Annotated in this window: 59 protein-coding genes and 1 riboswitch (1 of these 60 cut by a window edge); of the genes, 29 read left to right on the forward strand and 30 right to left on the reverse strand. The window is 41.1% G+C overall.

Annotated features, from left to right (window positions below):
• Positions 1–297: 297 nt before the first annotated feature.
• From ACTJKC_RS03400 to ACTJKC_RS03410, 3 genes are all read left to right on the forward strand, one after another.
• Positions 298–1,368 carry a porin gene (locus tag ACTJKC_RS03400; protein WP_440790307.1) on the forward strand — a complete coding sequence of 357 codons (1,071 nt, stop codon included), beginning with the start codon at positions 298–300 and terminating at the stop codon, positions 1,366–1,368.
• A 141-nt stretch (positions 1,369–1,509) separates the two neighbouring features.
• Positions 1,510–1,758, forward strand: a complete 249-nt coding sequence (locus ACTJKC_RS03405) for a hypothetical protein (RefSeq protein ID WP_440790309.1) — start codon at positions 1,510–1,512, stop codon at positions 1,756–1,758.
• A gap of 4 nt (positions 1,759–1,762) precedes the next feature.
• Positions 1,763–2,893 (forward strand): sensor protein KdpD, encoded by a 1,131-nt coding sequence (locus ACTJKC_RS03410; RefSeq protein ID WP_440790311.1) that lies wholly within the window; start codon positions 1,763–1,765, stop codon positions 2,891–2,893.
• Between the two features lie 309 nt (positions 2,894–3,202).
• On the opposite strand, the gene ACTJKC_RS03415 is transcribed toward ACTJKC_RS03410, so the two are convergent.
• From ACTJKC_RS03415 to ACTJKC_RS03425, 3 genes are all read right to left on the reverse strand, one after another.
• Complete coding sequence (locus ACTJKC_RS03415; RefSeq protein ID WP_440790313.1) at positions 3,203–3,997, reverse strand: SDR family NAD(P)-dependent oxidoreductase; 795 nt, start codon at positions 3,995–3,997, stop codon at positions 3,203–3,205.
• A 191-nt stretch (positions 3,998–4,188) separates the two neighbouring features.
• On the reverse strand, positions 4,189–4,713 hold the full coding sequence (locus tag ACTJKC_RS03420) for a response regulator (protein WP_344848060.1): 525 nt from the start codon (positions 4,711–4,713) through the stop codon (positions 4,189–4,191).
• 128 nt (positions 4,714–4,841) lie between these two features.
• Positions 4,842–5,204, reverse strand: a complete 363-nt coding sequence (locus ACTJKC_RS03425) for a hypothetical protein (RefSeq protein WP_344848063.1) — start codon at positions 5,202–5,204, stop codon at positions 4,842–4,844.
• Positions 5,205–5,560: 356 nt separating this feature from the next.
• On the opposite strand from ACTJKC_RS03425, the gene ACTJKC_RS03430 reads away from it, so the two are divergent.
• Positions 5,561–5,722 (forward strand): hypothetical protein, encoded by a 162-nt coding sequence (locus tag ACTJKC_RS03430; protein WP_440790316.1) that lies wholly within the window; start codon positions 5,561–5,563, stop codon positions 5,720–5,722.
• 14 nt (positions 5,723–5,736) lie between these two features.
• Positions 5,737–6,246 carry a DinB family protein gene (locus ACTJKC_RS03435; protein WP_440790318.1) on the forward strand — a complete coding sequence of 170 codons (510 nt, stop codon included), beginning with the start codon at positions 5,737–5,739 and terminating at the stop codon, positions 6,244–6,246.
• 205 nt (positions 6,247–6,451) lie between these two features.
• Here ACTJKC_RS03435 and ACTJKC_RS03440 read toward each other — a convergent pair whose 3' ends face one another.
• The 3 genes from ACTJKC_RS03440 to ACTJKC_RS03450 form a co-directional block, all read right to left on the reverse strand.
• Positions 6,452–7,342, reverse strand: coding sequence for an SDR family oxidoreductase (locus ACTJKC_RS03440; RefSeq protein ID WP_440790320.1), 891 nt, complete (start codon positions 7,340–7,342; stop codon positions 6,452–6,454).
• A 484-nt stretch (positions 7,343–7,826) separates the two neighbouring features.
• The gene (locus ACTJKC_RS03445) at positions 7,827–9,785 is read right to left on the reverse strand and encodes a PAS domain-containing sensor histidine kinase (protein ID WP_440790322.1); all 1,959 of its coding nucleotides are present in this window, start codon (positions 9,783–9,785) and stop codon (positions 7,827–7,829) included.
• A gap of 102 nt (positions 9,786–9,887) precedes the next feature.
• Positions 9,888–10,277: a winged helix-turn-helix transcriptional regulator gene (locus ACTJKC_RS03450; RefSeq protein WP_344848075.1), complete on the reverse strand. Its 390-nt coding sequence runs from the start codon at positions 10,275–10,277 to the stop codon at positions 9,888–9,890.
• Positions 10,278–10,367: 90 nt separating this feature from the next.
• On the opposite strand from ACTJKC_RS03450, the gene ACTJKC_RS03455 reads away from it, so the two are divergent.
• On the forward strand, positions 10,368–11,108 hold the full coding sequence (locus ACTJKC_RS03455) for an SDR family NAD(P)-dependent oxidoreductase (RefSeq protein WP_440790325.1): 741 nt from the start codon (positions 10,368–10,370) through the stop codon (positions 11,106–11,108).
• Positions 11,109–11,420: 312 nt separating this feature from the next.
• On the opposite strand, the gene ACTJKC_RS03460 is transcribed toward ACTJKC_RS03455, so the two are convergent.
• From ACTJKC_RS03460 to ACTJKC_RS03485, 6 genes are all read right to left on the reverse strand, one after another.
• Positions 11,421–11,933, reverse strand: a complete 513-nt coding sequence (locus ACTJKC_RS03460; RefSeq protein WP_440790327.1) for an alpha-ketoglutarate-dependent dioxygenase AlkB — start codon at positions 11,931–11,933, stop codon at positions 11,421–11,423.
• Positions 11,934–11,951: 18 nt separating this feature from the next.
• Complete coding sequence (locus ACTJKC_RS03465; protein WP_440790329.1) at positions 11,952–12,296, reverse strand: hypothetical protein; 345 nt, start codon at positions 12,294–12,296, stop codon at positions 11,952–11,954.
• Between the two features lie 203 nt (positions 12,297–12,499).
• Positions 12,500–14,062, reverse strand: coding sequence for an FAD-dependent monooxygenase (locus tag ACTJKC_RS03470; protein WP_440790331.1), 1,563 nt, complete (start codon positions 14,060–14,062; stop codon positions 12,500–12,502).
• Positions 14,063–14,417: 355 nt separating this feature from the next.
• Positions 14,418–15,257, reverse strand: a complete 840-nt coding sequence (locus ACTJKC_RS03475) for a helix-turn-helix domain-containing protein (protein WP_440790333.1) — start codon at positions 15,255–15,257, stop codon at positions 14,418–14,420.
• A 10-nt stretch (positions 15,258–15,267) separates the two neighbouring features.
• Positions 15,268–15,759 (reverse strand): cupin domain-containing protein, encoded by a 492-nt coding sequence (locus ACTJKC_RS03480; protein ID WP_440790335.1) that lies wholly within the window; start codon positions 15,757–15,759, stop codon positions 15,268–15,270.
• Positions 15,760–15,768: 9 nt separating this feature from the next.
• Complete coding sequence (locus ACTJKC_RS03485) at positions 15,769–16,020, reverse strand: hypothetical protein (protein WP_440790337.1); 252 nt, start codon at positions 16,018–16,020, stop codon at positions 15,769–15,771.
• Between the two features lie 257 nt (positions 16,021–16,277).
• Here ACTJKC_RS03485 and ACTJKC_RS03490 point away from each other — a divergent pair, with 257 nt between their 5' ends.
• The 4 genes from ACTJKC_RS03490 to ACTJKC_RS03505 all read left to right on the forward strand — a co-directional run bounded on the left by ACTJKC_RS03490 (position 16,278) and on the right by ACTJKC_RS03505 (position 19,699).
• Positions 16,278–17,153: an alpha/beta fold hydrolase gene (locus ACTJKC_RS03490; RefSeq protein ID WP_440790339.1), complete on the forward strand. Its 876-nt coding sequence runs from the start codon at positions 16,278–16,280 to the stop codon at positions 17,151–17,153.
• 79 nt (positions 17,154–17,232) lie between these two features.
• A complete protein-coding gene (locus ACTJKC_RS03495; RefSeq protein ID WP_440790341.1) occupies positions 17,233–18,204 on the forward strand; it encodes an aldo/keto reductase in 972 nt (323 codons plus the stop codon).
• Entirely contained in the window at positions 18,205–19,038 is an 834-nt protein-coding gene (locus tag ACTJKC_RS03500; RefSeq protein ID WP_440790343.1) for a helix-turn-helix domain-containing protein, read from the forward strand. It abuts the gene before it with no gap.
• Positions 19,039–19,225: 187 nt separating this feature from the next.
• Positions 19,226–19,699: a DinB family protein gene (locus tag ACTJKC_RS03505; RefSeq protein WP_440790345.1), complete on the forward strand. Its 474-nt coding sequence runs from the start codon at positions 19,226–19,228 to the stop codon at positions 19,697–19,699.
• 519 nt (positions 19,700–20,218) lie between these two features.
• On the opposite strand, the gene ACTJKC_RS03510 is transcribed toward ACTJKC_RS03505, so the two are convergent.
• On the reverse strand, positions 20,219–22,372 hold the full coding sequence (locus ACTJKC_RS03510; RefSeq protein WP_440790347.1) for a DEAD/DEAH box helicase: 2,154 nt from the start codon (positions 22,370–22,372) through the stop codon (positions 20,219–20,221).
• Positions 22,373–22,496: 124 nt separating this feature from the next.
• On the opposite strand from ACTJKC_RS03510, the gene ACTJKC_RS03515 reads away from it, so the two are divergent.
• Positions 22,497–23,834: a putative sensor domain DACNV-containing protein gene (locus tag ACTJKC_RS03515; RefSeq protein WP_440790349.1), complete on the forward strand. Its 1,338-nt coding sequence runs from the start codon at positions 22,497–22,499 to the stop codon at positions 23,832–23,834.
• Between the two features lie 774 nt (positions 23,835–24,608).
• Here the strand turns inward: ACTJKC_RS03515 and ACTJKC_RS03520 are convergent.
• Both ACTJKC_RS03520 and ACTJKC_RS03525 read right to left on the reverse strand, forming a co-directional pair.
• Positions 24,609–25,268: a hypothetical protein gene (locus ACTJKC_RS03520; RefSeq protein ID WP_440790351.1), complete on the reverse strand. Its 660-nt coding sequence runs from the start codon at positions 25,266–25,268 to the stop codon at positions 24,609–24,611.
• Complete coding sequence (locus ACTJKC_RS03525; protein ID WP_056095429.1) at positions 25,268–25,555, reverse strand: hypothetical protein; 288 nt, start codon at positions 25,553–25,555, stop codon at positions 25,268–25,270. Before ACTJKC_RS03525 ends, ACTJKC_RS03520 begins: the two co-directional genes overlap by 1 nt.
• 616 nt (positions 25,556–26,171) lie before the next feature.
• Here ACTJKC_RS03525 and ACTJKC_RS03530 point away from each other — a divergent pair.
• The 3 genes from ACTJKC_RS03530 (at position 26,172) to ACTJKC_RS03540 (ending at position 28,299) form a co-directional block, all read left to right on the forward strand.
• On the forward strand, positions 26,172–26,414 hold the full coding sequence (locus ACTJKC_RS03530) for a DnaB-like helicase C-terminal domain-containing protein (RefSeq protein WP_440790825.1): 243 nt from the start codon (positions 26,172–26,174) through the stop codon (positions 26,412–26,414).
• 947 nt (positions 26,415–27,361) lie between these two features.
• Positions 27,362–27,760: a hypothetical protein gene (locus ACTJKC_RS03535; RefSeq protein ID WP_056095420.1), complete on the forward strand. Its 399-nt coding sequence runs from the start codon at positions 27,362–27,364 to the stop codon at positions 27,758–27,760.
• A gap of 209 nt (positions 27,761–27,969) precedes the next feature.
• Positions 27,970–28,299 carry a YegP family protein gene (locus tag ACTJKC_RS03540; RefSeq protein WP_056095487.1) on the forward strand — a complete coding sequence of 110 codons (330 nt, stop codon included), beginning with the start codon at positions 27,970–27,972 and terminating at the stop codon, positions 28,297–28,299.
• A 405-nt stretch (positions 28,300–28,704) separates the two neighbouring features.
• On the opposite strand, the gene ACTJKC_RS03545 is transcribed toward ACTJKC_RS03540, so the two are convergent.
• Positions 28,705–29,016 carry a hypothetical protein gene (locus ACTJKC_RS03545; protein ID WP_056095414.1) on the reverse strand — a complete coding sequence of 104 codons (312 nt, stop codon included), beginning with the start codon at positions 29,014–29,016 and terminating at the stop codon, positions 28,705–28,707.
• Positions 29,017–29,344: 328 nt separating this feature from the next.
• On the opposite strand from ACTJKC_RS03545, the gene ACTJKC_RS03550 reads away from it, so the two are divergent.
• The 4 genes from ACTJKC_RS03550 to ACTJKC_RS03565 all read left to right on the forward strand — a co-directional run bounded on the left by ACTJKC_RS03550 (position 29,345) and on the right by ACTJKC_RS03565 (position 33,435).
• Positions 29,345–29,533 (forward strand): hypothetical protein, encoded by a 189-nt coding sequence (locus ACTJKC_RS03550; protein ID WP_157263930.1) that lies wholly within the window; start codon positions 29,345–29,347, stop codon positions 29,531–29,533.
• 621 nt (positions 29,534–30,154) lie between these two features.
• Positions 30,155–31,351, forward strand: a complete 1,197-nt coding sequence (locus ACTJKC_RS03555) for a sulfite oxidase (RefSeq protein WP_008245487.1) — start codon at positions 30,155–30,157, stop codon at positions 31,349–31,351.
• Between the two features lie 158 nt (positions 31,352–31,509).
• Positions 31,510–32,040 (forward strand): DUF305 domain-containing protein, encoded by a 531-nt coding sequence (locus tag ACTJKC_RS03560; protein WP_056095405.1) that lies wholly within the window; start codon positions 31,510–31,512, stop codon positions 32,038–32,040.
• A gap of 3 nt (positions 32,041–32,043) precedes the next feature.
• Positions 32,044–33,435: a beta-propeller fold lactonase family protein gene (locus ACTJKC_RS03565; protein WP_056095402.1), complete on the forward strand. Its 1,392-nt coding sequence runs from the start codon at positions 32,044–32,046 to the stop codon at positions 33,433–33,435.
• Between the two features lie 6 nt (positions 33,436–33,441).
• Here the strand turns inward: ACTJKC_RS03565 and ACTJKC_RS03570 are convergent, their stop codons facing one another.
• The 5 genes from ACTJKC_RS03570 to ACTJKC_RS03590 all read right to left on the reverse strand — a co-directional run bounded on the left by ACTJKC_RS03570 (position 33,442) and on the right by ACTJKC_RS03590 (position 37,807).
• Positions 33,442–34,428, reverse strand: coding sequence for a YeiH family protein (locus ACTJKC_RS03570; RefSeq protein ID WP_008245480.1), 987 nt, complete (start codon positions 34,426–34,428; stop codon positions 33,442–33,444).
• A gap of 117 nt (positions 34,429–34,545) precedes the next feature.
• Positions 34,546–35,295 carry a substrate-binding domain-containing protein gene (locus ACTJKC_RS03575; RefSeq protein WP_008245473.1) on the reverse strand — a complete coding sequence of 250 codons (750 nt, stop codon included), beginning with the start codon at positions 35,293–35,295 and terminating at the stop codon, positions 34,546–34,548.
• 11 nt (positions 35,296–35,306) lie between these two features.
• The gene (locus tag ACTJKC_RS03580; RefSeq protein ID WP_056870676.1) at positions 35,307–36,227 is read right to left on the reverse strand and encodes a molybdate ABC transporter substrate-binding protein; all 921 of its coding nucleotides are present in this window, start codon (positions 36,225–36,227) and stop codon (positions 35,307–35,309) included.
• A 19-nt stretch (positions 36,228–36,246) separates the two neighbouring features.
• On the reverse strand, positions 36,247–36,702 hold the full coding sequence (locus ACTJKC_RS03585) for a DsrE family protein (RefSeq protein WP_008245470.1): 456 nt from the start codon (positions 36,700–36,702) through the stop codon (positions 36,247–36,249).
• Between the two features lie 19 nt (positions 36,703–36,721).
• Positions 36,722–37,807 (reverse strand): c-type cytochrome, encoded by a 1,086-nt coding sequence (locus ACTJKC_RS03590; protein ID WP_082491480.1) that lies wholly within the window; start codon positions 37,805–37,807, stop codon positions 36,722–36,724.
• A gap of 144 nt (positions 37,808–37,951) precedes the next feature.
• Between ACTJKC_RS03590 and ACTJKC_RS03595 the strand changes: the two genes are divergently transcribed.
• Genes ACTJKC_RS03595 through ACTJKC_RS03605 form a run of 3 tightly spaced genes read left to right on the forward strand, consistent with a single transcriptional unit; the run spans position 37,952 to position 39,780 of the window.
• The gene (locus ACTJKC_RS03595) at positions 37,952–38,851 is read left to right on the forward strand and encodes a LysR family transcriptional regulator (protein ID WP_056095397.1); all 900 of its coding nucleotides are present in this window, start codon (positions 37,952–37,954) and stop codon (positions 38,849–38,851) included.
• 37 nt (positions 38,852–38,888) lie between these two features.
• A complete protein-coding gene (locus ACTJKC_RS03600) occupies positions 38,889–39,350 on the forward strand; it encodes a hypothetical protein (RefSeq protein ID WP_344848202.1) in 462 nt (153 codons plus the stop codon).
• A gap of 40 nt (positions 39,351–39,390) precedes the next feature.
• A complete protein-coding gene (locus ACTJKC_RS03605) occupies positions 39,391–39,780 on the forward strand; it encodes a YidH family protein (protein ID WP_008245456.1) in 390 nt (129 codons plus the stop codon).
• A gap of 160 nt (positions 39,781–39,940) precedes the next feature.
• Here ACTJKC_RS03605 and ACTJKC_RS03610 read toward each other — a convergent pair whose 3' ends face one another.
• From ACTJKC_RS03610 to ACTJKC_RS03625, 4 genes are read right to left on the reverse strand one after another with little or no spacing between them, the layout of a single operon-like run.
• Positions 39,941–41,233 carry a voltage-gated chloride channel family protein gene (locus ACTJKC_RS03610; RefSeq protein WP_008245455.1) on the reverse strand — a complete coding sequence of 431 codons (1,293 nt, stop codon included), beginning with the start codon at positions 41,231–41,233 and terminating at the stop codon, positions 39,941–39,943.
• A gap of 18 nt (positions 41,234–41,251) precedes the next feature.
• The gene (gene eno / locus ACTJKC_RS03615; RefSeq protein ID WP_008245454.1) at positions 41,252–42,532 is read right to left on the reverse strand and encodes a phosphopyruvate hydratase; all 1,281 of its coding nucleotides are present in this window, start codon (positions 42,530–42,532) and stop codon (positions 41,252–41,254) included.
• Positions 42,533–42,590: 58 nt separating this feature from the next.
• Entirely contained in the window at positions 42,591–43,004 is a 414-nt protein-coding gene (locus ACTJKC_RS03620; RefSeq protein ID WP_008245453.1) for an EamA family transporter, read from the reverse strand.
• A 4-nt stretch (positions 43,005–43,008) separates the two neighbouring features.
• Positions 43,009–43,563, reverse strand: coding sequence for a hypothetical protein (locus ACTJKC_RS03625; RefSeq protein ID WP_124910972.1), 555 nt, complete (start codon positions 43,561–43,563; stop codon positions 43,009–43,011).
• 42 nt (positions 43,564–43,605) lie between these two features.
• Positions 43,606–43,674, reverse strand: a riboswitch (Fluoride riboswitch).
• Positions 43,675–44,075: 401 nt separating this feature from the next.
• Between ACTJKC_RS03625 and ACTJKC_RS03630 the strand changes: the two genes are divergently transcribed.
• The 8 genes from ACTJKC_RS03630 to ACTJKC_RS03665 all read left to right on the forward strand — a co-directional run bounded on the left by ACTJKC_RS03630 (position 44,076) and on the right by ACTJKC_RS03665 (position 53,018).
• Positions 44,076–44,240 (forward strand): four-helix bundle copper-binding protein, encoded by a 165-nt coding sequence (locus tag ACTJKC_RS03630; protein WP_440790826.1) that lies wholly within the window; start codon positions 44,076–44,078, stop codon positions 44,238–44,240.
• Between the two features lie 1,544 nt (positions 44,241–45,784).
• Positions 45,785–47,176: a TolC family protein gene (locus tag ACTJKC_RS03635; protein ID WP_056095310.1), complete on the forward strand. Its 1,392-nt coding sequence runs from the start codon at positions 45,785–45,787 to the stop codon at positions 47,174–47,176.
• Between the two features lie 7 nt (positions 47,177–47,183).
• Positions 47,184–50,405: an efflux RND transporter permease subunit gene (locus ACTJKC_RS03640; protein WP_056095306.1), complete on the forward strand. Its 3,222-nt coding sequence runs from the start codon at positions 47,184–47,186 to the stop codon at positions 50,403–50,405.
• Positions 50,406–50,417: 12 nt separating this feature from the next.
• Positions 50,418–51,497 carry an efflux RND transporter periplasmic adaptor subunit gene (locus tag ACTJKC_RS03645; RefSeq protein ID WP_056095304.1) on the forward strand — a complete coding sequence of 360 codons (1,080 nt, stop codon included), beginning with the start codon at positions 50,418–50,420 and terminating at the stop codon, positions 51,495–51,497.
• Positions 51,498–51,565: 68 nt separating this feature from the next.
• Complete coding sequence (locus ACTJKC_RS03650) at positions 51,566–51,796, forward strand: hypothetical protein (protein ID WP_056095301.1); 231 nt, start codon at positions 51,566–51,568, stop codon at positions 51,794–51,796.
• Complete coding sequence (locus ACTJKC_RS03655; protein WP_056095298.1) at positions 51,793–52,359, forward strand: hypothetical protein; 567 nt, start codon at positions 51,793–51,795, stop codon at positions 52,357–52,359. The genes ACTJKC_RS03650 and ACTJKC_RS03655 overlap by 4 nt, the downstream gene beginning before the upstream one ends.
• 31 nt (positions 52,360–52,390) lie before the next feature.
• Complete coding sequence (locus ACTJKC_RS03660) at positions 52,391–52,573, forward strand: hypothetical protein (protein WP_056095295.1); 183 nt, start codon at positions 52,391–52,393, stop codon at positions 52,571–52,573.
• An 88-nt stretch (positions 52,574–52,661) separates the two neighbouring features.
• Positions 52,662–53,018, forward strand: coding sequence for a response regulator (locus ACTJKC_RS03665; RefSeq protein WP_056095291.1), 357 nt, complete (start codon positions 52,662–52,664; stop codon positions 53,016–53,018).
• A gap of 73 nt (positions 53,019–53,091) precedes the next feature.
• Here ACTJKC_RS03665 and ACTJKC_RS03670 read toward each other — a convergent pair whose 3' ends face one another.
• From ACTJKC_RS03670 to ACTJKC_RS03690, 5 genes are all read right to left on the reverse strand, one after another.
• The gene (locus tag ACTJKC_RS03670; RefSeq protein WP_440790357.1) at positions 53,092–53,481 is read right to left on the reverse strand and encodes a YidH family protein; all 390 of its coding nucleotides are present in this window, start codon (positions 53,479–53,481) and stop codon (positions 53,092–53,094) included.
• A gap of 340 nt (positions 53,482–53,821) precedes the next feature.
• Positions 53,822–54,277: a DsrE family protein gene (locus ACTJKC_RS03675; protein ID WP_056095285.1), complete on the reverse strand. Its 456-nt coding sequence runs from the start codon at positions 54,275–54,277 to the stop codon at positions 53,822–53,824.
• Positions 54,278–54,281: 4 nt separating this feature from the next.
• Positions 54,282–55,361, reverse strand: coding sequence for a c-type cytochrome (locus tag ACTJKC_RS03680; protein ID WP_199562757.1), 1,080 nt, complete (start codon positions 55,359–55,361; stop codon positions 54,282–54,284).
• 12 nt (positions 55,362–55,373) lie between these two features.
• Complete coding sequence (locus ACTJKC_RS03685) at positions 55,374–56,714, reverse strand: MBL fold metallo-hydrolase (RefSeq protein ID WP_440790360.1); 1,341 nt, start codon at positions 56,712–56,714, stop codon at positions 55,374–55,376.
• A 122-nt stretch (positions 56,715–56,836) separates the two neighbouring features.
• A protein-coding gene (locus tag ACTJKC_RS03690) for a DUF983 domain-containing protein (protein ID WP_187593152.1) crosses the window boundary here: on the reverse strand, positions 56,837–57,004 show its 3' portion. The gene runs 114 nt beyond the window's last position; the window shows 168 of its 282 coding nt (coding positions 115–282); its start codon lies off the right edge, out of view; it ends in the stop codon at positions 56,837–56,839.

Consider the following 57,004-nt stretch of genomic DNA (forward strand, 5'->3'; position numbering starts at 1 on the left):
AAAGAGGAGAAATGTATGTCGAGAATTATAGGAGAGCGTCATAAAAGATAAGAAAAACTCTTTATTTGGAGTTTTTCTTAAAATAAATTTGCAATTGTGGTAAACCTAGAATACGACCGTAGTGGAGAGATCTGAGGAGTAGATTTCATAGATCATTGCGTTCCAGTCGGGATGACGACCGCGGTGGAGCATTAACAAAAAACAATTTCCCAAAATAATAACAACTGCAATGCTTTAAGGCCTGGTACCAACAAGTCTGGGCCTTAGGCTTTGCCTAATACAAAACAATCAGATAAAATGAAAAAACTATTATTACTTGCCGCTACACTTACAACCGGATTATTAGCTAAAGCGCAGGATGAACCAAAAATTAAAGTAAGCGGATACCTTGAAGCTTATTACGGATACGATTTTAATAAACCTGCCGATCATAACCGCCCTGGTTTTATTTATTCGCATAACCGCGCAAATGAGGTAAACCTGAACCATGGTTTTATCAAGGCTGCTTACGATAGTGGAATGATCAGGGCCAACTTAGCGGTAATGGCCGGAACTTATGCCAACGCCAATCTCGCTGCCGAACCTGGTGTGTTGAAAAACATCTTTGAGGCCAATGCAGGGGTGAAATTATCTAAAACAGAAAACCTGTGGATTGATGCCGGTATATTTTCTTCGCACATTGGTTTCGAAAGTGCAGTTTCAAAAGATTGCTGGGTGCTTACAAGAAATATCTCTTCAGAAAATACCCCTTATTACGAATCAGGAGCAAAAATTACTTATGGTACCAAAGATGGCAAATTTACAGCTACCGCCCTGTACCTGAATGGGTGGCAACGCATTACCCGTCAGGATGGGAATGATAAACCTGCCGGCGGACTACAATTCACCTGGAAACCTACCGATAAAATCACTGTAAATTATAGCAATTATCTGGGTACAGAAGGTGCTGATTCGGTTAGGGTAAATAGGTTTTACCACAATGTTTATGGTATTTTTCAGCTTACCGATAAGTTTGGCGTAACGCTTGGTTTTGATTACGGAACCCAGCAAAAACAAAAAGGCAGCAGTGATAAAAACGAAGTCATTTCTCCTGTAGCCATTGCCCAATACAAATTTGCACCAAAATGGGCTGTTGCCGGACGATTTGAATATTATGAGGACAAAAACGGAATTTTTATCGCCACCGGAACGCCACAGGGTTTCAAAACCAAAGGTTATTCGTTAAACGTCGATTACTCGCCGATAAGCAATGCGGTAATCAGGCTGGAAGGAAAAGCTTATGATAGTAAAGACAAAATATTTGCCCGCGAAGACGCTGCGGTTAATGCCAATGCAAGTTTAACAGCAAGTATTGCGGTGTCGTTTTAATATCCGGTTCGTCATTTCGACCGAAGTGAAGAAATCTATGAAGTATTTGTTTCATAGATCTCTCCCTGCCCGAAGCAGGCGGGCATTTCACTTTGCTTCAGTCGAGATGAAGAACATTGAAAAAATAAATAAAATAAAACAATGCATCCCTACATAGAAATCTTATTCAGCTTCTTTTTAGCATTTCTCGGCATGTTAATGATGAGAAAATTAAGCTCGTTAAAAAGAAAACGGACAACTGCCGACAAGAAAAGTTATGCCACAGAAAAATACTTTACACTGCTTTTTAATAAGATTTCCTTTAGATTTATGATGGTATTGTTTATGCTGGTGGTGATTATTGCAATTACTATATTGATCGAAAACGGAATCATGAGCGTTAGCTGGTAATATCATGGAAGAAGAACAAAAAGAAGAATCGGTAAGGCACTTTTTGGATCTGGTAAAGAAATCCAGGCGCGGAAAACTGAAAATCTACATCGGTATGAGTGCAGGTGTGGGCAAAACCTATCGGATGCTCCAGGAATCGCATGCATTGTTGCGCAATGGGGTAGAGGTTTGCATTGGTTATGTTGAAACCCATAAAAGGGTAGAAACAGAGGCGCTTGTTGCGGGTTTGCCGTTAATCCCCAGGAGGAAAATTTTTTACCGTGGTAAGGAAATTGAAGAAATGGACCTCAAAGCAATTCTGAACCGCCATCCCGAAATTGTAATTGTTGATGAACTTGCCCATACCAATGCCGAAGGTAGCAAAAACAGTAAACGCTGGCAGGATGTTTTCGATCTGCTCGAAGCCGGTATCAGCGTAATTTCGGCGGTAAATATTCAGCATTTAGAAAGTATAAACGAAGAAATTGAACAGATTACAGGTGTTGCAGTTACCGAACGAATCCCTGATAAAATTCTTGAACTTGCAGATGAAATTGTAAACATCGATCTTACTGCCGATGAACTGGTTACCCGGTTAAAGGAAGGTAAAATTTACGATCAGTCGAAAATCGAAAGGGCGTTGGGCAACTTTTTCCAGTCGGATAAAATCCTTCAGCTGCGAGAGCTGGCCCTAAAAGAAGTGGTACACCAGGTGGAGCGGAAAATCCAGACCGAAATCCCAAAATCGATTAAACTCCGTCCCGAACGTTTTTTAGCCTGTATCTCGTCCAATGCTGAAACCGCTGGTGTAGTAATCCGAAAAACGGCAAGGCTGGCTTCCTATTACCGGTCGCCTTGGATGGTGCTTTATGTGCAGAGTGATAGTGAAAGCATGGAACGCATTAAACTGGATAAACAACGGCACCTGATCAATCATTTTAAACTGGCTACCGAACTGGGTGCCGAAGTAATTAAAATAAAAAGCAACGCCATTACCAAAACCATAATTGATATTGCTTCCGAAAAGGAAATTACTACGATATGTATCGGTAAACCCCATCTTAATATTTTTCAGGTGATTTTGCGTACTGCCGTTTTTAACGGACTGTTGAAAAACCTGGCCATGAAGGATATTGATCTGGTGATACTATCTTAGACAGTTATGAATGGTACTGTAGCTGAAGGTATGGCGATTATTTTTTAGCCACGGATGCCCTGAAAACACGGAAAATAATTCGAACAATTATCATTCCCATTGGTCAGTTATTTGTGATACAGGTATAGTCGGATCGTCATTTCGACCGCAGTGGAGAAATCTTTAAACTATGTTAAAAGATTTCTCCATTTCGCTGTGCTCCAGTCGAAATGACGACCAGACTATTATAATAGTTTGTCATCCTGAGCCTGTTGAAGGATTTGAGCAATAACATAAAGATTCTTCACTCCGTTCAGAATGACAATACCTTTATAGTATCGACCGTACCAATCCTCCCTCTACCCTGATGGCTGCGCCATTGGTTCCGGAAGCTAAAGGGCTTGCATAAAACGTTACCGCATTTGCAATCTCACTTACATCTAAAAAGCGCTGTAATAATGAGGTAGGGCGCATATGTTTAAAGAAATCGGTTTCTACCTCTCCTACTGTGATATTTCCTTTTTTAGCTAAATCTTCAATAAAAGTACCCACACCTTTAGATTTGGTAGGACCGGGCAAAATTGAATTAACGGTTACTTCAGTTCCCTTGCTTAGTTCGGCCAGGCCACGGCTAATCGCCAGTTGTGCTGTTTTAGTCATGCCATAGTGAATCATTTCGTCGGGAATAAATACAGCAGATTCGCTCGAAATAAAAATAATCCGGCCCCAGTTTTTCTTTAACATTTTCGGGAACAATTCGCGTGATAACCGGATGCCGCTCATTACGTTTACTTCAAAAAATCTGAACCAGTCTTCATCACTGATTTCTTCAAAAGCTTTTGGCTCAAAAATACCGGCATTATTAACCAGGATGTCTATTTCAGGGAGTTGTGCAATGAGCTTGCTTACTTCTTCAGCCTTTGAGAAATCAGCGGCTATGCCCGAAACGGCTCCGCTTCCTGCAATACCTTCCAAAGCTTTCAGGGCCTCATTTACACTGCTTTGCGATCGGCCGTTGATAATTACTTTAACACCTTCTTTTAACAAACTTTCGGCAATTGCGAATCCAATCCCTGCGGTAGAGCCGCTTATAAATGCTGTTTTATGCTTTAATTGTAAATCCATTTTTTGTTTTTAATAATATTGATTAAACACACGTTGCCCTGTGGGATATACAAACTGAACAATTTTCAGAGGAAAAAGTGTCATAATAAAATGCTAAAATTTATTATGACTGAAGCAGAATTAAGCTATAGATTAGCTGGTTAGCACAATGCCAAGAACTTTAACTGGGTATGAAATGATCAAGTGTGTAATTAGTTACTTTTACTTAACTGATTATCGACTTTTTTAAGCAGGTCGAAAATGTCAAAAGGTTTTGCAATAAAATCTTCTGCTTTACAGTCGCGCCGCATTTCATTTAGTCCTGCATGGGCACTCATCATCATAATTGGTATGCGTTTGGTGGCTTCGTTGCTTTTCAGGTCATCGCAAACGGTTAAACCATTGCCGTCCGGAAGCCTCACGTCAAGTAAATATAAATCCTGCGATCCTTTATCTTCAAAGGCCATAAAGTCCTTCACGTTGGAGAAACCATATACTTCATATTGTTCATCGGTCAATATCATTTCGATAATCTCACGTATTCCCTCATCATCCTCCAATAAACATATTTTTTTTCCCATAGTACAAAATTCCTTACCCATTAAGTGATTAGCAATAAATTTTAACACCAAAAGCGCGATAAAGTTTTGTATTGTTGATGATTTACTAAATAAATTAAAATTTACAGCTAAATTCTCCTGAATCTGTTTTCTGATGAGTGATAAAGATTGTGGCACTATGCCCAGTTAAGAGGTCGCATCGGTGAACGAAACCCGGTGCGCAATATCGGCTTGTCGGTTCATTCAATGATAAGTCGCCATTTCAGTCCAGCAATTCCGGTAGAAATGACGATTTATCATTAATGTTATCTGATCTGTTGTTTCGCCGCTTTAAGCTGGGTAGCCAAAAGTACGCCTCCAAGTGCTGCCGTTAAAAACACGCCTTCAAAAATCCACAGGCGCTTTTTCTTTTTCAAGCCTTTGTAAAAGGAGTGTGCCGCAATAACACCAAGGCCAATAAATTCCATATTTCTTTGCGTCCGTTTAGAAGGATCTTTACTTTTAATTAAAGCAATGCGCAGTAACTGATCAATTAAACTGAGGTTTTTAGAAACGCCTTTTCTAATCTGTTTTTTGGTTGCAGAAGCACCTAGTTTTTTGGCAGCGGTTTGTAGTCCGGTAGTGGTAATTTCGTTAATTAATTGTGTTTTTGTTTCCCTTTTTTCCATACTTATTTTTCATTGGTATCTATTATTTCAACTCAACTTAAGGGATATAGTTTTAACTAATGTAAGAAAATATTTAATTATCCACCACCTGTTATCCTGTTCTGGATATTGTTATTGCCATTTTTTAGCTCTTTTATACTGAAAGGATTACCAAAACGGTAAGAAAATGAGTGGGCGCCGGCCTTCTGACTATGGGACTATTTGTAACCGCAAAAAACGTGAAGGAAAATTGCAGAGAGTACGGAGCAGGGTGCATGGCAATAATAGATGGATTTTGCTTATGCTACTTATCACCGGACCCCGGTCTTCCGACTTTCGGACTATTTAATTATCTTTGATTACCAATCTTTAATACTATGTTATTATTTACAGTTCCGTTATATTCCATTGCCTTTTTCGGCTGGATCATTTATGCCGCCTTTGTAAAGAAAAACCTTAAGCAGAATATGCCCATGGTTTATTTTGGCGGTATATTTAGCCTGATCTGGATTGTGATTGTAACGATCTCTTATATTTAAGACCGGTAGCTAATATGTCGCAAAAACCAGAAGTTTGGCAAAGAGGGGCGTTGCCCGGTATCGACCCGTTATTACAACCGGTTGCGCATGCACTTTTGCAGGCGAGGGAAGAAATTAATGAGTACATGGATGGATTTCCGTCAGCATTACTTTGGGAACGCCCTGCAGGGATGGCATCTACAGGTTTTCATCTTCAGCATTTAAGTGGCGTGCTCGACAGGGTATTTACTTATGCCAGGGCCGAAGGATTATCCGAATTTCAGTTTTCGCAACTGGCAGAAGAGGGTTCCGATAGTGCTGAAGGATATACCGTAGCCGATCTGGTAGGCCGTTTTAATCACCAGGTTGATCTTGCTTTACAACAATTAAAAAATACAGATATAAACACCTTGCCTGATTTTAGGGGAGTTGGCCGTGCTAAACTTCCTTCAACAGTTATTGGCCTGCTCTTCCACGCAGCAGAACATACCATGCGCCATGTTGGGCAACTAATGGTTACTGCTGCGGTAGTGAAAAGTAGCTGATTTTTTAAACCACAGATTTACACAGATTAAAACAGATTTAGTTTCATCTATTTCCCGCGGTTTTTAATTACAGCGCTTATTAAAGTAAAGGCGCAGAGGGTAAAGAGCAGGGTGCAGGTAAAAATTAATACCATTTATCTTATCACCTTATCTTCTGACCTCTGACACCCGACTTTCGGACTTATTCCATTATCCCTTTTACGTCCTAACTAAAATAATGTCCCTTTTCCATATCTGGAATTAAACCTGCCTGAGTTGGCTGCCAGTTTAGACTTTTGCGGGTAATCTTGTTCGATGCGGGGCAATCCATGCTTGCAAAGCCGCTAAGCCATCCAAAATGTTCTGCTGCTTCTGTTGCAGGTACGGATACTACCGGGATATCGAGCTGTTTACCAATGGTTTCAGCGATGGTTTTAAAGGTAATCGCTTCTTCGGCTACACCATGATACCTGGCACGGGGCGTCGCATTTTCTAAAGCCAACCTGTAAAGTACGGCTGCATCTAAACGGTGTACCGCTGTCCAGCAGTTAAGGCCTTCGCCAATGTAAGCCGAAACCCCTTTTTCGCGGGCAATGTTAATCAGCATGGGTACAAAGCCGTAATCTCCTTCACCATGAACTGATGGCGATAAACGTACCACTGCCGAACGTACACCAAGCGCAGCAACAGCGTCGGCCGTTTGTTCTGATACACGTGGGTGTACGGAAGCTCCTGCAGCGGGAATAATCGCCTCAGTTGCTAATTTTCCCGGACTTACCAGCGCCGTGCCCGATGTTACAATAAAAGGACGGTCGGAGCCAGCCAACTCAGCCCCAATCGCTTCAATGGCAAGTTTATCTACCCCGCACATTTCTTTATAACGGGTAAAATCGTGAATAAAACCTGTATGGATTACGCCATCAGCTGCTGCTGCACCACTGCGCAGGCTATCTAAATCGGTAAGGTCGCCGCGATGTACCTCTGCACCAGCCGCAATTAATGCATCGGCCGAGGCATCTGAGCGGGCCAAACCTAAAACCTGATGGCCGTGGTTAATTAATTCTTTAACGATTGCAGAACCGACAAAACCTGTGGCTCCTGTTACAAATACACGCATGATTAAATTTTTATTTAAACAGTTATTTAATTTTTTGATGAAACAAATATCGGGGGCTTGTGGCAGAGAGATTTAGCCAAATCAGTTGATGTTGTAGCCAAAAACCGTAAACAGAATGGCTTTACGCTTGATGTTTTTTTTGAGGAAATCAAAAACAGAAGCTTTTAGGATAAAGTAGTCCCGCTCCCGCTTCTGCTCCGATGTAAAATCGGGGCATCCCGCTTTGATCGCCTGCCTGCTGAAGGCAGGGGTTTAGGTGGCAAGGTATTGTGGAAATATTTAGGGTTGCAAAATGCAGAAGGAAACTATTATAGACATTATGCCTTTAAACCCTCAATAGCAGTAGAAACTCAGGTGTTTAAACCTGATTGCAGCGGTAGCTCCCGGTTTTTTTCTAACCGGGACTACAAGCAAAAAGCAGGACGAACATTAAAATTAACTACCGTTTCTGCTTTCCAAATCAAAAGAAACATGGTTTATTTTGTTACCCTGCCGGAATAGAAAAAATAAACGTAGAACCCTGATTGGGGCTGCTATCTACCTTGATTGTGCCATGGTGCCTTTTTACAATTTCGGCACTAAGATACAGGCCTATGCCAAAGCCCGAGATGGTTTTGGTATTTTTGTTATCGGCCCTGAAAAAGCGTTCAAAAAGTCTTTGGGTATCTTCCTTTTTTATGCCTATCCCTTCATCTTTGATCTTTACAGTTGCCATGTTGCCTTCTTTTTCACAACTGATTTCAATTTTGCTGCCAGATGGCGAATATTTAATGGCATTGCCAATCAGGTTGGTAATTACCGAGCCCAGTTTATCCCTGTCTGCCTTAACTTCGAAAGCGGGGCAGGGATGGTGGATAATCTGATGGGTGGCCATTAACATTTCAAAATCTGCGATCATTTCGTCAATAAGACCGGAAAGGAAAAATCGGCTCATCTCGAGCGAAATTTTACCTGATTCTAAACGCGAAACATCCAGAAAACCGTTAATGAGTGTAGACATTTTCCTGATCTGGCTTTCTACCTTGGTAATAATTGTTTTGGCCACACCAACATCATGTATTTTAAGCGGTAACAGTTGCATGTAAGCTTTAAGAGAGGTTAGTGGCGTTTTAAGCTCGTGGCTCACCATGCCAATAAAATCATTTTTCCTCAGTTCATCATGTTTCTGTTCCGTAATATCCAATACCGAACCAATAAAACGGGTTGGTTTGGCTTCGGCATCAAAATAGGCCTTTCCCTGTGCTTTTACCCACCTAACCTGCCCGTCTTCTGCACCTACCGTGCGGTATTCGATGTCATAATCGCCATTGGTTTTCTCTTTGTTGTACACATCTTTGATGTAATTACTTACGCGCTCGCGATCGTCGGGATGAAGACCTGGCAAGAAATCGTTTTCGTAAGAAACGGTATTGTGGTGGCTAATGCCAAAAAGTACCCGGCAGCGCTCATCCCATTCTAAGGTGCCAAGCTTGAGGTCCATATCAAATGTACCCATCTTTGCCGTCATTTTAGAGAGCCGTGCCTGTTCGAGGGCCAGTGCTAAACGGTGGTTACTATCCTTTGCTTCAGATAATGCAGTATGTTCTCCGGTAATATCCTGTAAAGTGCCGCTAAAGCGGGTTACCTGTTTGTTTTCGTTAAAAAGGGCTTTTCCTTTGGCCCTTACCAGCCTCACCTGATCGTTATTCGGGTTTATGATGTGGTATTCGATCGAGTAATATCCTCCGGATTCGTAATCCATGGCTTTTTCAATGGCATCGAGCACCCGCTGGCGGTCTTCTTCTGCAATAACATCAGTAGCTTTAGAAAGGTCGATTTCGGAATCAGCAGTTAATCCAAACCACGATTTAAGCCTGTCGTTACCAATAAACTTTTGTGTTAGCGGATTGAGGTCCCAGGTGCCCAGTTCTGCCGCTTCGATGGCGAAATCAAGTTCTGCCTTGGCCTCGCTGATGCTGTTAATGGCCTTAACCTGTGTGGTTGTTTCTTTGCAGATTACCAGAACACCTTCGGCAATTCCTTTACTGCTTTTAACAGGACTATAAGAAAAATCGAAGTAGCACTGCTCAATGTAACCGTTGCGGTTTAGGGGAACCATAAAGTTGGGAAAGCCATAAGTTTCGCCCGTTCTTACTTTTTTAAACATGGGGCCAATAGTATCCCATATTTCGGCATAAGTATCTTTAGCGCTTCCACCTAAGGCCTGCGGATGTTTATTTGTGCCGTTTATCGGTCTGAAAGCATCGTTGTAGAGCTGTATATATTCTGTTCCCCAGCAAATCAGGATAGGGAAATGTGTGCTAAGCATCATACTCACCATCGACTTTAATGCAGCATCCCATTGTTCAGGATCTCCTATGGGACTGTCTGCCCAGTTGTATGCCCTGATCAGGCTGCCCATTTCTCCTCCGCCCTGCAAAAAGTCTGTTTGATCTCTGTTCATAAGTATAATTAAGCCATCAAAGTCCCGGTATTTATTTGCAGGCTAATGTTAAAGGTAGTAAAATGCAATGCTTTATCTGAGTCCGGTTATTAATTAACCAAACTAATCTATAGTTGTTTCAGCCAGTTCATTCTGATTTTTATTAATGTGGTTGCGATACATGTTTCCCCAATCAGACATGGTGTTGAGCATGGTTTTCATGGTGCGGCCCAAATCGGTTAACTGATATTCTACCCTCGGCGGTACTTCGGGAAAAACCATGCGCGTAATAATCTGATCTTTTTCCAACTCTCTTAATTGTGCCACCAGCATGCGTTCGGATATGCCTTCAATATCCTTTTTAAGTTCGCCATAGCGCATGGTGCCGTAAGACAGGCGGCACAATATGGCTGGCTTCCATCTTCCGCCAATTACCGCAAGTGATGAAGACATGCCGCAGGTGTCGATCATCTTTTTTTCGTTCAATGCATTGGTTGAGGTTTCTTTTCTCATTTCTAACTTTTTTGTTAGTACCTAACAATTTGTTGCTTACTCCCAAATGTACAGTATCTGTTTTAATTTAGCAGAAAATTTAGAAATCATATGAAAAAATTAACAGATAAAATAGTCCTGGTAACCGGTGGAAGCAGGGGCATAGGTGCCGCAATTGTGAAAAAACTTGCCGCCGAAGGTGCAAAAGTTATATTTACTTACGCCAGCTCACCAGAAAAGGCGCAGGCCGTTGTAGCCGATATTGAAGCAGCGGGTGGTACAGCCCTTGCTTTACAAGCCAACAGTGCAGTACCTGCCGAAGTTACTGCTGTGGTAGCCAAAACCATTGCTGATTTTGGTCGCATTGACATCTTGATCAATAACGCAGGGATTTACATCGGAAAGGCTTTTGAAGAACACACGCTCGAAGATTATAACAACATTATGGCCATTAACGTTCAGGCGGTTTTTGTTGCGGCTTTAGCTGCGGTAAAAGGAATGCCTGAAGGGGGGAGGATTATTACCATTGGCAGTAATATGGGCGATAATGCGCTTGGACCTGAAACTACACTTTACACCATGAGTAAATCGGCATTGCAGGGTTTTACCCGTGGTTTAGCCCGTGATTTGGGTGCACGTAAAATTACAGTAAACCTGGTTCAGCCCGGACCAACCAATACGGATATGAACCCGGCAGATGCACCTTTGGCCGATTTTTTAAGAACGCGTATGGCTTTGCCGGAATACGGTACGGTAGAAGATATTGCAGCTTTTGTAAACTTTATTGCAGGTGATGAAGCTAAATACATTACCGGTTCGTTTTTAACCATTGATGGCGGGTTGAACGCTTAGCAGTTATCACTTCCACGAAAGGTCGTTATTACAAGGAGGAACGATGAAGCAATGATTTAAAACTGATAATTTATTTACCATATGAGGCATTTAAGGGGCATAGCTTACATGTTCTTATATTTCTTACATGGTTACATAGAATGCGCTGCTGCAAAAAGACTGCTTTAACAACTTAGATGCTCTTTAGGTGATTAAGTTGGTTAATTAAAAAGCATAATTTTTGACCACCTTAGACATCTTAGCTCACCTGATTTTTACATAATACGCAATTAAAAAGTTAATACTAGGATAATGCAGTGCAAGTTTGTTTACTTATTTGATTTGTCTGAAAGTTAAACTAATCCTGCCGTTTTCAGTATCTGATTTTGGTATAGCATGCTGCCAAAGGGCTTGAATTTCCTGTGTCATATAAACCAAACTACCTGTGGCTAATTCATAACTTATAAACTGCTCTGGATTTTCAATATTTCTAAATTTTAGAGTTCTTGTTTCTCCAATCGATACAATCGCAACACCTGTACCATCTGCTAAAATATCAGTTTGATCTGAATGATAACCCATTTTCGATTTTCCATCTAGATAGTAATTAATTAAACAGTTGTTTGGCTCAAAACCAATTGTACTTTTTAGTTCTTTATTGATGGCAGCAAGTTCCGGTAAAAAATCCTGATAGGGATAGTCGATCTGAGAATAATTATAAGCCTTCCCGAAACTTGCGGTTTTGCGTGCAGTCATTCTACTGTCCCAGTTTACAGTTGAAGTTAAAAGTTCGAATAATTCATCTGGATTGTGAATAAAGCTTTCAATATAAGTGATGCCATTCATTGTAGGGTATTTTATAGTTTAAGTATGGGGGGAGGGTTTGGAGAGTGATAAAAATTTATTTTTCGTTTTTTTATCCCAGATTATGGTCACATTCTCTAAATTTTGATTGGTCATTTCTTGCGTCCTAATTAGGGTTTTTACACCTTGGATCATTATCATTGATGCTTTTCCTGTTTCAATGAAGTACTTGATGTCAATTCCGTTTTTTAACTGAATAATCCCAGATGTAAATGATTTAACATCTTTGAAGTGACCAAAAGATAGGTGTGTTGCAGCTTCCGTATGTCCTAAATTAAATTCTCCATTTTCATTCGTAATCAGTTTCCTAGTGGTTAGTATGCTAAAATTATGTTCATCTATCACAGTTGAACAGATAATCAACTAGGCTTCATCAACTTCAATTAAAATGTTAGGGTACAATTCATAAAAGGCAACGTTCGTATCATGGAATTTGCTCCACTTAAAATCATAAGGCTGTATTGTATTTGTCTTTATGGCACCAATGCAGATACTGTATTTTGAGTTGTCAGATTTCGTCATTACTCAAATATCGAAAAAAATAGTTTTTAATGCACTTTGATATCCAAAATAAACCATTTCTCTATTGCTTCTGCAAGCCCAGGATAATTTACACCATCATCAGCAACCCATGCAACAATCCCGTCAGGGCGAATTAATAATGCATTCAAACCTAAACGGTCTGTTACATTTCCGGCAACGTACTTTAACAAATCATACTGAGCGGTAAGCTTTTTCATTTTTTCGTTATTCCCAAAATCAAGAAGTATTCCTTTGCCATCGTGCATCAAATCGCCAATGGTGCTGCCGTTTTCAAATTCGAAATTAGGTGTGCTATAACCAACTAAAGCATGCTGATCGCCCAGATCGTAATGTGTAGAAATGCCCCAAACCCTTTCTGCCATGTAAGTGGCGCCATCGCGGGTATTCATTAAATCGCTTACAATGGCATGTAATGCTTTGGCTTGTGGAGTAGGTTTCATAATTTCTACCTGTGCCCGCGACCAGTCGAGCACTTTTTCGCCAATTGGGTGCCTTTCGGTATCATAACTATCCAGTAAACTTTCAGGAGCAATATTTTTAATGGTTGCGGCAAGTTTCCAGCCCAGGTTCATGGCATCGCCCAGGCCCAGGTTTAAGCCTTGTCCGCCCAAAGGCGCATGGATGTGTGCCGCATCGCCTGCTAGAAATACACGTCCTTTGCGGTAAGTGGTAGCCTGCCTCGCACGGTCGGTCCAGGTGGTAGCGGTATGCAGGGCAGTAAGGGTTACATCAGTTCCTGAAACACGACGCAGCACCTCTTGTAGATGTTCGGGCGTAATGGGCTGTTCTGAACCATGAAAAGCACCACCATCAAAATCCTGTATGGCCATATAACCAGGCTGCGACTGCAAATACATGCCCCTTTCAGTTACATTACGGCCCGGGCGGAGTTTTTCGGGATCTAAAATATCTACTTTAGCAGTGTAGCCGGTAAATTCGGGCTCTGTTCCGGCGAATTCGAAACCACCGGTTTTGCGCACCACGCTACGCGCACCATCGCAGCCCACAAGCCATTTGCCGGTAAAAGATTGATCACCAGCGCGAACGATCACTCCATCAGCATTTTGATCGAAGTGGGTAATGGCAAGCCCGCGCTTGATGATAACACTCAGGGCATCGGCCCGGCGCGAAAGTATCGTTTCCAGCTCAGCCATTTCAGAAATCAGGCTGGTTTCGGTAGAGCCGGGTAATCGATATTTCCACTGTGAGGTATCGATATTGCCTTGAAGAAACGGAATACCTGCAAAATGACCAGCCTGCCTTTGGGCACCCTGTTTATGGTTTTGATGTTGATGTGGATTTTTAAGCTGTTTGTGTATTTCGAGTTGCCCGAACAAACCACGACGGTAAAGTGCTTCGATAGTAGGAGCTGAGAGTCCACGTATGCCGAAAGGTAACTGTTTTAAGGGAGAATGCGGATCAGTTGCCTTTTCGAGAATAAGCACTGAACATTTGGCTAAGGCCAGTTCGCAGGCAAGTAATAAACCCACAGGCCCAGCGCCGGAGATGATGACATCGTAACCGGAATTATTATGTGCGGAATTTCCGCTGTTAATTGTTGTATCCATAATTGAAATGATTATAGCACAAAATTCAGCAATGAAACCAAATCAGGCTTGTATAAACACGACAATCGTATAAGAGTTCAATAATCCTCGCTTTAGCCATCACGTTTCCAGATATCCATCCAGGTGTTTACTACAGCGTCTGGCATCACTCCTTTTGCGGTAAACATTTGGAAATTTTCTGCTTCGAACGTTCTGCCGGTCAATCCATCAGGAAGTTTTGATTGTTGATTGGTGGTGCAGGTAGAAATATCAATAATTTTGAAAGCCTTTGTTATAAAACAGATGTTGATTTTAGAGATGTATCAAGAATCAGAATTAATAAGGAATAGCATGATCTTTTACGAAACAAGTCTTTTTATTTTGCATTTTTTTTGGCAAAAGCAAGTACATCATTGGCGGCGGCTTGTTTGCCTTTTTTAGCGTTGCGGGCAAATGCTGCGGGGCTGGTGCCACTGTATCGTTTAAATTCCCTGCTCAGGTGCGGCTGATCAGTATAACCCATTTCATGAGCTAACCCGGTCAGGTTAACATCAGGCTCAGTCCATAAGCGGTTACGTACCTGTTCAAATCGCATCAGGCCCGATACATCTTTAACGGTATAACCAGATGATTGTTTAAAGTTTCTTTCCAGGGTACGCAACGTGGCATGGGCCGCTTCGGCAACCTGGCTTACCGTAAGATTGCCTTTTGCTTTCTGCATCGCCATGCCTGCTTTATGCAACATGCTATCGGCAGCAACCCCTAAACGTGCATCAAGGAAATATTGTTTTACCTCTGCAACCGCTTCTTCTATCCGGCCGGCGCTCAACAACCTGCTTAAACCATTTTGAAGTTGCGCCATCGGATGTTCAAAAACCTGTACGCCAGCTCTATCAGGGGGCAAACCGAGTAAATCAAAAACTGTCCATGGGAAACACCTGATCCCGATGATTTCCAAATCGCCCCTGGTATAAAAATGAACCGGCTGGTTGAGCAGCCCCATCATAAAGGGAGATGGTAAAGCCTGCAGGTTTTCGCCCTGTTCCACGGAAATATTCCCGAAATAAAAGATAATCTCTGCGTAACCATCGGGAATCACCTCGTAACCGGATAACCCTTCGCCTGATGTTCTTTTATTATACCAAAAACACTTTATGGTATCCCGAAGGGCTTCGGGCGCTTCGTATTCCTGGTGTAACATATTAAATGGCGGCATGATAGGAGGATTATCCCAAAAAATCAGGAGGATATGTTTTTTGATTATATTTCAGGTCCATCTCTTTTAAAAATGCCTTTCGTTGCTCCGTTAACCCGGGCACTGCAGGCATTGCGCCTGGAAGAACCGGCGAGCCTATTTCCTGAAAAAGCTTTTCGAGGCCTGCCGGCACTACCGTACAGAGTAATCGTGCATTTTTTTCGGAAGTATTCTTAAAACAATGGATCGCTCCACCCAGAGGGATATTTACAAAGCCATCTTTAGCCACGGTTTGTTTACCCGCTTCTGTTTTAAATTCAACTTCTCCTTCCAGTACATGGAACATTTCCTGTGTATCAGGATGGGCATGTGGTGGTGGACCACCTCCGGGCGGAACCGTCATTTCGATAACGGCATAATTACCATTGGTCTGCTCGCCAGAGATAATGATCCGATAATTACCGCCGGCTATACCTAGTAACTCCCCTTCGTTTTTGTTGATGATTGTAATATTGGATTCCATAGTATTATTTTATCTCAAATTCCTTTCCTTTAAAAGATTTTCCAATTCCTGGTTATTGTACTTTGAGTTATTAATCAGCTTGTAGGCAAAAAATAAAGGAATAAGTGTTAAAAATCCGAAACTGCTTTTCATCACACTATAAAATATAATTCCAATCAGAAATCCTATCAGTGCAGCGTTCATAATCTTTGCTGATTTCATTTTTTTAGCTTCCTGCAGTAATTCTTCATCTGTTAATTGCGCTAATTCTTTTTGGGTCATTTGTCCGGGTTTAAAAATAATGGTTTCTCGAAATTCAAATATATGCAATAACCAGATTTACTAAAAACCGAAATGGTGTTTATTGATTTGAACAGGCTGATCTCATTTTCAGAGCGTCAAGGCAAACTCCTCCAGTTTTTTAAGGCACATCCACAATGTCGCAATTCGCCGCTAAAGTTGTCGTTTTTACGCCGTCTTAAAACCTGAAATGAACGCCATATTTGTATCGTCAATAAATCAAAAAACTAAATCGCCTTATGAAAAATTTATTCAAAACAGGAAATTTCCTTAAATCAATACTGGTTATTATAATCATGGTGTTTGCAGCCGCTCAATCAAAAGGGCAACAGGTTAAACCTGCCGGGAGTGGTTACGCACCTGTTAAGGGGACTAAAATTTATTACGAAGTATATGGTGAAGGTAAACCGCTTGTATTACTGCATGGTGCTTTTATGACCATTGAAACCAACTGGGGGCAATTAATCCCCGAACTAGCCAAAACAAGAAAAGTAATTGCCATTGAACTGCAGGGACACGGACACTCACCGTATTCTGACCGGAAATTAGAACTGACCACCCTGGCAAGTGATGTAGAAGCGGTAATGAATCATTTAAAAATAGACAGTGCTGATGTTGCCGGCTATAGCATGGGTGGCTCAGTAGCTTATCAACTGATTGTACAAAGCCCAAAGCGGGTAAAAAAATTAGTGATTATTTCTTCTACCTATAAAACCAGTGGCTGGATGCCTGCCGTAAGCGATGCGTTTAAAGGAATGAAACCTGAATTTTTAGAGAACACGCCAATGAAAACAGCTTACAATGCAATAGCGCCCGACAAAACAAAATGGACCCCTTTTTTAACAAAGATGATTAATTTTATTAAGGTACCGTTCGACATGGGGGATGCCAGTATTGCGAAAATTACTTCTCCGGTATTGCTCATTGCCGGCGACAACGATGGCCTGGATAAAACAGAGCTGATTAAAACTTACCAGTTACTGGGCGGTGCTGTATTTGCCGATATGGGTGCGATGCCAAAATCGCAACTGGCCATTGTGCCTGCGCAAGGCCATGTAAGCCTGATGATGCAAACCAAAACCATATTAGGTTATCTGGAAGGCTTTTTGAAGTAGAGCAATTTTGAGCCGTACAGACAAAATATTTGAGCCGTAGAAGAAAGTGATGAGTGTTTGGATTGCTGATCTTTGAATTATGAAAAACATCACAAAAATTCAGCTGGGCCAAAATGGTCCGCTCGTATCTAAACTTGGTTTAGGCTGTATGCGCATGTCGTCTGTTTGGGGCGGTCCTACACCCGATGAAACGGAAAGCATTGCTACCATTAACGAAGCTTTAGATAGCGGCATTAATTTTTTAAATACAGGCGACTTCTACGGCGCTGGTCATAACGAAATGCTTATTGGCAAAGCCATTAAGGGCAGGAGGGATGATGCCTTTATCAGTGTAAAGTTTGGTGCCATCTTCCATAACGGTCAATGGCTGGGACTGGATCTTCGGCCCATTGCCATCAAAAATTTCATCAATTATTCGCTCACCCGTTTAGGAATCGAAATCATCGACCTTTGCCAACCCTGCCGCATGGATGGAAGCGTACCGGTAGAAGACATCATCGGAACCGTTGCCGACCTGATTAAAGAAGGTAAAGTGCGCCACATTGGTGTTTCTGAAATTACGGCCGATCAGCTTCGTCAGGCCAATAGCATTCACCCCATCAGTGCACTGGAGATTGGTTATTCTCTGGCCGACCGTCAGATAGAAACTGATCTTTTACCAGTTACAAAAGAATTGGGCATTGCCGTGGTAGCGTTTGCCAATACTGCTGAAGGCTTATTAACCGGCGAAATGAAAGCTCCGCTTGCCGAAAATGATTATCATAGCCATTTCTCCCGCTTTCAGGGCGAAAATCTCGTTCACAACCTCGAAAAAGTAGAAGTATTGAAGCAGTTGGCCCACAATAAAGGCTGTACACCAACACAAGTGGCCATTGCCTGGGTAAAGGAACAAGGCGATCAAATTATGCCTTTGGTGAGCATGAGCCGCAGGTCGCGTTTGCCTGAAAATATGAAAGCACTCGATATTGTATTTACGCCCGAAGAAATAAACACTTTAAATACTACTTTTGCAATAGGTGCTATACATGGTGGCACTTATTTACAACGCTAAATGATCAGTCCTGCAGAAATCCTTCCCGGCGTAATCTTTTATTCTTACCTCTCTGCCGAGCGGAAAGAAAAAGTGTGTTTCTGGAACCACCATACCCTGGTGCTGCAGGTTTCGGGACAGCTGGTGCTGGAAACCTCCGGACAAAACATTTCGATGTCCGGTGGACAAGTACTCTTAATCGGCAAAAACCAGCTGGGTACGCTCACCAAAACCCCACTGCAGGGAGGAAACTATGAAACCATCGTAATATCCCTGCAAGAAGACCTTTTGCGCAAGATTGTGCTGGAAGAAAAACTCGAAGCGGACCAGAAATATATTGGTCCGCCGAATATTTTGATACCGTCAAATGAATTTTTGCAGGGCTATTTTCAGTCGATTATTCCATATGCCCGGAGTTCGGGCGCCAGCATGACAGACGAGATGGGCATTTTAAAAGTGAAAGAAGGGATTAAATTGCTGTTGCTGGCTATGCCGGCACTGCGTAACTTTCTGTTCGACTTTTCAGAGCCTTATAAAATCGACCTGGAAAAGTTTATGCTGAGCAATTTTCACTTCAATGTGCCTGTCGAAAAATTTGCGCAGCTAACCGGCCGAAGCCTGGCAGGTTTTAAACGCGATTTCCTGAAAACGTTCGGTGCGCCACCCCGTCATTGGCTGCAGGATAAACGGCTGAATGAGGCAAAGCACCTTATCGAAACCAAACATCAAAAACCTTCTTCCATTTACCTCGATTTGGGCTTCGAAAGCTTGTCGCATTTCTCGCATTCCTTTAAGAAAAAGTTTGGCATGGCACCTACCACGGTGAATAATGGTGTTTCTTCAAAGCCCCAATAAGGTTAAGTTTCAATAGAAGCTCTTATCTTTCGAAACGGAAATGATGTATTGAAAAATCTGATTGTTTAAGTATGCGGTGATGTTGGCTACTTATGCATTTAAATGATAAATTTTGAACTTTAATGTGAAAAAGTTATTTTAGAGAACATGACGCATCCTTCTGTTCCTGAGGACTTAAACCAAATAAATGAATAATGTACATTTCGAATGTGAAATTTTAAGGGCCAGCAGAAACAGGCTATTGCAATTAGTTGAAACCAGTAGTAACGAAATATTATTTAAAATTCCAGCAGGTTTTAACAATAATATCATCTGGCAAATAGGTCATTGTATCACTTCTCAACAGCGGCATGTGTACATGCGTAGTGGATTACCGATGTATATCTCTAAAGCATTCATGGAATCCTTCAAAATCGGATCGTCTCCACGTTCCTGGGAAATTCATCCGGATGTGAATGAGCTGAAACATTTACTGATTGATACCGTGAACAGACTTGAATCAGATCTGGAATCCGGAATATTTGTAAATTATGAGCCCTTTGAGTTACCCATCGGGTTTAAAGTGAAAAATCATATCGAGGCGCTACAAGCCGCTAACTATCACGAAGCGGAACATAGCGGCAAGATTTTTACTTATTTGAAGCTGTTAGGGAAAGCATGAAGTAACCTCACTGGCGCAAGTCATCGTAAATAGAACGATAGGATGGATAACTTTTACGATTCAGTATTTGACTCATTAAATTTTCTCGAAAAATTAAGATGTTGGTTTAACAAGGGCACTAAACTTACGTATGGATAAAAACACATTTTCATAGGCGGCACGCGTGCGCAAGCAAGGGAAACCGTAATTATACCAGAAAACTCTGGTTTAGATTTGTAGTAATGTAAATTACTTAATATAAATACTTTTATGGAAAAAATTACAGCAATTAAACCTGGACCTAAGCGTAATAAGCCAGACGGTACTCCGGACAAAAGACACAGGGTAACGCCTGAGACAAAACCTAAGCACCCGGATCTAAAACCGCATAAACATAGGCCTGGAGATTCAAAGTAATTATTTAGGAGATAGATCGGGCAATTTAGCTAGGTTGCCAGATCTATCTGTTTATTTTTTAAAGGTGTTTTGTAAGAGCTTATAGAATTTTTACACTCGGCATGCGTGCGCTAGCAAGAGAGCCTACAAGTTTAATTTTTTGCGAATAGCAATTTTTTGATCTTCTGTCAGATCATCCATTGCGTCGGACTCAACGGCCAGTAAATCACTTAGCGCCTGCGACCCCCGTTTCCTTTCCATTAGTCGTCTTGCATTTTCTTCTTGGCTAAGCATACGGCTTATTTTGTCAGAATCTGGGAAGCAAAATTGAAAACGTGGAACATCCTTTAGTATTAAATTGATTTCGTTAATTGCACGCTGCATTTTAGCACCAATTCCGGAAATTCGACACCAGCCCTTAGATCTACTTATTGATGTAAAAGCAGTATTTCTTGCTGATACAAAATCCACAAAGTTATAGAGATAATCGAAGGCCATTACATATACAATAAAGGCTTCATTCCCTTTAGCTTTATAGACAGTTGAAAGGGTAACATACCCTTTCTCTCCAAATTTGTCTTTTTCTACATTTACCCCTGGTATTATGCTAGCAATGCCCCTTTGTTGGAGAGCCTCACTTAGAGGGCTAAAAAAGGATAGCATATTTTTGGTGTCCAACGAAATCACCATTATTTGGTTATGTTCTACTTTCTCGTTTTTTATATCATTTGATATAGATTCTGCAATCCAATTAATTTCCTCCTTCCTTTGATTGAAAACTTTACACTCTATAGATTTTTTTTCTCCCGAATATAGTTCTGCAGCGAGGCTAACGCTATTTGCTTTTGGCCTTTCAATAATAATCTTTTCTCCTGCATGGGTAAAATCTCCACTAATCACTTCATAGCCAATCCCCGCCCAGATTTCTCTTTTATCAATAACCTGCATGTATCCATCTTTATTGTATAATCCCAAACCAATTGCATGCGCAGTCATAAGTACCTCGAGTGGATTACGATACGATTTGTTTAGGACAAAATCCATCTCTATTCCATTTTCATAGGTCCCTTCGCTAAAATCAACAATATTCGTTCCATCAGGCTTATGCCCAAAAAGGTCTCCAGTATCCGAAATTGCTATTTTACTCAAAGATTGTAATTCGTCGTATGCAAAGATAATGCGCTTAGGGTATTTCGTTAAGCGATAAATTAATTGGTAAAATGATGGTGAAAAATCTTGAGCTTCATCCATTAACACGAAATCATATTCCTCTGCCATTGGAAACCGTAGGGCATCTAAACAAACGTCATTCAAATTGCAACTAGAGCTAAAAGCTTTTGGTTCAACAGCATTGTTTATACAAGCTCGATAATATACACCTTGTTTTGATTTTCCTCCCCAAGAATGCATTATTAAAAGATTATCCCAATTAGGATCAGTTTCTTCGTTCTCACGGTAAAATTTAGTTATAAGATTTTTAATCTGATTATAGAGGCTCTGAGTATTAAAAGTGTAAAGAATTTTAGCTTCTGGATACATGCTGTGGAGAAAAGCAGCTTTCATGGTTAGTATTATAGTTTTTCCCGTTCCAGCCATACCCCTTATGCGTTGGGGACCGTCTGGAATTTGAATTGCTGCAGCATGCTGAGTTTTATCTAAGTAGGCAATTTTCGTATCAATTAATTTAATGGATTCGCCAATATTGCTTGCTGTCACGCCTTTATTAATTTTTGTAAAATCATTCAGACGACCAGCATTCTGAGTGACTGAGATGAAGCATTCGATTATATCATTATCATAGAAGTTTGATTTATCCTCCCAATAGCTCTCATAGCTTCCTTCCATTTCATCTGAAAACTTACAGTTACTAATAATGTCATATTCATTGAATTTTTTCGAGAACTCGCTTCTTTTAATTAATGGAAACACAACATAATAGTTCACCACCACCTTGCCTCTGAGCATTCTATATTTATCATATTTTGCTTTTAGACTTGTAACATAATCTTCAAGTTTCAGAATTGGAGAATCGACTTGCTGTCCTTTCATCATCCACTGATCTTCAGTGATGTCAGTAATGTCGTTAAGCATAACGTGGCTATAAAATTCGAGAATACATAATCCATATTCTAAATCCGCTATTACAATATCGGGTATATTTGTCGTTTGCCCACCTGCTATAGGATACTTATAATAACAGCACCCCTTCCTAGAAAAAGCAATTTTTTTAAAATTATCAAATAGCAATTTGGCGCCTTCGTTATTCTTTATTTCTGAGGATGTTACAATAAATTCCATATATATTAAAATGTTAATCTACAACATTCTTTCCAAAGTAAGTTATATTGAAATTAAATTCATAATCATATCAAGTTTTAAGTAATTTGCAATTAAATCTTTAAATAATTCTTAGCTCTTAATAATGATCGAAAATATCTCAAGGCCTAATGATTTAGGTAATTATGTTTTTGACGCGCTACCGATGTCTTTTGGGAGACATGTTCGTCCATCCGCTGAAGTTTTAAATTCTTTTTTTGAAGTTTTATTTTACGCTAGTTTAGATACTGAAGAAGGAGATTTGATTAAGGTCACAACTACATTATTTAACCCAATTGCGGTCCAGCCTAATAAATTGAAGAGTGACAGATGGAGATTTGTAAAATTTGATAATAAGATAGCATTTAACATTGCAAACTTGGTTAAGTTATCGAAAGCGGCAGATCCTTGGAGCAGTACACTTGCGGTTTATTTTGATTTACAAGGAAATTTATGGATTCATGGACTAATTGATCAAGCTTTGCATGTTCAAAGTTTTTTAAATTATGAGTCGGAAGATAAACCGACTCAACCAGGCTTATTTCAAGCATCTATAATTGATATAGGATCCATTTCAGTTCTCAGAGATTACAAGTTAATTGCCTCTTTAAACAAAGATATTTTGGTGACTAAGTACATTGATGTACTTAAGTCTGGGATAATTTATAGCTTATTAAGAGAAGACGCCAAATTGATTCGCGACCAAGCTTTACAAAATCTTACTAATAGGTTTTTAGGTACCAATTTGGAGGATTGGGAAGAATTTTTTGATAACATTTGGCAAAATACAATCTCAAGATTATTAATTCAAATTAAAAATTACCACCATGGAGGCGCTTTGTTAATTAGCGATAGAGAAACTAATCTTGAGATAAAATATGCGATATCATATAAGCGAATTGGGAGTTCTATTAAGAATCTGGTGCAGCAAAACTTAAAGGAAGAAAATCTACTTAGCCAAATTAATAATAGTGATCTTAGTTTAGACATGGAGCTATTCATAAACTATCAGAATTGTTTAAGGGCTAAGGATAATGCTAAAAATGATCTTAAAGCAAGTATTCGATTTGTCTCATCGCATAGCTGTGTTGACGGTTTAATACTGTTAGATGGACAATTAAACACAAAAGGTTTTGGAGTGATAGTGAGGGGATTATCCCCGCCCGATTCAATATATGTATCGTCAAGCACAACAGGTAAACCGTATATAGAAAAGAATCCTAAGCATTTTGGCACCCGTCATCAATCAATGTTTGCTTATTGCTTTAATAACCCTGGAAGCATAGGCTTTATTGTATCGCAGGATGGCGATATACGTGCAACAACGAGAGTTGGTGATAAGCTTATCGTCTGGGAGAATATTAAAACACAACAGTTTATTCGGACTACACCATTGAAAGACGCATACATTAAAGCAAAAGCAAAGTCAATGGAGAACATTTGAAGTTGATTAGAATAACGAGTTGTTTAACCAAATGAAATGTTAGATTAACCCTCGCTAGCACGCGTGCCGCGTGTGAATTTAACCACATAGGGTTATGCTAGTCGACAATAGAATTTTCTATTTTAATTAATAAAGAATATTTGAGGTTAGTTAAAAATCCCTACTACAAAAAAAGCCCATCATTCGATGAGCTTTTAATCAGTAGAGTCAATCCGCGGAAGTTCGAACTTGTTTGAGCATTGTGAAGCAGTTGTTAATTTTGAAAAAACTTTAAAAAATAAGATTGAAGGGCAATACCGAAGAAAGAAAAGTTATGAAAAAACTCACAAGTAATTATGGGAAAAATTGTCAGCTAAGGGATTCAAGTAATTGTGATCCTACCTATCCATTTTGCGTCTCTTAGAGCTAAATCAATTCATGGAAGAACTAAGAAATCATTTCTGTGTACCATAAATTATCGAATATTCATGCACAAACCAGTTTATTTGACTCCTTTGCACCAATTTTTAATTACTTGTAAGTGCCTTGAAAATAGTGTGTTATAGTATCTTTGTTATTGGCGAGACAGGGTCAATCTACTGCGGTTTATCCAGTTCAAGTCCAATTACATGATTAAACAACCAACAACTGATGCACTCGCAGCGAGAGAGCGAAGACGCAGAAAATTCGCCATTGCGAGCATTACCAAAGACCATATGACGAGCCGGAAGATAACGCGCTGGATGTTTTACGCGTCAACCTCAGCACAACTGAAATCCAATTTAGTGATTGGGATTAGCTTCCGCTAGAGTCGCTTGGTGGTGGTGTTTGAGCAGTAGGTGCTGGGGTCGCAACTGGTGCAGGGGTCGTTTGTTGAGCGGTTGGTACCGATGGTCGGTAATCTGAAACTGGCGAAAAGGTTCTGCCTTTCTGGATTGTGTCTGTTTTTTTCGGGGCAGGTTGACCGCTTTTGTTTTCTAATTCACTCATATGATATGCATTTTTTGAACAATATAAAACTAAGAATAAAATCCCGAAAAACATTGAACTAAAGGTGCATATATTGAAAACCTGCATACGTGCATTGAACTTATCAATCTTGAGATTGACTTGCGCAGCTGTTATTGAGAGGTTATTAAGAAGCTTCTGTAATTTAGTCGCGAGATAGGCGCTATACCAATGGGAAAATAGGTTAATAGCCAAACTTGCTGCTAAGAATGACCAGCTTGTAACGACCATCCAAATATTCAATGCAGTGGCTAGCGGTGATATTTTTTCAATAAACGTCATGGATAGTACCAAGGTGCCGGCGGTTATGTAGATTATATTCTTCTCATAATCGTTTTGGCTGCTTTCCTTTACCTTTTCAATGACCTCTCTGGCCTTTTCGCGCTCAGCTATTGCCTGTGTTATTGCCTGTTGTTCGGTCTGAGGTGTTGATATAATATCCGGCATTATCTAAGCTCTGATAAGTAGTAAATAGTTTCACTGTTAAAGTCATGGTTTTTACCGTTATCGTACCCATCATGCGCCATTGTGTTTTTGTAATAGTAAGTTTCAAAGTTCCTTAACTGATAAGTCTTAACATCATAGCCAAATAGAAGATTCAATTCTTGCCCCATCGCAAATGGATTTCCTCCATTGAATTGGGTAATCGCGGCCATTGCTTCACTATCCGAAATTGATTCAATAATTTTATTGTTTTCGTCCTTAAACGTGTACTTCATTGTTATCTGAGCCATATAATTTTTATTTATATAAAGATAAGAATTTTACTTGACAGGATTTGACGGGGGTAATAGTGTCGGTTTATAGAGGAGGCTGAAAAGTCAGGCTTTATCACCATGTTATCAATCCGTAATCAAACCGTAACAGAAATTGGAAGAAGTTAGTAGCCTCAGAGACAAAGACAGAGGAATGGCAGATAAGATATTCCGCACGACCACTCGATGACCATTCTGCAAAGCATGAGTGCCGACCTGATGACTTCCGATAGCATATCTCTCAAGTTGACATTCTTAATGAAATGCGGGGAAGAGGAGTTATGCGAGAAAGGTTCTCGACTGGCCTGCCGGGTCTGGATGCTTTGATGGGCGGTGGATTGTTCTGCGGTAAAGTTTACGGATTTTCTGGAAAAGCCAAATCAGGAAAGACTTTGTTAGCACCAACCATTAGTTACAATCTCAGAAAGCAAGACTTAAGCACCTGTACGTAGCAATTGAGATGGGCGCTAATGAGATTGCTCAGCGAAAGTTTGCTCGTAAAGACGGGTTTAAATAGCCTTGAATTCATCGAGGGAAAAGAACATGGGAGGCTTAAAGCCTAATACTAATATTTGGGTATCTCGATGCACCGGGAATCATATTTAATAAGCTGAAATCTCGATTACTTGAAGCTGTAGCGCGGCATGATATAATGGGTGCAATAATAGATTATTGGCAAGTTGTACAGGGTCAAGATAGCCGCCAGACTAAGGAAAAGCAATTACGCGATGTCGTGCAAGGTTTAGCGGACTTCGCCAAGCGCCACAACATTTGGATTTTCTTATTAAGCCAGACTAATGAGGCGGAAAAAAACCTTCGCCGGCCAAGGCTTGATTAAAGCTCCAACTTTATATGATTAATGGAAGTGAACATACAAGATGGTTAGAGATGTCCGCTCCCCCGTTATACTGAGAAAATCGACTATGGTTCTGGGGCGACCGAGCCTTACGAATTAACAAACGAGTCGGGCCATATTTTGAAGAAATTTAACTGATAGGAATACGCCATGAAAACTCGCCGAGCGTGGAATAAGCAAGCTTACCAATTATTTATCTTCTTTAGAAGATTTTATGGATATGAGTATTCATTCATTGCTAATGTCGTAAACAGAGAGTTTCAAACGGATTACCATCCAAAGCGCATCGGCGATGGTTATATCAAGTTTCTTAATAGTAAAAAGCCCGTCGAAATTAACCTGATTTATGATTTCATTTTTTAGGAACGCATGGCATGGCTAAGAAACTTTTATATCTCCGATGGATAGTACAAACTGCACTATAAAGCGCTTCGCCATTATGGTGCAGTGTGCATGGCCTGCGTTATGGTTCCGTCTAGGGGTAAAATGCACGTTGACCATATAAAACCTCTCTCTAAATATCCCCCGCTAGACTTGAGATTGGACAATCTCCATCCTTTGCCAGTATTGTAACCTAGGTAAATCAAATCTTTACAATGATGATTGGCGTAGCGGGGCAATAGAGGAAGATGACACTGAGAAACGCCCTCGAATACAAAACTTGCTTTGCAGTGCATCAGTGCACTTTGTTCATAAATGTTTAATAAATATTTAAAAAAGGTTTAAAAAAGAAATACAAAAGAAAATATAAAGAAAAATTCAAATCAATATTTATTTAAAATAAAAACTAAAATAATTGATATTTGCATATACATTAATCAAATAGGGTTTTATAGGTTACCGTAAAAGGTGTTACTTTTAAACATTAAAACATTTATTGTGGAAAACTTGCATTATTGCGTTAAAGAAAAATTTTTATATATTTGTATATGGCAATAGAGATAGTAAAGGCAACCTTTGGAAAAGCAAAACCAAAAGCAACGATTCACCTAACGGGGAAGCTTGGGTTTAATATGGAGGCTAATAATCTAATGGGATTAAAGGCCGAGGAGGAATTTCTTTTTGCAAAAGATACGGACGACAAGAACGTCTTTTATCTTATTTCAGGTAATGGACAAGAGGGGGCTGGTAAGGTTGCAAAAGCTGGAGACTATTATTACCTAAACTTAGGTGATGTATTTGATACTGTTGGGCTGGATTACGTGAAAGAGATTATAAGTTTTGATATTAAGAAAGATACACATGATGGAAATGTGATGTACATATTGGGTAAGCGAAAATCGACTATCCGCAGTAAGAAAGAAAATAAAGAGGAGGAAACGAATTAGATTAATCGGGACACTATTTCGAGTAGCGTCCCGAGGTTACAAAAGACAATTAGAGGTGGAACAACTAATTAATGCTGGCTAATTCACCAGCGCCGTTTTGTGTTACAAATATATATTTGTTTTTGTTCAAAAGCAAGTCCTAACACATTCCCGGTTTGTTTGCAGCGAATCCGATAGTCAGCTGCATTAACATTATAAATTCAAAAACCATGGGAGTATTCTCAATTTTTAAAAGCGCCATTAATGGCCAGTACTATTACCGCCTGTATTCAGGCAACAACAAAATCGTTTTGAATGGTGAGGGTTATCCTTACAAACAGTCCTGTAAGGATGGCGTTCAGTCTGTAAAAGTGAACTGCATTTATGACTTCCGTTATGAGAAGTCAGATAAGGTTGATAACTACAGATTTAATTTGAAAGCCGCTAATGGTGAGATTATTGGTAGAAGTGAGGGCTATACAACAGCCTATGCACGTAACCAAGGAATTGAGCTTATCAAAAGTTTAGCGCCAACAGCTACAATTCAAGATTTAGCGTAAACATTCTGAAGGCAACGAAAGGAGGTATTATGCATGGCAAAATCGTCGAGTTATAGGTCTGCGAAATCAGGAAAGTACGTTACCAAAACGTATGCTGACAAGCACAAAAGCACAACTGTAAAAGAATCTAACAAGGGTTCTAAGTAGTTATAGAAAGGCTCCTGCGGGGGCCTTTTTTGTTGCGTAATATTTTTGTTAGGTTATGATTGCGTAGAGGTAAATAATGTATAACTGGCAAAATTACTTAGAAGATAAGCACCGCATTAGATTTTTCATCAATGTTTACGTGGATAAAATGGACGGCTTTTACGAAAACTCAGACCTTGCCATAGACAACCAAGGGATGGACTGCGTTATATCTCTCCCGGTAGAACATGCATTTTATACCGACAGGCTGAGGAATAACTAATAAGCCTTTTCGATATTATATGTTTCTATGTAATCGTTAATACAATTGTAGACAACATTGCCATTGTAGTTGTCAATATGCGCCACTACAATTCTAACTGCCTTTGGTTCGTAACCCTCCCGCGCTAGTAGCATCATATTGTTTCCGTTTTCCAGCTCACTCAGAATGGTGGAAATCTTTTGCGCATCATCCGGCACTATTGCTAAGTCTGTTATCGGATACGCGCGCTGTGAATTATCCAACGGCTCGCCAATTAGAAATTGGTAATGGTTTACAAGTTCAGTGGCTTTATCGAGAGTGAAGTTCATTTCTTTAGATTAATACGGCTAAACTACAAATAAAATGAATTAATCGCTTGACAATTTTCATGGCTTTATTAATCTAATTGAACATCTTTCTTGATGTGTCGTGTTGATGGTAATTAAGAACTGAAAACTTGCAAGCGTACACGGCACTTCTGGACAGGTGCGTAACTACCGTTGGAAGCCGGTATATTATCATCATGGCCAGCGTTAATGCCTGTCCAGCCAATACGGGGTTATGTTTCCTACTTTGAATGCGCCAATTGTTTATGCCGAAACCTTAAACAAGTCGATTATTATTGAACTATTTTTTCGTTGGATTCTAATTGTAGATATGGAAAATCTAGATAACCTAAATTTCAGTCGCTTAAATGATATTACTATCCAAGAAGTTAAGGCTTTACCTATGTTCAAACATTTTTCTGACAGTGAAGCTGAAGAGGTAATTCGAACACAAAAAAGATTTTCAGAGATAATTGTAAAGGATGATTTAAAGAGGGGGAATAGTGATATAGAACGCTAATGATTTGAGGTTCGAACTCTAAAGTGTTGTTAATCAATTAATAATTTGTTTTTCGCCGCTTCGGTTAACCGAAGCAGGATCGAACCTTTAATTGCTTCATTTTCAATGGATAAGGTGTTTATAATTCGTTTCCTGATTTTTACTATGAAATATCATAAAATGAAAAAAGCCTTGAAATTGAGCTCTTTTCAAAGAAAAGGTTCGAACTTCAAGGCTTTTTGCCGTTTAAGTAGAGTCAATCCGCGGAAGTTCGAACTTTTATGAGCATTGCGAAGCGATAGTTGATTTTGAGAATTTGTTAAACAATAAGGTGGAAAGGCAGTATCGTAAAAAGAAATTACTATAAGTTTTACCAAGGAATTTATCATTTTGAAATCTATTCCAATAGCCTCTTCAATGAATTGTTTCGCCCATTTTTGTATTATCAAGAAACGACCGTTTTTTGATAGAAATTGAGATGAGTATTTGATAAACAGTTATAGAACTATTGTGTCTTTTCTAGCAGGCCAGCGATGAAGTAAAGTCTACAGTTGTTTCCTTTCAACCATCAAGAAAAAGGAAGAATACAAGTTATCCTATGAGAGATTTTTGGCTATATTGTAATCACCTACATTTATTGAAATGAAAAACGACAAAACATCACAAAACTACACGTTAAACAGACGTAATTTTGTTACTGGAATTATCCCGGTGATAGCTGGCGCAACAATACCATCCTGGGCTTCGGCGAAGGAGATTCAACAAACCAGAGAAGACAATGACTTTCCAGGACTTATTACGCGAGAGAAAAAGCCATTAAATATGGAGTTTCCATTTCCTACGTTAAAAAACAGGATTACTCCAAATAACCAGTTCTTCATCAGGAGTCATTTTAATATTCCCAATATTGATGCTACAAATTGGGAATTAGAGATTGGCGGCAACACCAATCATGTCATAAAGATCAATCTGAGCGAACTTAAAAAGCTTCCTGCAAAAAAGGTAATGGCTACTATAGAATGTGCCGGAAACGGACGTGCTAACCTCGCCCCAAAAGTGAAGGGTTTAGGATGGGAACAAGGTGGGATCAGCAATGCTGAATGGACAGGAGTACCTTTATCCGTATTGTTAAAGAAGGCTGGCATAAAGGTGGGTACGGTAGACATTATTTTGGAAGGGAATGATGAGGGGATGATTACAGAAGAGCCGAAATCACCAGGAAAAATCAAATTCGCCCGAAGCATTCCGTTAAATATAGCAATGCAGGATCACATCATCATCGCCTATGAAATGAATGGAAAACCATTGAGTGCTGAACATGGTTTCCCGGCAAGGGCAATTATTCCAGGATGGTATGGTATGGCATCTGTGAAATGGCTGATGAAAATTACTGCATCTGAAAAGCCGTTTGATGGCTATTGGCAGACGATTGAATATGCTTACTGGAAGCGTGTTGAAGGACTACCTACCTTGACGCCCGTAACCACTACATTGGTTAAGTCTGAAATATCAAGGCCGGTATTGTTTGAAGCGGTGCCGGCTGGAAAACCTTATCAAGTAAGGGGTGCAGGATGGTCAGGTGATAGTAACCTATCGAAAGTAGAAATAAGCACGGATAAAGGAAATTCATGGCAACCAGCAAAATTAATTGGTCCTGCTATCCCTTTCGCCTGGCAGCTATTTGAATTTGAATGGGTGGTTCCTGCTAAGACTGGAAGATATAGTTTAATGGCTAGAGCGACAGATCAAAATGGCAAAACGCAACCCATGGAGCATGATTTAGACAGAAGAACTTACATGGTTAATTTTATCTCGCCAATTGATGTAGATGTAATATAGCTCAATAAGAACAAATTTCAGGATCTTGCGGTTATCGCATAAGGCTTGTTTGGCATAAACAGTTTATCACAATTAATATTCTACATCAAACCATGATCAGATTCACGTCTATACTTCTACTATTTGCTAGTTTCTCTGCACGAGCACAACATGAACACATGCAAATGGCAACTAAAAAAAATGTCTTCCTTGGGCAAATGGCTCATATGATGATGAAGATGGATGAAATATCAGCTACCACATCTGCAGACAGAGATTTCATACAAATGATGATCCCACATCACCAGGGTGCTATTGATATGGCAGAAGAAGAGATTAAGACCGGAAAAAATAAAGAAATGATTCAGCTAGCTAAAAGTATCAAAGCTGAGCAACAAACCCAGATTCAGCAAATGCGACTCCTGCTCAGCCATCCTGAAGGATTTATCGCTACAGGCAACCAACATCAAAACGCCAACCAGAAGATGATGAAAGTGATGATGGAACAAATGCCTGAAGAAAAACAATTGTCTGATACTGATCTGTCCTTTGCAAGGATAATGCTTCCTCACCATCAGGCTGCCATCGACATGGCTAAAGTTGAGTTGCGGTATGGAAAAAATAAAAATGTAAAAAGACTGGCCGAGAATATTATCTCAGATGAACAGATAGAAATCCAACAAATGAAGACATTTACAAACTCCCATTAACATATGAAAAAGATATCCTTGTTTACGCTATTAATATTCAGTTTTGCCCTACAATCAAAAGCACAATCAATCTATGCCCAAGACAGGGTTTATACAGGCAATCAGATATCTAATACGGTTTCTGTCTTAGATCCCTCAACACAAACGCTATTAGGAAATATTGTTCTTGGTAAACCCCAACCTGATATCTTAAGTCCTCTATATAAGGGACAGGCCCTGGTTCATGGCCTGGGTTATTCCCCTAAAAGGCAATTACTAGCAGCGGTTTCCATTGGATCAAATTCAGTAACCTTTATTTCAACAGCAAAAAATAAAGTTTTAAAAACTGTTTATATCGGACGTTCACCGCATGAGGCAACCTTTAACCCTTCAGGATCACAGGCATGGATATCGGTAAGAGGAGAATCGTATATCAGCGTAATTGATGCAAATAAACTGATTGAAATCAAGCAAATTCCAGTAGCCGACGGCCCGGGAATGGTTGCTTTTACTCCAGATGGAAAATGGGCTTATATTTGTTCCAGCTTTACTGCAGAAGTGGATGTAGTGAATGCAACTTCTTATGCTATTGTAAAGCGTATTCCAGTAGTTAGTCCATTTTCTCCAAATATATTCTGTAGTCCTGATGGGAAATGGATTGCATTGACACATAAGGATGTAGGGAAGATCACTGTCATCAGCACGGAGACAAATACGATACATACAGTACTAAATACAGGTCCAATTACCAACCATGTCACTTTTACTTTAGTTAATGATTCACCTGTGATGCTGGCAACCATTGGCGGAGAAAACAGCTTAAAAGTATTTAGTGTTTCACAAGATTTCAAGCTTACTGATAGCGTTGCGACAGGATCATTGCCACATGGCGTCTGGACTTCGGCAGATGGTAAATTTGCATATGTCGGATTAGAAAATGATGACCAGGTACAAGTGGTTGATCTGGTAAAAATGGCCGTTGTAAAAACCATTGCTATTGGACAATGTCCGCAAGCATTGTTGTACGCCGCTAATGCCAGCCCTGCAAATGCCTCAAAAGAAAATTTAACCCCGCTTAATCTTGCAGACAAAAGTCAGGTGATTAAATTGATGAATAAGGATAATTCAATGTCATCAGGCATGCTAAACGTAAGAAGCGTAGGCTTGACTGATCTTGTCCAACAGGACTTTAAAAAACTCGAGCCAAATACTTCGTATACTTTAGCGTTAACCAACTCCTCAAATGATACGTTTAACGCAGATTATGTCATCAATTCTTTTAAGACCGATGAAAAAGGAGCTTTTAGCGGTCAATCCTCGGGGATAATTAAGAGTGTAGGAACAGGTGGCGCCGATTATAAACATGTGGTTCTTATTGATGATCTTTCAAAAAAGCTGGTGATGATCAGTAACTAATGTATTTTAAACCAAAGATATAACTGCCCATAATGCAGCACTTGAAATTACTATCCATAAAATTACGCCTTGTAACAGTGGCATTATCCCCACTGCTTTCAAGATAGTAAATGAGAGTCCGCTTCCTATCAGGAACAAGGTTAAAGTTAAGCCTGCTTTTGCTAATGCTACAAAGTAGGGCGCAAAAGGCTTAATAAAAGGTAAGTAGGTGTTGGCGATCATTGCCAGGATAAATAGCCCTATAAAATAGGGTATACTAACTTTGCTATTGTTGCTTTTGAACAGGAAAGATGTACCAAACGCTACGGGAACAATCCATAGTGCTCTGGCTAACTTAACAGTTGTGGCTATCTGTAGTGCTTGTTCACCATATTTACTGGCTGCCCCAACAACAGAACTGGTATCGTGAATAGCAATGGCACACCACATACCAAATTGTGACTGTGACAAGTTAAGCGCATGTCCGATAGCGGGGAAAAGAAATAAGGCCACCGAGTTGAGTATAAAAACAGTACCCATTGCAACGGAGATCTGTTTTTCTTCTGCGTTCATTACAGGCGACAATGCAGCAATAGCACTTCCACCACAGATCGCCGTTCCAGCTGATATCAAAAAAGATGTTTTACGTTCTATTTTAAATACTTTTCCCAGGATAAAACCAATGATAAGCACTCCGAAAATAGAAACTACGGTAAACAGTACGCCTTCTTTTCCTGCTTTCATTGCACTGAATACATTCATTCCAAATCCTAGCCCGACAACAGAAATTTTTAGCAGCAGGTTTGTGGCCTTGTGATTTAAATGCAGATAGGGATGTTCCATTAGTTGCGCCAATACTAATCCTAGCAATAAGGCTAAAGGAGGCGACATAAATGGAAAGAGGCACAGCAAAACTGCCAGGATGAAGATAATTTTACGGGTGTTTAAATTTAAGTTTAGCAGGTTACCCGCCTTTATTTTAGAAGAATTTGAATTGTCTTTGATTTGTGTCATAATTTTGATTGTCTTTATTTTCTAATTCAAAGATCCATAACTAATAAACCCCGATCAAATCATTAAAACTTATCTTCCATAACTTCATGTTATAGAAGATAAGTTTTTAGACATTATTTATTCCCAACCCCATTTTTTGAAAATGAGATGTCCTTTATCGGATTGCATAAACTTGATAAAATCCTCAGTTTCCGACTTATGCGTACCAGTGCTACCCCTCACTACAGGTGTACCTCTATAGACTGTTTGTGTAACAGGAATCCTAACCATTGAGGTGAGGTCTGGTAAACGGTTATGCCAGGAGCCAAATGTTATCCAGGCATCATATTGAGGATCATTTTTCCATGCAGCAATACCCAATGCCGAATTTGCAAATGTACCTGCTATACGCTGCTGTATGTTTGCAATCAGATCTTGTCGACCTGCCAAATCTTCCCAAAGCCCCATTTGCCCAGCCCCATTCACATCAAGAATTTTCACACCTGGTTTACAGAGATCGCCCAGATTTTTGATGTTTTTAGGATTGCCGGGCCGTACCAGGATCGCTGCCGCACGTTTATATAACTCTGTCCGAGAGTTCGCCACTATCATGTTTGGGTGGTCAGACATGAATTTTGAAAGCATGTATTCTGCTCCTCCAAAGAACAGATCTGCATGTTTCATTGCATCCGGCATCCATTCATTATCTGGCCCGGCAGTGACTTTAATTACGATATCATGCTGCTTTCCAAAAACCTTCGCACATTCATTGATCGGTCCGAGCGGCCCACCGGGACCATAGACATATAAAGTATCGTTTGGGATTTGTGCATTCCCAATGGTCACTACAGCAACGACTGACAATATGGTTAAAAATATATTTTTCATTGTGTTTATGTTTAAGGTAAATCAAAACCAAACTTTTTGTAGATGGCAGCAGCCTGCGGACTGATCAAAAAATCCATAAAATCTTTTGCAGCGGCCGGATGTGGCGCATCTTTTAACTGTCCCGCTATATATTGCGCATGGATATTCTCTTTTTCAGGAATTTCAATGAGCTCAACAGGATGGCCAATCATTTTCTGATAGTAGGCCTCAGTATACCATACTGGAGCGGCGTCACTTTCGTTGTATAGGATCCTCATTGGTGATTGGCGATGATGGATCATGGTAAGATAAGTAGTCTTATCTTTAACTTTATCTTCCATGATGGTAGATTTTAATGTTTCCCCTCCAGCTTTCACATAGGCTTCTTCAATACGTTTACCGATCCCTTCATTCTCTGGATTGGGCATACTGATCCTCAGCTCTTTATTTGCTAAATCTTTGAGTGACTTCAATGCCTTCGGATTTCCCTTTTGGACCATGATTGCCAACCTGTTTCTAGCATATAAAGTCGTTTTGCTAAACCATTCAGGGGTCATGTCTATCCGGTTCTTACCAGCTGTATAAACATCCGGCTTTAAGGTAATTCTCATGTTGCCCACCACAATGCTACCGGTTTTTATTTGTTGGGCTAAAATGCCTGGGGGAAGCGTTTCGGCAAATACCCGCTGATAATGTGGATATGACTTTTTAAAGGCTGCAATTAATTCGTCAATGCACATAAACTGGTTACCGGCAAAGAAAACCACCAGTTGGGGATCATTAATGTCTCCAAAAAGATCAGGCACATTGTCTACTCCAGGTACTGTGAACTGAACTTTACTTTCAGGTGGAGTATTCCAGGGCGGATCAAAGCGATGATCCTGGGCCTTAACATTTCCACAAAGCAATAAAAATGCAACTGTGGCTAAAAAGGTGTGATTTATATATTTCATGATTTTCTAATTATTTGGTTTAAGGATGTACAACTGCCCATCCCTGATATTGACGGATGATGATTTCACCATTGCCGCTGGGTACATAACTGATAAAATCAAATAAGGTATTTTTTTCGATTTTCCTTTCTCTGACGGTATTTTCACATTGTGCAAGAATTACTCCTCTGGATTGCAGTTCTAACAATGTTTTTTCAAAAGATCCGTTCTTCTGGTAAACAGCTACGCCATCTCCAAAGGCAATAAGTTCTGCATTGATTTTCCCTTTTAACCTGGGATCGTCGAGTGCATTTTTTAGGTTTCGAAGTGTTCCTGCAATCTTTTTCTCATCACCGTTATTGATTACATACAGTGCCTTATAATTTTTCAGGGTGGCTTTTGCCCCTGTAAAATTAGCAGGTGTAGCTTGGGCAAAAGTGGCCGAGGTTGCTGCGATCAGCAAAAATAATGTACAGATTAAGGTTATTTTTTTCATGATTTTAGATTTTGATGATTTATTTAGTTGTTAGTTTTACTTGTTTTTCGGAGGTTACAATTGGTGCAAATGGACCATACTTATGTTGATTTTCAGAAAATTTGTCGGCATATGGTCCGTATGGCGCATCAAAAGGTTTTTTTAACAAATCAGGGTAATCTTTTCCCTGATCTTTATGTGGTCTTGGCTGTGAGTTCACAAAAGCAGCGAGATCCCAGGCCTCCTCATCACTTAACTGCGCATCTCCATATCTGGCACCATATGGCATATTGTTCTTTACGAACCCCGCAAAGTTACTGAGTCTATACATCCCTGCGCCATCATTGTAGCTGTGTTTGCCCCATAATGGCGGATAAACATAAGTTAGTTTGTCTTCATCGAGTATTCCCTCACCATTTGCACCATGACAACTTTGACATTTACTGGTATATAAAATCGCTCCATGTTTGACATTCGCTGCCCTATCCAGGAATTTTAATTTTTCGGTTCCCGTTCCAAACACTTTCTCCCCTTTTTTTACACCTGTTCCAAGCCATTTCATATAAGCCAGCATTGCCTGTATCTCTTTACTAGATTCGTCTGGTACTTTGCCTGCAAGACTTCGATTGAAGCACTCTGCAATACGTGCCGATGCAGGTTCAACCTTTCCTGATCTGCCACTCATTTTAGGAAAACTGGAAATAAAACCAGCATAATTATTTCCGAACAGTTTGGTTCCACCCTCGAGGTGACAATTCTGACAATTCATACCATTTGTAATACGGGCTATGGATCCATTTGGCCCAAAATATTTGCTCGTATGTGCTATTAATTCTTTGCCATACCTGATCATCTGGCCGTACTTGGTGTCCGCCGGAATCGTATTTTCATCAGGCGCTTTCCAGGCATCAGCAGGTACAACCTGGCTTTTGACGTTAACAGCAGCTATACCGGTTTCCACATCCTGTTTGGTTTTTGCTGTCACTACATCTGGCTGCCCATTAAAAAATAAAGTGCAGATGAAAATGGTTCCACAAGCAACAAATAGAAACGCAATGATAGCCGTTGTCCTGGCTGTATATATAAGTGCTTGTCTGATTTCTTTTTCTGTTGATTCCTTATTCATAACCAATATTTTTCTGTTACAAATGTGCATTTATTCTACTCATCAGAAAAAGCATAAAAAGTTATTGATGATAACGTAAGGTTATGATGTCAGTACCCGTTGAAACAAATTGTTTGTATCTTAGGTTATCTACTAAAACCGTGTATGATAGATTTCCGTTTGCAAGTATTTTATGCTGTCGCTAAAAGGCTGAATTTTACAAAGGCCTCGGCAGAGTTATTTATCAGTCAGCCTGCTGTAACCAAACACATTAAAGAATTAGAGCAGGAGTTCAAAATGTCATTATTTGAACGCAGTGGAAACAAAAAAATCAGCCTCACCCCAGCCGGCGAATTATTGTTGCATTACGCAGAACAGATTTTTGGAACTTACCGGGAACTGGAATATGATATGAATCTACTTACTAAACAGCATAAAGGAATATTGAGGATTGGTGCCAGCAGTACTGTGGCACAATATATCATTCCACCTGTATTGGCACAGTTTCACAATAAGTTTAAGGATATACAAATTCAACTGGTTACCGGAAACACAGAAGATGTAGAGCAGCGTTTGATTGCTAAGGAAATAGATTTTGGAATCATTGAAGGCATCTCCCGGAACCCACAGATTAAATACGAACAATATCTAAAAGACGAGCTGGTGCTGGTGTGTTCTGGTCACAATTATGCCATGAAAAAGGAAATGATCAAACCGAATGAGTTGAAGGATTATGATTTATTACTTCGTGAACCTGGTTCTGGTACACTAGATGTTATTGCATATGCTTTAAAAGCACACCAGATAAAGGTGGGGGACTTAAATATAGAAATGCAGTTAGGTAGTACCGAAAGCATTAAATCCTATTTGATTCACAGCAAATGCCTGGCTTTTTTATCTATCCACTCCATATTGAAAGAGCTCAAGAATAATGAATGCCGCATCATAGATATCAAGGATATGGTTATCGAAAGGCCGTTTCATTTCATTCAGCTTCATGGTCAGCAGGACGCTCTGGCGGAACTATTTATGCGCTTCGCTAAAAGCTACAACTATAATGTATAGTGTTACCGAAATTTCGAGGCAATATCAGCCAGCTAAAGTGCTGCTGCTCTTTGTTTCTGAAGCTCCTGGAGGTGACGATAAACATTTTTACCTGGGAAATACTAATCTGTTTCGAACAATTTATCTTGCATTTAGTGAGGTATTTGGCGATTTTAAATCTGTAGAAGATTTTTTGCAGTTCTTTAAAGGCACGGGATGCTTTTTGGAACATCTAACTTGTACACCTATTGATAAATCGTCAGTTAAAATCAGAAAAAACCAGAGGCAGGGGGGAATAGAGCAATTAGCTCATAAAATCAGAACATATCAACCCCGATTAATCATGATCCTAATGAAAAGCATTGAACAAGAGGTTAAAGAATCTATTGACCTATCAGGCTTATCGTTTATCGAAGAAATTGCAGTTACCTGCTATCCTGCCGGCACTGAATCAAACAGGCTTACTTGCATCCGGGATACCAGGGTTATCATCTCCAAACTGGCATCGATATTGACATAACATGCAAATATATTGCTGTAATATACCGATACAGAACAAGATGAAAATTCAAGATCAGGAAAACACCAAACAGCATGCAGGAGACCATTTGGCTAATGAAAGAACATTTTTGGCCTGGATCAGAACCAGTATTGGTATCATGGGATTTGGCTTCGTGGTGATGAAATTCTCGCTATTTATCAAGCAGATCAGTGCCGCACTGGGGAGTAAAGTGCCCCTGCACCAAACCGGAGATTCCCGCATTATCGGGATTTTTCTAGTTGCCCTGGGAGCAATTACTATCATTTGTTCTTACTTAAGATATAATTCAACGAAAGAACAATTGAATCAGGGGGTGTATTACCATTCAACACTTTTTGTTAAAGTTTTAACCGCTTTAGTTTTCATAGCTAGTATACTTTTACTGCTCTACCTTATTAAAACAACATAGGCAGTTAAATCATCTGTACTTGATGCTTTAGAAAAGAGAGGAAGGAAAGCGGTCGATATAGCGTTGTTTTTTGATATAAATTGCTGATTGCATTGGTCAAGGATCTTATAAAAATTTCACCTCTTTATGATAATCCACAGGAACAGGATAAGTCAATATTTTATGTTCCCGTAAATATTTTGGGTACCGCAATACGCTGTGAAGAATATATACCTGAATGGCCACTGAAAAAATAGGCTGTAAAACAGGCTACCGCAAAAAACATGGTGTATTCACTACCAAAAAGTTCTATACCCATAATCGTACAGGCAAGGGGTGTATTCGTTGCACCAGCAAAAACAGCAATAAATCCAAGGGCAGCAAACAAACTAACTGGAGCATTTAATAAGGTCGAAAGTGCATTGCCTAATGTTGCGCCAATATAAAACAAAGGCGTTACCTCACCACCTTTAAATCCAGTTCCTAATGTTAAAGTTGTGTAAATGGTCTTCCATAACCAGCTCCAAGTATCTGCTCCACCAGGCTGAAAAGCAGAGGGAATTGTAACGGCTCCTTGGTATTCGCTATCCACGCCCAAACTTAAGTAATCCGGTTTCCCGATGGCGTAAGTCAAGCCTATAATAATCAGACCACCGATAACAGGAATAAGCCACTGGATCTTACATACTTTAGAAAAAAAGGCCTTGATCTCATGCACCATTACAGCAAACAGGTAGCTGGCCAGACCAAACAATGTGGATGCTAGAATAACCTTACTAAGCAGGAGTAGGTTTACCGGCAGGTATTCAGATAGAAAGTAGGCACTTTTCTCTATGAGATCGATGTGATAAGCGGTATGATGGATGCCCCAGGCAGAGACAGTAAGATCACCAAGCACGCTGGCAATTAATGCGGGAAGTAAAGCCTTGTACTCTATTCTTCCAATGGCCAGAACTTCCATTGCAAATATGGCACCGGTGAGCGGTGTTCCGAACACCGCCCCAAACCCGGCTGCAATTCCCGCGGTAAGGAGCATCTTGGTGTCTACCTCATTTAGCTTAAACCAGCGGCTAAACATTCCTGCGATGCTTCCTCCGATTTGTACCGCGGTTCCCTCTCTTCCAGCCGATCCGCCAAACAAATGGGTAATCACTGTAGTTATTAAGATTACTGGCGCCATCTGCCTGGGCACTCCACCACCCGGCCTATGGATTTCATCCATGATCAGGTTATTTCCTTTTTCTGAGGACCTACCAACTGACTGATAAATCAGGTGGATCACAATACCTGCTAAAGGTAGCAGAAAAATGAGACAGGTATGCTGAAAGCGAAAGTGAATGGCCCAGCCTAGCAGCCAAAGGAACAAGGCAACCATACTTCCTATTGCAATGGCAACAGGAAGTATAAGCAGCGTCCATCGAACCGCATATTTAAAAACCGAAAGGTGTTCAAATAAAAATTTATTATGTTTCATTGTAGGTTAGCGGCTGATTTATAATTTTTTATAAAAAGTATTGATTCCTGCAAATGATGCCCTATCACCAAGTTCTTCTTCTATCCGAAGCAACTGGTTAAATTTAGATACCCTTTCAGAGCGGCAGCCACTTCCTGTTTTGATGTGCCCCGCACCGGTAGCGACAACCAGATCCGCAATTGTCGTGTCTTCAGTTTCACCACTGCGGTGAGAAATAAAGCAATTGTAACCGTTTTTTTGGGCTAGTTCTACGGCCTTTAGCGTTTCGGAAACTGTACCGATCTGGTTCAATTTAATCAGTACGCTGTTTGCAATGCCCTGGTCGATTCCCTGCTGGATAATACTCGGGTTGGTGCAGAATATATCATCTCCAACCAATTCCACTTTGTCTCCCAAAAGGCTGGTCAGCTTTTTCCATCCCTCCCAATCGTTTTCGCCCAACCCGTCTTCCAACAGGATAATTGGGTACTCTTTTAACCATCCTTCCCAAAAGCCAATCATTTCATCTGTTGTGATCCGTTCTTTAGAACTTTTATAAAATTCATATTTTCCATTATTCCACATTTCGCTGGTCGCTGGGTCAAGACAAAGGGAAATATCCTTGCCTGGAGCAAAACCGGCAATATGTATCGCTTCCATGATGATTTGGACGGCTTCCTCATTAGAACTCAGATTTGGCGCAAACCCACCTTCGTCACCAACTCCGGTATAATAGCCTTTCGCTTTTAGCAGACTTCTCAGGGAATGAAAAACAGCTTCGCCCATACGGATACTTTCCTTAAACGAGGGGGCGTTATGAGGGGCAATCATAAATTCCTGAAAATCGATGTTGTTATCAGAATGCCTTCCCCCATTAATGACATTCATGCACGGTACGGGCATTACGTAACCTTCCCTTTCCACTAGCTGCCTATACAAGGGAATCCCTTTTGCAACGGCCGAAGCCCGGGCGAAGGCGATTGAGGCCGCAAGCATCGCATTTGCGCCGAGCCTTGATTTATTCTCGGTTCCATCCAGACCAATTATATGATCATCGAAGGCCTGCTGACCCTCAAAGGATAAGCCGGTGACTGATTTGCCGACTTCGACGTTAATCCCTTTTACTGCTTTTTCCACGCCTTTACCATTATAGCGCTCTGGATCACCATCTCTAAGCTCTACGGCTTCTTTTTCACCCGTACTTGCCCCGGATGGAGAAATACCCCTTGCTGTTGTTCCGTTAAGAGTGACTTCTACTTCTACTGTCGGATTGCCCCTGGAATCCAAAATTTCACGGGCATGAATTTTAGTTAATTTCATAGTTTTTTGTTTTATATTGATTTTTAGTATTTCGGTTGCTTACAAATAATTGAGTTTCTCAAAAGATCAAAACCAGTGTTCCCCCAATGATCAGCAGGGCACCAAAGAATACTTTCAGGGTAAGAGCTTCTTTCAGGAACACCATTGCAAGTATAATAGTTAGGGCAACACTCAACTTATCAACAGGGGCGACCTGGGACACTTTCCCGATCTGCAAAGCCTTGTAGTAGAATATCCAGGACAAGCCGGTGGCAAGGCCAGATAAAAAAAGAAATAGCAGGTTATGCTTTGACAGTTCCGTAATTCCTTTAAGTTCGCCTCTGGCCATTACGATCCCCCAGGCTACAATCAGTATTACCACCGTTCGTATGGCAGTAGCCAAATCAGAATTGACATTGGTTACGCCGACTTTTGCAAAGATGGCCGTAAGGGAAGCAAAGAAAGCTGATAATAGCGCGTAGATCCACCACATAGTTTTATGTTAATTTTCCGTTATTGAATAATTCCAAAGTAAATGAGTACAAGAACCGTTGCTCCGGCAATGATCCGGTAAATGCCGAACCAGCGGAAAGAATGCTTTTGAAGATAGGTGATGAAAGAGCGGATGGCCATCCATACATCCCACCCGCACCTGCTTTACTTAAATGAATGATCGTAGTTAGATTCGGTTCATGGGAAGGGCGTAGACGCTTAACGGTGTTTTTAATCAGTCCTGAAGCAATCTGATCTGCACTAGCAACTAGTAGCGCAATGGTAATAAGAACCTGCCAAATTTTTTTGCAGAAATTCTGGAAGAGGCAATAAATAATGAAGGCATAAAAAGGAAGCCAAAAACGCTTATCACTGGCCCAGTACATGATCGTATCCCAGAATGCATTATGGTGCTGATTTATCCACAAGAACCATTCAGTTTCAACCGGCAGGACCATTGCTAACACTGATCTCACTTTGGCAGACAGACAAAGTAAGACAAGCGCAATTAAGATAGCTGCCAGCAATAAGAGTTGAGAATTTATTTTTAATTTTTTCACCTACAATACTTTGACCGGCAGATTTTATTACCTGCTGGAATTTCTATTGTAGGCGCCATCAGCTTTTGAAAAAAGCGGTTGAATCGGAAGGACACCATTTCCGTATTGCAAATATAATACTAATAAAATGATGTGCAAAATCTTAAAGTAGGTGTTGAGAATTTAATTTATCACTATTCCTCCTTATTTGAATACGAGAACCAGTTTCTTATTCTTCTACCGTTTAAACAAGCATCATATCACGGGATTAAAGCTTTTCTTAAACAAAATGAAACCGCCTGGAAATAACCATGTTATCTATATAGGAATTTTTTTTATAACCCTAAAAAATTAAAGTTATGGGATACCATGAATGGAAAAACTGTATTGATGCATGCTTAAAGTGTGCTTCAATTTGCAATCATTGTGCAAGTTCATGCACTCAGGAAGAAGACGTGAAAATGATGGCGCGGTGTATTGAGCTTGATATGCAATGTGCAGCCATCTGCTACTCTGCCGCTCAATTGATGAGTATGGCTAGCTCTTTTGCTCAAGACATTTGCCGTATTTGCGCAGATATTTGCCAGCAATGCGGAGATGAGTGTAGTAATCATCATACCCAGCATTGTCAGGAATGTGCAGATGCTTGTAAGGCTTGTGCGGAAGAATGCAGAAGAATGACAGGAGTAGCTGCTTAAGATGCCAATCACCGTGAGCATTAATTGATTAAGGGCAGCATTCTAGTTGCCCTTTCATTTTTATAAATAGGCAAATTTATTCCATTCATTTTATTTTCATTATTCCCTCATTATTTGATATTTACCAAGGTTTGAGGTTGTTCTTGGTATGTCCTTTCTCTAGCCTTAAAAAAATGGGTTTTTTAGGATATGATTCTCATAAACTCATTCCATTATTCAAATAAGAATTTCAGTTTTTGATGATGAGTACTTGATAATTCGAATTCTATGAAAATGAAGGCTAGATGCGAGTTGAGGAATGCATTAAATAATGCATGAACTTTCAATTCCCGCTTCATCAAATTATTTCAAAAAACAAAAAATACAAATTTCATTTCAATGGCGGTGTTAAATCAATCACGTTGTTAAACCGAGGGTATGTACCTTCTAAATTAAATGCAAGCTACATGGCATTTGCGCATAATTGTAAAAAAATTTAGACCAAACGGATTTCCCCCCGTTTATCCTATAATTGAATAATATTCAAGCTGATCGATGTTCGCAATTGAAACTAATCCACATGCTTATTTGGCTAATTAGATAGCAGTTTATGGAGTTCAACACTGATGTCTAGACAATTGGTGTTTTATAAATAGTTGCGGTATATCTTAATTTTAGGGAAAATTCTAAAAAGTTCGAACCGAAAAATTCAATTTAATCTATTGTAAGTGACTTATTTTCAAGTTCTTAATGTTTAAAAAATAAGAGGCATACTTTTTAGATGCCTCATATTGCCACTTAGTAGGGTCAACCCGCGGAAGTTCGACCCTTTTTGAGCATTGTGAAGCTGTGGTTAATTTTGATAAAGTTTTGAACAACAAGATGGAGGGACAGTATAGGAAAAAGAAATTATTCGATGACAATCGAAAGTAGGGTGAGAAATATCGTAACCTAATATTTGTTGATATTTTGTAACGGTTTTGTTGCGGTTTATCCTCTCATCTTTTTAGATTAATGCAGATTTTAGCGCCTATATATTTAGGTTGTTAAATTTGAAGGGTTTGAAAGTTAAGCAGGTACCAAATTGCTCTATAATTGGAGTCGTCTTGCTGTACCTGATTATCTCTTTGGGCAATATCTTTTTTTTATCCAACCTCTCCCTTTTAGAGTCCGCCCGGGGAATAAAATCAGCTGCGCAGTACAAAGGTAGCTTTTCTCCGCTTGGAAAGGATTCAAAAATTACCAGACAATTTAAGTGTATCCTTGATGAACGCAAGAAAACCGTGCTTCCTGTTTTGGAAGCTTTTCTTATCGGCGTCATCTTATTTTTGGGGCTTTCGCTTTTAGCCTCTAACCTAAACAGGTATTTTCTTGAGATCAGATACAGGATTGCCGGATCAGTCCCAATTTATATTTCCAACCAGGTCTTTCGGATCTGAGATTTATCTCAATTTTCTTTTATTGACAGGTCCTTCAAATGATGAAGTGACGACGGCCGGTTAATCACCGTGTTTCCTGTCCAAGACGTCCGTCAAATCTTTTTCCTTAAATTTTAATTTAAAGACATGATCCGTATTAAACAGATTTTCTGTTTGTTCCCACTTTTATATATGGGGCTGGAAAGCCATGCCCAAACCTCCCCAAAGCCCATCGGGATCGTTGATCTGATCGATCACGTGACCGCTTTTTCACCTTCACTGGCCGCTGATTCAGCAACAGTTGATATACGTGCCGCCCAGTTAAGAGAGACCGCGGCGAATGCCCTTCCAAATCTGAAGCTTAATTATCAGGCAGATCTGGGCTCAAACAATAATGTTGCAGGGCCATACATGGCCTTTGGTATTGTTCCTTCCAATTCCAGAGGTGTTAGGACTGAAAGCACTACCAAGGCTACACTTACTAATCTTGGTATTGTCTCCCTTGATTGGGAGGTCTATAATTTTGGTGCCTATAAAGCTCAGAATGCAGTCGCCAAATCAGAACTTGTCGTTGAACGATCCAAGTTTGCCCAGCGCCGATACCAGACAAGGGCCATCGCTATTGATGATTACCTGAGTCTACTAAAGCTTCAGGACATGCTATCCATTCAAGCAAGCAATATCAGTCGCAATGAGCAGATCAACCGTTCGATTTTATCCCTTGCCAGAAGCGGTGTGCGTCCGGGTGTGGATACCAGTATCGCAGGGGCCGAACTCTCCAAATCAAGATTGAACTATATTGAAATGGACAATACCTACAGACAGGTTCAGCTCGACATTGCAGCAATCAGCGGGCTAAATCCGGAAAGTATTGTCGCTGACAGTACGATCCTGGATCGGCTAAAATCGCTTGAGGTAAACCTATCGGTAAAGTTGACCGACAGTTCAAGCCATCCGCTGCTTGATTTCTACAAAAGCAATTATCTAAGCAGCGTTGAGAAGGAAAACCTGGTCAAAAAAGCCTATAATCCAAAGGTAAGCCTGCAAGCTGCTGCCTGGTCAAGGGGATCAAGCATTGATGCCAATGATAATTTCAACAGTCTCTCGAATGGCTTGGAATGGCAACGGGAAAATTACCTCGTGGGCGTAGGGATCAGTTATAACTTATTTGATCTGCGCAGGCGTCAGTTGAAGCTTAGGACCCAAAAGGCCAGTAGCAATTTTTACTTAAAGGAACTACAGCAGGAGCGGCTAATGTTATCAAATGCCGCCCTTCAGGCAGGCCTTGAGATCAGTACCGCGCATAAAAGACTCGATGAAATACCAAACCAGCTAAAGGCAGCGGCCGCAGGGTATCGCCAGAAGCTCTCGCTTTATAAGAACGGGCTGACCGACATCATTGAGCTCAATGCAGCCCTGACCATCCTTTACCGTGCAGAAACCGATTTTGTCAACGCAAAATATCTGTACATCCGGGCGCTTTTTCAAAAGGCTATCGCCACCAACCAAGTAGATTCACTGTTAAACACATTAAAATAATAAAGATATGTCAATGGTTACCTCGGCCCTGAAAAAGCCGATTACAACAGTGGTGATCACCGCGAGTTTACTGCTCTTTGCAGTTCTCAGTGCGCTGAAGATCCCAATAGATATTTTCCCCCAGCTTAATTCGCCGACAATATATGTTATTGAATCCTACGGAGGTATGTCTCCACAACAGATGGAGGGCTTCTTCTCCACTCGTCTACAGGATCAGTTTCTTTATGTTAATGGCGTTAAGAATATTACCGCCAAAAACATTCAGGGTTTGACGATGCTAAAGCTGAGTTTTTATGAAAGCACCAATATGGCAGAGGCTTCTGCCCAGGTTGCCTTGCAGGTTAACCGGGCCATGAAGTTCTTCCCTCCAGGCGCTTTGCCTCCGCAGGTGGTCCGCTTTGATGCCTCTTCACTGCCAGTAGGCCAGCTTGTACTCTCGGCCAAATCCCGCAGTCTGAAAGAAATCTATGATATGGCGGCAACGCGTATCAGGCCCATGTTTTCCTCTGTCGCAGGGCTTTCAGCGCCACCGCCATTCGGTGCCAATTCCCGCTCGATTACCATTAGTGTAGATCCGAGCAAATTAAGGAGTTATAATCTGACTCCGGACGAGGTGGTAGGGGCTTTATCCAAGTTCAATGTCATGTCTCCTTCGGGAAATCTAAGGTTGGACAATACCATGATGGTGACCTCTATGAACTCCCTGGTTAAAACGGTCGATGAATTCAACAACATTCCAATAGCTACAAAAAACGGCGTTTCAATATTGGTAAGGGATGTGGCAAGGGTTGCCGATGCAGCGGATGTTACCGTGGATTATGCATTGATCAACGGGAAACGGTCTGTGTATATTCCTGTGGTCAAAACAGCAGACGCCTCGACTTGGTCAGTGGTAAAGTCCTTAAAGGCCAAAATCCCCGAAATGCAGAGCCTCTTGCCGGACGATGTCCACATCTCTTATGAATTTGACCAGTCTGTTGCCGTTATCAACTCGGTAAAAAGCCTGATCACTGAAGGTGGTCTTGGTGCACTATTAACGGGCCTAATGGTGTTGCTATTCCTGCGTGATCTGCGAAGCAGTCTTATCGTGGTGATCACCATTCCGGTATCGATTTTAATTGGGGTGCTTTTACTAGGCATGTTCGGTCAGACCATAAATATCATGACCTTGAGCGGTCTGGCACTTGCAATAGGGATCCTGGTCGATCAGGCAACGGTGACGATCGAAAATATCCATCAGCACCTGGAAATGGGCAAGCCCAAACGCGAAGCCATTTACGATGCCTGTGAAGAAATCGCATTCCCGCTGCTGCTCATCCTGCTGTGTATTCTGGCAGTATTTGCACCATCTTTTATGATGAACGGTATACCAAAGGCGATGTTTTTGCCACTATCCCTTTCGATTGGCTTCACCATGGTTGTCTCTTTCATCGTGGCCCAGACCTTAGTTCCCATTCTATCCAACTGGATGATAAACGAAGAACGTTACCAGCACTATGACCATGGTAAGATCCATGCTCATGCAGGAGAGGCCCTGGACGAGAGGCAAGGAGAGCAGGTAGAAAAGCATCTGCAAAATGAAAAGGATGAACCGGAAAAAAATGATTTCTTTGAAAGGGTGAAGGTGCGGTTTATGGCAATCATCCAGCGGTGGATGCCGATGAAAAAAGGTATTGTCGGGATTTATTTAGTTCTGGTCATTTCTCTTGCAGGACTGGGATTTGTTTTTATTGGAAAGGATATGATGCCAAAGCTCAACAACGGACAGTTCCAGATACGCATCAAAGCGCCGGACGGTACCAGATTAGAGCGCACCGAGGAGAAATTTAAGCAGGTACTTTCCATTATCAATCAGACAGTAGATAACCATATCGCAGTTAGTTCGGGATACGTTGGGCTTATTCCGAGTAGTTACGGAACAAGTAACTTATATATCTTCAATACCGGTACCCATGAGGCTGTGCTTCAGGTGAACCTTGATGAAGATTATAAGGTAAATATGGATGAGCTGAAAGATGCGCTGAGAAAGAACATCGCTTATAAACTTCCTGACCTACGTATCACCTTTGAGCCGATTGACATGACCGAAAAGATTATGAGCCAAGGCGCTGCAACTCCTATTGAGATCAGAGTAGCAGGAAAAGATATGGACCAGATCGAGTCTTACGCTAATAAGGTGCTCTCTAAACTTAAAAAAATAGATTACCTCCGTGATATCCAGATTGCTCAACCCCTGCACATTCCCGTGGTTTCTATTACCCTTGATAGATTAAAGGCGGCGCAGTTTGGGCTGAACGTGGTTGATATCGCAAGGTCAGTTACTGCAAGTACCTCATCCAGCCGATTTACTGAGAAGAACCAATGGCTCGATGAAAAAACCGCCTATACCTACCAGGTACAGGTACAGGTTCCAGAGTATGTCATGAATACAATGGATGAGCTCAAAGAAATTCCTTTGGTTAAAGGGCAGAGCAGTCCGGTACTGGGCGACATCGCTACTTTCAATACCAGTTACCTTCCAGGAGAATATGACCGCTCCGGGCCAAGACGCTTTCTGACCGTGAGCGCAAACATTTATAAAAAGGATCTTGGAACGGCAACTGCTGATGTAGAAAAGGCACTAAAGTCCGTAGGCACGCCTCCTAAGGGACTAACTGCTGAAGTGAAAGGTATGTCGAGCCTGTTGACTGAAACACTATCTTCTCTTCAGGGCGGACTTGCTTTTGCGATATTGGTGATCTTCCTGCTGCTTGCGGCCAATTACCAGTCTTTCAAGCTTTCGCTGACGGTTCTTTCGACCGTTCCTGCTGTAATCCTTGGGTCGCTTACCGCATTATTGCTTACAGGTTCTACGCTTAACCTGCAGAGCTACATGGGGATGATCATGTCCACCGGGGTGTCAGTGGCCAATGCGATACTTATCGTGACCAACGCCGAAAAACTCAGGCTGGATTACAAGGATTCTACCCGGGCGGCAGTGGTGAGTGCCGGGATTCGTTTAAGGCCGATCCTGATGACCAGTTTTGCGATGATAGCCGGGATGATCCCGATGGCCTCTGGGTTGGGCGAATCCGGTGAACAGACCGCGCCGCTCGGCAGGGCTGTTATTGGTGGGCTATTCTTTTCAACCCTTGCCGCGCTCTTCATCCTTCCGCAGGTTTTCGCTTGGGTACAGAAAAAAAGCAGCTTAAAAGAACCAAACCTAATGCCTAGAAAAACAAGAATTTAAAAGATAAACAACATGAAAACCAGATTCATTCCCATCATAATAATTATAAGTACTCTGGCCGCGTGTGGCGGAAACCAGAAGCCCGTGAACATCAGTCCCGAAAAAAACGGCAAGGAAGCCAAATATGAAACCACAAAGGTCGAAGAAGAGGCCCTTTCCAGTTTTACCCGCATTCCCGGGGTGCTCAAGCCTTTCAACCAGGTGAACATTTTTCCCAAGGCCAATGGTTTTGTGAAAGCAATACTGGTCGATTTGGGTTCTAAGGTGACCAAAGGCCAGCTGCTGATGACCCTGGAAGCACCGGAACTCGAATCACAATTGCAATCGGCAAATTCCCGTTACCTGCAGGCACGGGAGACCGCATCGGCGAGCAGTGAGAAATACAGACGTCTGAAAGAAGCAGCAAAAGAGGAAGGTTCGGTATCTCCGCTAGAACTTGATAATGCGCTTTCCAGGATGAAAGGAGATAAGGCCATAGCTGAGGCTGAGCGGTCAAATGTATCCTCCGTACGTACCATGCAGGACTACTTGAAAGTATATGCGCCTTTTGACGGGGTGATCGTTGACAGGAATGTATCACCGGGAGCACTGGTGTCGGCGGGCAAATCTTCGGACCTACCCATGCTGGTATTGCAGGACCTGACCCACATGAGGCTTGAAGTTTCTATACCTGAGGATTATGTAGACAAAGTGGACCTAAGCCAGATGGTCAAGTTCCGCTTCAATGCGCTGCCGGGGGAACAGCGCCAGGCCAAGATCAGCCGGTCTGCAAATTCACTGGGCAACATGCGCCAGGAAATCGTCGAGGTTGACGTGGCCAATAAAGATAACAGGTTGAAGGCCGGCATGTATGCCGAGGTTGAAATCCCGCTTAAATCCGGTGCGACTTCGCTTCTTGTGCCTAATTCTGCTATCGTGCGTTCTACAGAACGGAAGTACGTAGTGGAAATTGCAAATGGTAAAGCCAAGCTCGTTGACATTAAGGAAGGGATGAAGGGAACAGAGATGACCGAGATTTTTGGTTCCATCAAAGCCGGGACAGAGATTATTTCGCCCGCGAACGATGAGATCAAAAGCGGTCAGACGCTATAAAACATTGCCGGGCGGATATTAGCCGCCCGGCAAATCTTTTTATTAGTCAGATAAGAAAAAAGGAAAATATGAAAGATTTAGAATTTAACCATGAGTTTGAAATCGGGGGAAAACACATTTGCATAGATGTCCCAAAGAAAAGATGCAACCAGGTCTACATCGAGGGAGAGCTGGTTGGGACGGTTTGGGAATGTAAAAAACAAGGGGTAATATCCTTTGTATCAAGAGATTTTAAGCTTGCCCCTTACCTGGAAAGCATTGCGGCCGAGTTAAACATTTTTTACAGGACCTCCCTATGAGTGCCTATGCCGGATGGACATTTCAACCTTTTCTGATCTGTTTCCTGTTATTAATGACTGTAAAGGTAAAGGCGCAAGATCAAACTGCCGTCCCCAAGATATCGGTAGGCTTTGTCATGGGCTTTCCGACCGGTAAGACGGCTAAAACTTATGTCAACGGATATGGGGCATCAACAAAGGTGGAATTCAAGGTTTCGGAGCACCTCAACCTAACCGGATCTGCGGGCTATATGACTTTCCGCTACAGGGATGAGGTAAAAAAACGTCTCGATTATTTAGGAGAGCCAACAAGCATGAATGGTGTTGTTCCAATTAAAGTCGGAGCAAAATATTACTTTGAAGGTATCTATTACGCTGCCCTTGAGCTTGGTGCAGCAAATACTCTTGGAGACCGACTCAATACCTCTTTTGCCTACGGACCGACTTTGGGTGCCAGCATTCCAATTTCGAAGCATTATAGTGCAGATCTCGGCCTTCGTTATGAGGGTTGGAAAAGCAGCGGAGGGCAGGTTTCCTTTTTTGGACTTCGTTTGGCTCTGGCAATTTCAGGAACTAAAAAATAATAGGCAAAATATTTAACCTAAAATTTAAATTATGACAGAGAAAAATATTTCACAACCATTTGAAACTTTTGACCATAATAAATCCTCAGCAAAGGGTGGAGATAACGCATATCACCCCGCAAACCAAGATAGAGAGGTTTTATTGCGTTACCTGCTGGAGCGGTTGAACCTGGAAACCGGCCATCTCAATGAGAAGCGAAAATTGAGGAAGTAGGGGCCTTTTTAGACCTTTAAAAAAACATTCGTAGGAATGGCAAATCAGATTTATTATAACCAGGGGCAACCCACAATATGCATGACAAATGGAAAAGATGATATATCTTTTGGAAAATGATGAGGGTATAACCGAAGTATTACAGCTTCTTTTTAACAGTGAGGGGTACGGGGTTTCCGCGTTTTCTTCGGTAAGCTCGTTTATGGCAGGGCTAAGTGATCATGTTGCAGATCTTTTTCTGCTGGATGTTATGCTCCCCGATGGAAACGGCATTGAAGTCTGCAGTTACCTGAAGTCCTTAGAGAAAACCCGGAATGTTCCGATTATCATGATGAGTGCTCATGCGGACCGTTATGACATTAGAAGGGGCTGCGCTGCAGAGAATTTTATTAAAAAGCCTTTCGATATTCACGACCTGCTGCGTTTGGTAGCGAAACATATTTGACCGGTGATAAAGTACGGGTTCTCTCAAGTTTGGTATTCGTGCTCACAATCAGTGTTTCCATGTCAGAGATCCGCTAAGTCGTTCTTACAAGATATATCAACAAAAGCATGCTTGGAATGAAAATAACCACGGTAAGGACTTTGATGAGTGTAGAGGAATGGTAATAACTGCCTTGATTAATAAGTGTATGAGTTTTTTGATAGCGCATAAATGCCAGGATGATGGTCAGTGCGCCTACCCCGACAAGAAGTATTCCTATCCTCTGTGAGTTGCCGGTTTGGTGTACGACGGCTTTGGCCCCAAGAGCGAGAGTGATCTGCTTGATAAAAAGTGAAAACTTTACCACCACAAAACCAAAGCCCATAATTCCTATGCTAGTTCTTATCCAGGCAAGAAAAGTCCGTTCGTTGGCCAGATGGTCACCAGTGTTTGATTTAGGAATGGCTTGTTCTTCTTTTTCCATTATTGATAATATTGGTTGACGGATCACCGCATGCCTGATTAACAAAATTTTATCAATGCTGTTTGGGCGAGTACTGTTTTAATTATGTAGCTTTTCGATAAATTCCCTAGCATTTTTAAATGCGTTACTCCGCACAGCACATACGATGATAGACAATTTTGTCGAACCTTTTGAATTTTAGTGTTGCCGGCATAAGCCATTGATATTTAAACATGACAATAATTTTCGGCGTTTGCGGCCCCGGGTGAAATGGATCCGGCACAACTGATCCTAATCTTTGCATCGTATCGAAATACCAATTTGCACCTTTTAAAGATTCACTGCCGTTTTGGTTTTTACATTAGGGATGAACGATTACCCATCCTTCCGCCGAACGGATGATGATCTCTCCGTTGCCGCTTGGCACATAGCTGATGAAATCGAAGAGATCTGACTTATCGATTTTCCGCTCGCGAACGGTATTCTCGCACTGCGCCAGAATTACGCCCTTTGACTTTAGCAAATTAAGCTGCTCAAGGAACTTTCCATCCTTGCGATAAACCGCCACGCCATCCCCGAAGGCGATAAGCTCAACCTCCAGTTTTCCCTTCAATCTTGGATCCTCCAAAGCATTGTTGATGTTCCTGAGTGTTCCCGAAATATGTTTTTCCTCGGCACTGTTAAGTACATATAGCGCTTTATATGATTTCTTTTTTGCAACAGCACCCGTAAACGGTTTTTTTGTCTCCTGTGCAGATACATTGGTGGTGATGACCATCATGATGACAAGCTGGAGTAAGATCAGTAATTTTTTCATGTTTCTATTTTTTCTGTTTTATAGGTGCGTGCTGTTCAGCCATGTCAATAAAGGGACCATATTTATGCTGCTTTTCGCTAAAGTGATCTGCATATGGCCCGAAGGGATAATCTATTGGCTTTGTGTACAGGTTTTTATAGTCGTTTTTGGAATCCAGGTGCGGTCTGGGCTGCGCATTCACAAATGCAGCTACGTCCCAGGCTTCCGCATCCGTTAAGTTCGGATCTTTGTAGGTGGCGCCATAAGGCATGTTGTTTTTGACAAATCCTGCAAAATTTCCAAGCCTGAACATTCCTGCACCATCGTTATAGCTGTCCCTGCCCCAAAGGGGAGGGTACATATATCCTTTTCCATCAGGTGAGGCAACGCCTTTGCCCGTTTCTCCATGACAGCTGCTGCATTTGGAGGCATATACCATTTTCCCCTTCAGGGGATCTGCAGGCACATCCAGATATGGGATTTTTTTTACCGAATTATCCGCAATGGAATGTGCGGCATCCTGTTTTTTTCCAACCCATTTTAAATAGGCCAACATGGCGACCATTTCCCTGGAATTTCTTCCCGGAGCTTTGCCGTTCATGCTTCGCTCGAAGCACTCATTAATCCGTTCAAAGGCTTCTTCCTTTCTACCGCTTCTTGCGCTCATTTTTGGAAAACCTGCATAAAAGATGGAGAAATTATTCGCAAAGGGCCTGGTTCCTGCATCCAAGTGGCAGTTCTGACAATTCATACCATTAGTCAGCTTTCCTACGATACCCTGCGGCCCTAAATAGTATGCCGTACGGACAATCAAATCCCGGCCATACCTGATCAGATCCGCATCAGCTTTGCCCTGAAGCTGCATCGTATCAGGCGCCTTCCAATATTCGGGTTTAGCAACACGGCGCTCTAAAGGTTTTATTTGATTCTTTTGAATGGATGGATTAGGCTTATCCGCATAGAAACTTTTTGGAAGATGAAATCCGCTGAGTGCTAAAACAAGAGAAAACATGATCACAACGAATAGAAATGACGTCCATACGAGATATTTTCCAAACCGGGCAAATACCTGCAGTTTATCCTCGTTGTTTCTTTCTGTTTTCACACTTTTAAAATATTAATTCTGAAAATCCTTAATGGCCTCACCAATATCAAGCACCTTTTGCTTGCCATCAATAACGGATGCAATCAGTGAGCTTGCAGCCGCACTTCTGTATCCACCGGCGCAGTGTACTGCTACGGGTTGCTCCAGCGGAATTTCGTTTACCCTTTCCCTTAAATTTCCCAGTGGAATATTTATGCTGTTCTCAAAAATACTGTTTTCCATACGCTCTGTCTTGTTCCTCACATCCACAATGGTATATCCATTTTGGTTCTCTTTAAAATTTTGGATATCGATAATCTCATCCGGGACAGTTTCTACTGCGTTTATAAAACCGCCGGCAAGCTGCGTTTCATACCCGATGGATGCGGTCCTCGCGATAAGACTATGCAATGTAGCAAGATTTTCTGCCATAAGATAATAAGGCTCTTCAGGCTTCACAATGCTGCCCAGCCAGGTTTCAAATTTGTTTCCATCCATGATATTTACAGCGCCTTCTATATGTCCCTTCTTAAAAACATCTTCCCTTCGCGTATCGATAATTAGGGCATTTGGTTTTAAGTTTTCACCGGATTCCATGATCTGAACCGCACTTACCGAATCTTCAAACGGTGCTGCGCCTTTCTTGTTCAAGGCCACATCAAAAGGGAAGTAAAATGGAATGAATGGCTGGTTTTCATTTAATGCGCTCACAAAATCGGCCTCAGTCATTTCCTGCAGTGACCAGTTACTTCTTTTTTCAGCACCAATGGTACTGCTATTGGCCTCGCTCAACGCTTTTCCGCAGAGCGTACCTGCCCCGTGTGCCGGATACAGAATCACTTCATCTGAGAGTTTCATCAGTTTGTCCCTTAATGAATGGTACATTTGGGCGGCAAGGAAATTGCGTTCCGCCATTGAATCACCTCCGCTTTCCCTTAAATCCGGCCTTCCGCAGTCACCGATAAAAAGGGTATCTCCGGAAAATAGCGCTTTTTGTTTCCCATCGTGTTCGAGCAAAATACTGATACTATCCGGAGAGTGCCCCGGGGTGTTGATTGCCCTTAAGGTGATCTTTCCCAGGGTTATCGTCTGGTCTTCATCAAATGGGGAAAACAGGTAGGACGGCGTATTGAGTTTGCTGCAATATATTGTTGCGCCGGTCTTATGATGGATTTCAAGATGAGCACTCACAAAATCCGCATGGGGATGTGTCTCAATTACACCAATGATTTTAGCCTGGTGTCTTTCGGCAAAATGGTAATATGCAGACGGATCCCTGGAGGGATCGATCAATATGATTTCATTCCGGCATTCGCTCAGTACCGCATAGCTGTAATGGGAGAGGTGCTTGTCTTCAAATTGTTCTATTTTCATGTGTTTTTATTTTTGATTAATGTGTTTAACGGTATGATTCCTGCCTTTGCCAGGTTTACATCAAATTTACCCTTTAGCGGTTCTTCGCACTGTAACTTTTGTCACAGCGCCCCAAAATCTTCTCAGCAGTTTCTGCCTGCACTTTCATCATATTTGATCGGAGAGAGGATATGGAGCAAAAGGGTCCTGGCATAGCGGTAGTTGAAGGTGAACAGTAGGATGACCGGAGAAATAGTGGTTGCGATGATTGCCCACTGCTCTTCTTCGCCAAAGATCATGAATGCCAGAAT

Origin of the sequence: Pedobacter sp. 22226, from assembly GCF_052045455.1 — a bacterium.
GTDB classification, from domain to species: domain Bacteria; phylum Bacteroidota; class Bacteroidia; order Sphingobacteriales; family Sphingobacteriaceae; genus Pedobacter; species Pedobacter jeongneungensis.

Bases quoted from the DNA above. Each gene is read 5' to 3' on its own strand.
- ACTJKC_RS03645 (WP_056095304.1), top strand. From the start codon at position 50,418: ATGAAAACCAGATTCATTCCCATCATAATAATTATAAGTACTCTGGCC.
- ACTJKC_RS03670 (WP_440790357.1), bottom strand. From the start codon at position 53,481: ATGGAAAAAGAAGAACAAGCCATTCCTAAATCAAACACTGGTGACCAT.
- ACTJKC_RS03405 (WP_440790309.1), top strand. From the start codon at position 1,510: ATGCATCCCTACATAGAAATCTTATTCAGCTTCTTTTTAGCATTTCTC.
- ACTJKC_RS03590 (WP_082491480.1), bottom strand. From the start codon at position 37,807: ATGAATAAGGAATCAACAGAAAAAGAAATCAGACAAGCACTTATATAT.
- ACTJKC_RS03665 (WP_056095291.1), top strand. From the start codon at position 52,662: ATGGAAAAGATGATATATCTTTTGGAAAATGATGAGGGTATAACCGAA.
- ACTJKC_RS03440 (WP_440790320.1), bottom strand. From the start codon at position 7,342: ATGCGTGTATTTGTAACAGGAGCCACAGGTTTTGTCGGTTCTGCAATC.
- ACTJKC_RS03400 (WP_440790307.1), top strand. From the start codon at position 298: ATGAAAAAACTATTATTACTTGCCGCTACACTTACAACCGGATTATTA.
- ACTJKC_RS03630 (WP_440790826.1), top strand. From the start codon at position 44,076: ATGGCTAGCTCTTTTGCTCAAGACATTTGCCGTATTTGCGCAGATATT.
- ACTJKC_RS03550 (WP_157263930.1), top strand. From the start codon at position 29,345: ATGGAAAATCTAGATAACCTAAATTTCAGTCGCTTAAATGATATTACT.
- ACTJKC_RS03675 (WP_056095285.1), bottom strand. From the start codon at position 54,277: ATGAAAAAATTACTGATCTTACTCCAGCTTGTCATCATGATGGTCATC.
- ACTJKC_RS03410 (WP_440790311.1), top strand. From the start codon at position 1,763: ATGGAAGAAGAACAAAAAGAAGAATCGGTAAGGCACTTTTTGGATCTG.
- ACTJKC_RS03560 (WP_056095405.1), top strand. From the start codon at position 31,510: ATGCAAATGGCAACTAAAAAAAATGTCTTCCTTGGGCAAATGGCTCAT.
- ACTJKC_RS03485 (WP_440790337.1), bottom strand. From the start codon at position 16,020: ATGACCCAAAAAGAATTAGCGCAATTAACAGATGAAGAATTACTGCAG.
- ACTJKC_RS03540 (WP_056095487.1), top strand. From the start codon at position 27,970: ATGGGAGTATTCTCAATTTTTAAAAGCGCCATTAATGGCCAGTACTAT.
- ACTJKC_RS03515 (WP_440790349.1), top strand. From the start codon at position 22,497: ATGATCGAAAATATCTCAAGGCCTAATGATTTAGGTAATTATGTTTTT.
- ACTJKC_RS03605 (WP_008245456.1), top strand. From the start codon at position 39,391: ATGAAAATTCAAGATCAGGAAAACACCAAACAGCATGCAGGAGACCAT.
- ACTJKC_RS03445 (WP_440790322.1), bottom strand. From the start codon at position 9,785: ATGAACAGAGATCAAACAGACTTTTTGCAGGGCGGAGGAGAAATGGGC.
- ACTJKC_RS03455 (WP_440790325.1), top strand. From the start codon at position 10,368: ATGAAAAAATTAACAGATAAAATAGTCCTGGTAACCGGTGGAAGCAGG.
- ACTJKC_RS03555 (WP_008245487.1), top strand. From the start codon at position 30,155: ATGAAAAACGACAAAACATCACAAAACTACACGTTAAACAGACGTAAT.
- ACTJKC_RS03425 (WP_344848063.1), bottom strand. From the start codon at position 5,204: ATGGAAAAAAGGGAAACAAAAACACAATTAATTAACGAAATTACCACT.
- ACTJKC_RS03535 (WP_056095420.1), top strand. From the start codon at position 27,362: ATGGCAATAGAGATAGTAAAGGCAACCTTTGGAAAAGCAAAACCAAAA.
- ACTJKC_RS03450 (WP_344848075.1), bottom strand. From the start codon at position 10,277: ATGAGAAAAGAAACCTCAACCAATGCATTGAACGAAAAAAAGATGATC.
- ACTJKC_RS03415 (WP_440790313.1), bottom strand. From the start codon at position 3,997: ATGGATTTACAATTAAAGCATAAAACAGCATTTATAAGCGGCTCTACC.
- ACTJKC_RS03470 (WP_440790331.1), bottom strand. From the start codon at position 14,062: ATGGATACAACAATTAACAGCGGAAATTCCGCACATAATAATTCCGGT.
- ACTJKC_RS03435 (WP_440790318.1), top strand. From the start codon at position 5,737: ATGTCGCAAAAACCAGAAGTTTGGCAAAGAGGGGCGTTGCCCGGTATC.
- ACTJKC_RS03640 (WP_056095306.1), top strand. From the start codon at position 47,184: ATGTCAATGGTTACCTCGGCCCTGAAAAAGCCGATTACAACAGTGGTG.
- ACTJKC_RS03505 (WP_440790345.1), top strand. From the start codon at position 19,226: ATGAATAATGTACATTTCGAATGTGAAATTTTAAGGGCCAGCAGAAAC.
- ACTJKC_RS03595 (WP_056095397.1), top strand. From the start codon at position 37,952: ATGATAGATTTCCGTTTGCAAGTATTTTATGCTGTCGCTAAAAGGCTG.
- ACTJKC_RS03510 (WP_440790347.1), bottom strand. From the start codon at position 22,372: ATGGAATTTATTGTAACATCCTCAGAAATAAAGAATAACGAAGGCGCC.
- eno (WP_008245454.1), bottom strand. From the start codon at position 42,532: ATGAAATTAACTAAAATTCATGCCCGTGAAATTTTGGATTCCAGGGGC.
- ACTJKC_RS03570 (WP_008245480.1), bottom strand. From the start codon at position 34,428: ATGACACAAATCAAAGACAATTCAAATTCTTCTAAAATAAAGGCGGGT.
- ACTJKC_RS03545 (WP_056095414.1), bottom strand. From the start codon at position 29,016: ATGAACTTCACTCTCGATAAAGCCACTGAACTTGTAAACCATTACCAA.
- ACTJKC_RS03580 (WP_056870676.1), bottom strand. From the start codon at position 36,227: ATGAAATATATAAATCACACCTTTTTAGCCACAGTTGCATTTTTATTG.
- ACTJKC_RS03490 (WP_440790339.1), top strand. From the start codon at position 16,278: ATGAAAAATTTATTCAAAACAGGAAATTTCCTTAAATCAATACTGGTT.
- ACTJKC_RS03520 (WP_440790351.1), bottom strand. From the start codon at position 25,268: ATGCCGGATATTATATCAACACCTCAGACCGAACAACAGGCAATAACA.
- ACTJKC_RS03475 (WP_440790333.1), bottom strand. From the start codon at position 15,257: ATGCCGCCATTTAATATGTTACACCAGGAATACGAAGCGCCCGAAGCC.
- ACTJKC_RS03480 (WP_440790335.1), bottom strand. From the start codon at position 15,759: ATGGAATCCAATATTACAATCATCAACAAAAACGAAGGGGAGTTACTA.
- ACTJKC_RS03620 (WP_008245453.1), bottom strand. From the start codon at position 43,004: ATGTGGTGGATCTACGCGCTATTATCAGCTTTCTTTGCTTCCCTTACG.
- ACTJKC_RS03565 (WP_056095402.1), top strand. From the start codon at position 32,044: ATGAAAAAGATATCCTTGTTTACGCTATTAATATTCAGTTTTGCCCTA.
- ACTJKC_RS03525 (WP_056095429.1), bottom strand. From the start codon at position 25,555: ATGGCTCAGATAACAATGAAGTACACGTTTAAGGACGAAAACAATAAA.
- ACTJKC_RS03660 (WP_056095295.1), top strand. From the start codon at position 52,391: ATGACAGAGAAAAATATTTCACAACCATTTGAAACTTTTGACCATAAT.
- ACTJKC_RS03500 (WP_440790343.1), top strand. From the start codon at position 18,205: ATGATCAGTCCTGCAGAAATCCTTCCCGGCGTAATCTTTTATTCTTAC.
- ACTJKC_RS03495 (WP_440790341.1), top strand. From the start codon at position 17,233: ATGAAAAACATCACAAAAATTCAGCTGGGCCAAAATGGTCCGCTCGTA.
- ACTJKC_RS03430 (WP_440790316.1), top strand. From the start codon at position 5,561: ATGTTATTATTTACAGTTCCGTTATATTCCATTGCCTTTTTCGGCTGG.
- ACTJKC_RS03575 (WP_008245473.1), bottom strand. From the start codon at position 35,295: ATGAAAAATATATTTTTAACCATATTGTCAGTCGTTGCTGTAGTGACC.
- ACTJKC_RS03655 (WP_056095298.1), top strand. From the start codon at position 51,793: ATGAGTGCCTATGCCGGATGGACATTTCAACCTTTTCTGATCTGTTTC.
- ACTJKC_RS03635 (WP_056095310.1), top strand. From the start codon at position 45,785: ATGATCCGTATTAAACAGATTTTCTGTTTGTTCCCACTTTTATATATG.
- ACTJKC_RS03685 (WP_440790360.1), bottom strand. From the start codon at position 56,714: ATGAAAATAGAACAATTTGAAGACAAGCACCTCTCCCATTACAGCTAT.
- ACTJKC_RS03650 (WP_056095301.1), top strand. From the start codon at position 51,566: ATGAAAGATTTAGAATTTAACCATGAGTTTGAAATCGGGGGAAAACAC.
- ACTJKC_RS03585 (WP_008245470.1), bottom strand. From the start codon at position 36,702: ATGAAAAAAATAACCTTAATCTGTACATTATTTTTGCTGATCGCAGCA.
- ACTJKC_RS03610 (WP_008245455.1), bottom strand. From the start codon at position 41,233: ATGAAACATAATAAATTTTTATTTGAACACCTTTCGGTTTTTAAATAT.
- ACTJKC_RS03460 (WP_440790327.1), bottom strand. From the start codon at position 11,933: ATGAATGGCATCACTTATATTGAAAGCTTTATTCACAATCCAGATGAA.